The following is a 47,671-nucleotide window of genomic DNA, read 5'->3' on the forward strand; positions in this document are numbered from 1 at the left end:
GCCATCCGCGCCGCCCTGCGCCAGGTGGATGAGGCCAACCGGTGACCCACCGAATCATGTCAGGAGCTGATACACCATGAGACTGGAATATATGGGGCTCTCGGAGCTCTCCGGTTCCCTCATCGCACTGGAGGGCGTGTCAGGCGTGGCCTACGACGAGACCGCCGAGATCACCCTGCCCGACGGGAAGCGCCGGGCGGGCCGGGTCATCCGCCTGGAGGGGGATAAGGCCATCCTCCAGGTCTTCGAGGGCACTCGTGGGCTCTCCCTGGACAATGCCCGCACCCACTTCACCGGGGAGCCTGTAAAGCTCCCCCTCTCCACCGAGATGCTGGGCCGGATCTTTGACGGCGCGGGCCGGCCCATCGACGGCCTGGGGGAGCTCTACCCGGAAGAGCGCCGGGACATCAACGGCTCGGCCATCAACCCGGTCTCCCGGCACTATCCCCGGGACTGCATCGAGACCGGCATCTCGGCCATCGACTGCAATATGACCCTGATCCGGGGGCAGAAGCTGCCCATCTTCTCCGGCTCAGGCATGAAGCACAACGAGCTGGCCGCCCAGATCGTGCGCCAGGCACGAGTGGGCGAGGAGCGCAACTTCGCCATCGTCTTTGCCGCCATGGGCGTGAAGAACGATACCGCCGAATTTTTCCGCCGCAGCTTTGAGGAGGCCGGCGCCCTCCAGCGGGTGGTCATGTTCCGCAACCTGGCCTCCGACCCCATTATCGAGCGGATCCTCACCCCCCGCTGTGCCCTCACGGCGGCGGAATATCTGGCCTTCGACAAGGGATACCATGTGCTGGTCATCCTCACGGATATGACCTCCTACTGCGAGGCGGTGCGCGAGTTCTCCTCCTCCAAGGGAGAGATCCCCTCCCGAAAGGGCTTTCCCGCCTACCTCTACTCGGATCTGGCCTCCCTCTATGAGCGGGCCGGCATGATCCGGGGCCGCCCCGGCTCGGTGACTCAGGTCCCCATCCTCACCATGCCCAACGACGACATCACCCACCCCATCCCCGATCTGACCGGATACATCACCGAGGGGCAGATCGTGCTGGACCGGGATCTGGACCAGAAGGGCCTCTATCCGCCGGTCTCCATTCTCCCCTCCCTCTCCCGCCTGATGAAGGACGGCATCGGCGAGGGCTTTACCCGGGCCGACCACCCCGCCCTCTCCAACCAGCTCTTTGCCTCCTATTCCAAGGTGCAGGACGCCCGGAGTCTGGCCAGCGTCATTGGCGAGGACGAGCTCTCCGAGACCGACCGGCAGTACCTGACCTTCGGCCGGGCGCTCGAGCAGCTCTTCATCCGGCAGAACCCCCTCCAGCGCCGCACCATCCCGGAGACCCTGGATCTGGGCTGGAAGCTCCTCACCATTCTGCCCCGGAGCGAGCTGGACCGGGTGGACGACGCCACCCTCCAGGCCCACTATGTGGAGGGGGCCTATCAGAGCCTCCTCTCCGATCTCCCACAGTAATTCTCTCTGGAACGGAAGTGACCTCCTATGTCCGCCATTCTCCCAACCAAAGGTGCCCTGATGGCCGCCAAGCGCTCCCGGGCGCTGGCCGCCACCGGGTATGAGCTCATGGATCGCAAGCGCAACATCCTGATCCGGGAGATGATGTCTCTCATGGATACCGCCAAAGAGGTCCAGACCCAGATCGACACGGTCTTTGCCGGAGCCTATGCCGCCTTACAGCACGCCAATGTAAAGCTGGGCATCTGTGATAAGATCGCCGAGGCCGTGGAGGTGGACCAGACACTGGAGATCCAGTACCGCTCCATTATGGGGGTGGAGCTTCCCCACCTGCCCGACCGCTCCCCGCCCCCCAAGCCGGACTACGGCTTTGCCTCCACCAGCTCGGCGCTGGACAACGCCTTTATCCAGTTTCACCAGGTCAAGGACCTCATCCGGCAGCTGGCCGAGGTGGAGACCTCCATCTACCGTCTGGCGGTGGCCATCCGCAAGACCCAGAAGCGGGCCAACGCTCTGGAGCACATCGTGATCCCGGACTTTGACCGCACCATCCGCACCATCACCGACGCCCTGGAGGAAAAGGAGCGGGAGGAGTTTGTCCGCCTGAAGGTCATCAAGCGAAACAAAACGTCTCCAAAATAACAAGAGCGGACCTGTTGCAAAAAGCCCTCGGCAGAGTTTTGCCGCCCGCAGACGGCAAAAGAAAGTCCAAATCTGTTTTTTCCGAGGACATGCGCCTCGGAAAAAACACTGCTCAGCCCACAAGCGTGCGCGCTTTGCGCGTGCGACGCCGGGGGCTGCATCCCCTCTCAAAAATGCCTGCATTTTTGAGAAGCGTGTCGAAGTGGTTCGACACGCGAAATGCCGCCCGGTCCCATGCGGGACCGGGCGGCATTTTTTAATAGGTATGGTCACAGATCTCACGGATCTTGGCCTGAAGGGCTTTGAGATCGGCAAAGGTCTCGGGCCGCTTGCGGGGGTCCCGCAGCAGCGCCGCCGGGTGGTACAGGGCGGTCATCTGCACGCCCGCCTTCTCAAACCACTGCCCATGCTCCCGGGTGATCTTGAAATCCTCCTTGATGAGCTTCATGGCCGCAATCCGCCCCAGACAGACGATGATCTTGGGCCGAATCAAGGCCACCTGGTTGCGGAGATAGCCGATACAGGCCTCCTGCTCCGCTGCCAGCGGGTCCCGGTTTCCCGGGGGACGGCATTTTACCATATTGCCAATGAAGATCTTGGAGCGGTCCAGCTCGATCATGGCCAGCATCTCGTCCAGAAATTTTCCGCCACGCCCCACAAAGGGACGGCCGGTGAGGTCCTCCTGTTCGCCGGGCCCCTCGCCGATGAACATGACTTCCGCATTCTGAGCGCCCTCGCCAAACACCACATTGTGCCGGGTCTCGCACAGGGGGCAGTTCCGGCAGGACATACAGGCCTCATACAGTTCATTCCACGACTTCATTCTTTCCCTCCTCTCGGTATTCTTCCGGGAAGGAAAACGCAGCTTCTCCTTCCGTCGACGGCTTTCATTGTACCATATCTCCCCGCGCTTGCATACATCCCAGATGCAGAAAGGTCCGCACCCGTGGATGGGTACGGACCTTCCCGCAAGAAGAAAGAGGAATGGGGATGTTCTCACTGGTTTCAACACTCTGCCGCGGCGTTTCCGCAGGCTTTTGTTCCAAATTCATTGTAGAAGCTTTCAAGGAGGAAGTCAAGCCTCCCCCGACGCTTGCCATACAAAACCGTCCGGATGGTTTTCCGTATTTCATTTTTCCCATTTTGGTGCTAATCGTTTGGTTCCTTCTCTTTCCCTGCCATGGTCTGCACATTTCGTTTTTCATCTAAGTTTCGATTGGCCCCATCGCAATTATAAATCCCGAAAACTCCTCATATCTCCCGTGTCAGGGCAATTTTTCTACTCTAACCTTAAACTTTTATCTGTTCTAAGCGCTTCGTCACCCTGCTGAATCTGATTTCCGCTCCCTGCCGGGAAGGTGCTTTCCTCCGTCACCCGCCCGGCAGATTCCAGCTACCACATGTCCCAGCAGCAGCAAAGCGATCAGGTTGGGCAGAGCCATCAGCCCGTTGAACAGGTCCGCCAGGTTCCAGACCAGGTCTACCCGCAGCCCGGAACCTGCCACCAGGGCGGCCAGCACCACCCAGGTATAAATCAGCACGCCGCGCCGTCCAAAGAGGGATTCCACATTCTGCTCCCCAAAGAAATACCACCCCACCACCGTGGAAAATCCAAAGAGCAGCATACAGATGGCTACAAATCCTTTTCCGGCCTGGCCAAAGGCCCGCTGGAAGGCCAACTGGGCCAGTGCAGTCCCCTCCAGTCCGCTTCCCAGGACGCCGGTCGTGAGCAGGACCAGTGCGGTCAAGGTCAAAATCACAAAGGTGGATACGAATACGCCCAGCATGGCCACGATTCCCTGTTCCTCCGGGCGCTTTACTTTTGCCTGCGCGTGGGCGTGGGGTGTGGAACCGAGTCCCGCCTCATTGGAAAAGAGTCCCCGCGCCACGCCATAGCGGATGGTCTCCCGCAGGGTCAGTCCCGCCGCGCCCCCTGCCACCGCCTGGGGCCGGAAGGCCCCCACAAAGATCGAGCGCACGGCCTCCGGGAGTTCTGTACGGTTGAGCACCAGAATGGCCGCACACCCGGCCACATAGATCCCTGCCATCAGAGGCACCAGTTTTTCGGTCACAGAGGCCACCCGGCCTACTCCGCCCAGAAAGACAAAGGCAGAGACCGCCGCCACACCAATCCCCACCGCCAGTGTTGGAATGTGGAAGGCATGCTGAAAGGCGCCCGCAATGGAGTTGGACTGCACCATATTTCCCATAATTCCCAGTGCCAAAATCAGGAGGACAGAGAAGATCCCCGCCAGGATACGCCCCACCCTGCCCCGCACGGCTGCGCGAATGTAGTAGGCCGGTCCCCCCAATACCGATCCGTCCGGACGGACAGAGCGGTAGGTCTGCGCCAGTACGGCTTCGGCATAGATGGTCGCCATGCCAAAAAAGCCGGAGACCCACATCCAGAAGATTGCCCCTGGTCCTCCGGCCGCCAGAGCCGTAGCACAGCCGGTGATGTTCCCCGTCCCCACCTGGGCCGCAATGGCAGTGGTCAGCGCCTGAAAGGGACTCATGCCTCGGGAACGTTCTGTCCCGCTTTTCCGGCGCAGTCCGGCCGTCAGTGTTCGAACCCCCATGCCCAGTTTCCGCACCTGTACCAGACGCAGCCGCAGGGTAAAATAGATTCCCACGGCCAACAACACATACAACAGCACATGATTCCAGAGCCACTGGCTCACTGTCCCCAGTATGGTCGCTGCATCCACACCCATCCGCTCCTTTATCCGTCGACTCGTATGGACCAGTTTCCCCGTTTGTCCACGGATTTATCCACCCGGAAAAGGAGCTCTGTGGAAAAACATACGGCGCGGGATAATTCCCGCGCCGTACAAAAGAGCGATGCATCAGCAATTACTTTTTCAGAACATGCTCCTCTTCCATGCCCTTGGTGATCCGTACCACAACGCCGGACAGGCAGATCAGAGCAATCAGGTTGGGCAGAGCCATCACCGCGTTGAAGAAGTCGGCCAGGTTCCACACCAGGTCCACCTTCAGCAGAGAGCCAACAAAGACACACAGGATCACGATGATGGAGTAGACATTGACCGCCTTCTGACCAAAGAGGTACTTGATGTTCTGCTCGCCGAAGAAGTACCAACCAATGATGGTGGAGAAGGCAAAGAACAGCAGGCAGATGGCCACAAATATGTTGCCGAAGCTGCCAAAGACCGTGGAGAACGCGGACTGAGCCAGAGAGGCCGCAGTGCTGTCGTCGCCGATCATGTTGGGGGTAACCACACCGCTGGTGAGGATAACCAGCGCGGTGAGGGTCAGAACGATAAAGGTATCGATGAAGACACAGACGATCGCGATATGGCCCTGATCGCGGGGATCCTTCACCTTGGCCATCGCATGGGCATGGGGAGTGGAGCCGAGGCCGGCCTCATTGGAGAACAGACCGCGGGCTACGCCGTAGCGCATAGCAGTCATCATACCAACGCCGACGCCGCCGCCCAGAACTGCCTGGGGATCAAAGGCGCCCACAAAGATCTGACGGAACACCTCGGGCACAGCCGTGATATGAGCACCGATCACGATCAGGCTGCCCACCAGGTAGAAGATAGCCATAATGGGGACCAGCTTCTCGGTCACAGAGGCGATGCGCTTCACGCCGCCCATAAAGATAAAGCCAGCCAGCACGGCCACGACGACGCCAACCACAGGCTTGGGAACGCCGAAAGCAGTCTCAAAGGAGCTGCTGATGGAGTTGGACTGCACCATGTTGCCCATCAGGCCAAGGGCCAGGATGATGGCAATCGCGAAGAAGCCAGCCAGGAACTTTCCAAAGCCGCCCTGGAAACGGGCGCGGATGTAATACACAGGACCGCCGATGACCTGTCCGTCGGGGCCACGGGTCTTATACTTCTGGGCCAGCACAGCCTCTGCATAGATCGTGGACATACCGAGGAAAGCCGCGACCCAAACCCAGAACACTGCGCCGGGACCGCCCAGCAGGATGGCCGTAGCACAGCCCACCACGTTACCGGTGCCGACCTGAGCCGCCACGGAAGTAGCTGCCGCCTGGAAGGAGCTCATGCCGTCCTTATCGGCCTTTTTACCGGAAAGACTGAATCCTCCGAACATCTCGCGCCAGCCGGCGCCGAATTTGCGGATCTGAATAAAACCGAGCCGAACGGTGAACAGGATGCCGGTAAATACCAGTACATAGAGCAGTACGCTGTTCCAGACAAAATTACTGGCCGCACTTACGATAGCCGCTAATTGATCCATAGATATTCATCCTTTCTCTCCACACGGAATCGTTCCTGATGTCCCCCGGCCACACACCTGCCGGGGTGCCTTGCATCGCGCGCCCTTTCACCCCCTGTTTTTATGGGTTCTCGTCAACATATGCACAGTCGGAACCATGCATACCGCATTCCGAACCATGCTGTCATCAAAAAAGCCGGCCCCTGTGACGGGTCCGGCTTTGCAGAGCGCATTCCAACCAATGACATACTGCCGATGCACTCTACTCTGTCCTTTTGCCTGAGAGATCAGTGCTTACGCACCTTACACCTTTGGCCCCCGTCGCTGAGATTCTCCAGAGTTTGTGCCGCTACTTTGTCCATATACCACGAACACTTCCATTTTTCTGTCTTGTGAAAAATTAAATAAAAGACGGACAAAAGAAGCGGCCATCTCTATGCACTTTTTTGATGTGCCCCTATCATAGCCCTTTTTTTCGCTTTCGTCAAGCCATAATCTGGAATAGCTAGGATGAAATTCTCATTTCTATGGCTTTTTTCCAAAAAAATACTTGGCAGTTTAGTCATTTCCAACACTCTTCATATGTCTTCGATGTAAAAACATATATAGAATTTCTTCTCCCGGAACAACACAGCAGGGGCGCCGTCTCCAATAGACGGCGCCCCTGCCTTCCGGTTGTGATATTCTTATGCGTTTACCTTGGCCAACGCCGCTTCCAGATCGGCCAGGATATCGTTGATATCCTCAATGCCCACCGAGAAGCGGACCAGATCCGGGGACACCCCGGCCGCATACAGCTCCTGATCGTTCATCTGCCGGTGGGTGGTGGAGGCGGGATGCAGTACGCAGGTCTTGGCATCGGCCACATGGGTGGCGATGGAGGCCAGATTCAGCCCTGCCATAAAGGTCTCGGCCGCCTCGCGTCCGCCCTTGACACCAAAGGAAACCACACCGCACACCCCGTTGGGGAGATACTTCTGGGCCAGCCCGTGATACGGATCGCCCTCCAGGCCGGGATAGCGGACCCACGCCACCTTTTCGTGCTTCTGCAGATACTGGGCCACGGCCAGGGCATTGGCGCAGTGGCGGGGGACCCGCAGGTGGAGCGTCTCCAGTCCCACATTCAGGAGATAGGAGTTCATGGGCGCCGGAACGGAGCCGAAGTCGCGCATGAGCTGAACGGTGGCCTTCGTGATATAGGCCCCTGCCACTCCAAACCGCTCCGTGTAGGTCACGCCGTGGTAGCTCTCGTCCGGCGTGCACAGTCCGGGGAATTTGTCGGGATACCGGGTCCAGTCAAAGGCGCCGGAGTCCACGATGGCTCCGCCCACCGCATTGGCATGGCCGTCCATATACTTGGTGGTGGAGTGGGTGACAATATCGGCCCCATATTCGAAAGGCCGGCAGTTGATAGGCGTGGCAAAGGTGTTGTCCACGATGAGGGGCACGCCGTGGGCGTGTGCTGCCGCGGCAAACTTCTCAAAATCCAGCACGGCCAGGGCGGGGTTGGCAATCGTCTCGCCGAATACCGCCTTGGTGTTGGGCCGGAAAGCGGCCTCCAGCTCCTCGGGCGTGCAGTCGGGCTCCACAAAGGTAAACTCAATGCCCATGCGCTTCATGGTCACTGCAAACAGATTGTATGTTCCGCCATAGATGGCCGTAGAGGAGACCACATGGTCTCCGCAGGAACAGATGTTGAAGATTGCGTAGAAGTTGGCGGCCTGTCCCGAAGAAGTGAGCATCGCGGCGCTCCCCCCTTCCAGTGCACAGATCTTTGCTGCCACACTGTCATTGGTGGGATTTTGAAGCCGGGTATAGAAGTACCCGCTGGCCTCCAGATCAAACAGCTTTCCCATAGCCTCGCCCGTCTCATAGCGGAAGGTAGTGGACTGAATGATGGGGATATTGCGGGGTTCTCCGTTTCCGGGGCGGTATCCCGCATGGATGCACTGGGTATTGGGACGCTGCTGGCTCATATTGGGTCTTCCTTTCTATGGCGCGGTTGGCTGGCGCAAAGTTGTTTTATATAGTACGCTAGCGTATTGAATTTGTCAACTATTTTTCCAGAGACAGATCCGGCTTAAGGGCCTGATTAAGCCCGTTGGGCAGCTGCGCCGGCTGTCCGTCTGCCCGCAGCTGGACGGTACGCACCGTATCCACATTGCCCGCCATGGTGTTCACAATGGCGTATACCGTCAGGCGCAGCTGCTCCTCATCCTGTGCCAGCGCCTCCAGCACATCGGCGGGGAGGTTCACATAGCAGACCCCATCCTCTACGATCACGCCCAGCAGCTCTGTCTCAGCCGGAAGTACGGGGGTCATTGTGTCATAGCTGGGGCCCTGGATCAGCGCCTCCATCACCACCGCGCTCAGCGTGTCCTCCTCGGTGAGCAGCAGCCGCCGGTATTCCACGCCCAATCCGGTCCCATCGGCCCGGGGGAACCAGAGGGTGGCCGTCATTTCCATGGGCTCTCCCTCCGTGCCCAGAAGGATGACATCCTCAGGGCGCAGATTCTCCCCGGTGGTCAGCGGATTCTGCTCTCCCTCAATGGTCACATGGATGGAATCCACCCCCTCCACCTGGCAGAGGGTCAGCGCCAGGCAGTAATTGGCCAGGGTCAGATCAATGCCGGAGAGCCCCTCATAGGCCTCGGAGAAATCCAGATCCAGCTTCCCATCATTCAGCTCCCAGCTCCGTACCTCCAGTCCCTTGGGGAAGGGGGAGGTCAGCTCCATGGTCTCAGGTCCCGCCAGAAGACGGGCCAGCAATTCCTGGATCAGCGGCTCCTTGCCCTGGGCGTGCCAAAACTCGCCCCCTACTGCCGCCCCGCTCTCGTCATTCTCGGCCACAAAATAGATCTCATATGGATGCTCTGTGTCTTTGTCCTGGCTCTTGCCCATGCCGCAGCCGGCCAGAGTCAGAAACGCCAGCACGAGAGGCAGCATTCGTTTTCTCATTCCGCTCCCTCCTCTTCTCCGTGCCAGCGAGGAAAGCACACCTCAAAGCAGGTGCCCTCCGGCTCCCGCCGGCGTGCCTCCACCGTGCCGCCGTTCTGAAGCACGGTATCCCGCACGATGGACAGCCCCAGACCGGTTCCGCCGGCCGCCCGGGAGCGCGCCTTATCCACTCGGTAAAAGCGATCAAAAATCTTGGGCAGGTCTTCCTCTGGGATGCCCACCCCCGTGTCCTCCACCCGCAGGACCACCCAGTCGCCGTCCCCGGGGCGCTTTCCCCGGCGCAGCTGCAAACAGACAAAGACGCTTCCGCCCGGCAGGTTATACTTGACGGCGTTTTCCATGAGGTTAAAGGCGATCTGATAGAGGTCGTCCTCTGTGGCCAGGACGGTACAGCCCTCGATCAGATCCATGTGCACCGACACATTCACCGCACCGGCCAGGGGCAGGAGCATATGCTCCACCCGGAGCAGCACCTGTTTCACATCCACCGGCCCCACCGCTCTGGGGGGCGCGGTATCCATTCGGGTCAGCGTGAGCAGCTTTTCCGTGATACGGGTCAGCCGCTCGGCCTCATTTCCAATGTCGGTGACAAATTCCCGCACTGTCTCCTCATCCATCCCATCGTTCTGAAGGATGGAGTCGGTCAGCAGACGGATGGAGGCCAGGGGGGTCTTGAGCTCGTGGGAGGCATCCGAGACAAAGCGCCGGCGGACCTCCTCCGTGGTCTGAAGCCGCCCGGTCAGCTCATTGAATTCATCGGCCAGCCGCGTGAGCTCATCCCCACCGCCAATGGTGACCCGATGGCTGTACTCGCCCTCCCGCACGGTGTGGATACCGCTCAGAAGCGCGGCGATCCGCCGGGTCACCGCAGTGGAGAACAGAATGCTGAATCCCAGGCCGGCGGCGCATACCACCAGGGAGATATTGCGCAGATTGCTCTGAAAGTCCAGCAGCATCTCGGCCTGCTCTTTATCGTACTCATAGAGATAGACGGCCCCCTGGGTCATCCCCCGGTAGAGGATGGGGGCGGCCGCCCGGGTGCGGAAGGCCCCATCCCGATATTCCGACCGGAACACATCGTTTCCCTTTAAGGCGCTGACCACTTCCCATAAAAGGGCATAGTGGTCCATGGCATTGTCCACCTCACTGGTGTCGTATAGCACCTTACCCGCCGGGTCAGTCACCATCACCCGGTCTACGCCGGTGACGCCCAGCTTCGTGAGGTTGGCCTCCACGCCCTCAGCGGTCAGTCCCTCGCCGCCCGCCAGCGTGGAGGTGATGATATCCGCCTGCCGCCAGAGGGAGTCCTGCTTGGACTGAAAAACCAGATTTTGCGAGATCAAAATGGGATAAATATTCAAAAAGATCAGCAGCGCGGCAATGATGGCCCCGTAGCTGAGAATAAATTTACTTTGGAGGGAGCGCCAGAAGGGCACTCGTCTTCCGCTCTGCCAGGGCCGCTCCATCTGCGCCTGCCTCCTTTCCCAAACGCCGCATTCTCTCTGCCGGGCCGGATCAGCTGTTCTTCAGGTAGTAGCCCACGCCCCACTTGGTGAGGATATAGGCCGGGTGCGCCGGGTCCATCTCCAGCTTTTCCCGCAAGCGCCGGACATGGACATCCACGGTGCGGTAGTCCCCGGCATACTCATAGCCCCAGACCACATTGAGCAGACTCTCCCGGCTGTATACCCGGCCCGGGTTGCGCATCAGCAGCTCCATCAGATCAAACTCTTTTGCCGTGAGCTCCACAGACTCTTTTCCCTTCCAGACCGAACGCTCGTCGGGGTCCAGGGTGATGTGCCCCGCAAAGAGACGGCTTCCCCGCTCCTTCTGGGCCGTCATGCCCGCCCGGCGCAGCAGGGCCCGCACCCGTGCCTTCAGCTCCAGGATATTGAAGGGCTTGGTGATGTAGTCGTCCGCTCCGCACTCAAACCCCATGATCTTGTCGGCGTCCTCGCTCCGGGCTGTCAGCATAATGATGGGGACATTGGAAAACTCCCGAATCCGCATACAGGCCTGAAGCCCGTCGATCTTGGGCATCATCAGGTCCAAAATAATCAGGTCAAAGGCCCCTCCCCGGGCCAGCTCTACCGCACTCTCGCCGTCATAGGCGGTCTCAACCTGATACCCCTCGCTCTGGAGGTTGAATTTCATTCCTTTGACTAGTACCTTTTCGTCATCGACTACCAGTATTTTCAAGTCGTTTCCCTCCTTCATACCGTAATCCCATCGATCAGCCCCGCCAGAATCCCCTCGCCGATCCCCTTGACCCGGGTCAGCTCCTCAACGGTGCGAAAGGGTCCGTTGTTCTGGCGGTCCTCCACAATGGCCTGGGCCCGTTTCTTCCCAATGCCCGGAAGGGTCTCCAGTTCCTCTGCGGTGGCGGTATTGATGTTGATCTTCCCGGACGCCGTTTCCGGCCCCTCTTCTTCCGGCTCCGCCGCTGGAGCGGCACTCGGCGCCTCTGTCCCGACTGTCGGAGCCGTGCTGGGCACTTCCTGCTCCTGCGCAGCGGTTGGAATGGTTACCACCGCCGCGCTGCTCCGTTCCACCTCGACCCGTACCGGCGGCGCGTCGAGCGCGCCCCTTGCCAGCCACCCCGCAGAAAAGGCCAGAAAGACGGCGGTCAGAAACAGCACCGCCCCCTCCAGACGCGAAATCCGCATGGTTCTTTTGGCTCCTTTCCGTTGCGTGTGCGACACTTTTTTGCTATAATGATGGTTACATAATCTCATTTCGTTCGGCCCCATCTCTGGTGCCGGATGTTCTTATATACATTTATTGAGTATATCACAATTGCAAGGAGTTTCCTATGAAAAAAAATCGTCTCGCATCCTTCCTCCTGCTGGCCGGTCTGTTGGCCGGTCTGGTATTTCCGCTCTCCGCCGGGGCCACGGAGACCCAGCCGGTCCAGACACCCGCTCCTTCCGCCGCCCCCTCCTCCGTTCCCCAGCAGCAGAGTGCGCTCCTCGCCTCCATGCACATCGAAGGCACCGCCGCACTGCTGGTGGACGATGACACAGGTGAGGTGCTCTATGAGCAGAACGCCCACGGCAAGGTTTACCCCGCTTCCATCACCAAAGTGATGACCTGCCTGCTCACCCTGGAGTCCATCGCCCGGGGCGAACATCAGCTGGATGAGGTGGTCACTGTCGGTGACCAGGTCAATTACGGCATTGGCGCCGACGGCTCCACCGCCGGCATCAAGGCTGGAGAGCAGCTCACCATCCACGATCTGCTGGGCGCCGCCCTCATCCCCTCCGCCAACGAGGCCTGCAATGCCATGGCACAGCTGGTGGCCGGGGATGTAGAGAAGTTTGTGGATCTGATGAACCAGCGTGCACAGGAACTGGGCATGAACGACACCCATTTTGCCAACCCCCACGGCTATCATGATCCCGACCATTACACCTCTGCCTATGACATCTACCTCATGGCCCACGAGGCCATGAAGGACCCCACCTTCCGGGAACTGGTCAGCTCGGTAGACTACAAGATCCCCGCCACCAACCTCAGCGAAGCCCGTACCCTCCACTCCACCAACGGCCTGGTCTCCACCTGGCGGGTGCGGGATTACTGGTATGAGTATGCCACCGGCATCAAGACCGGCTCTACCCCGGAGGCGGGACACTGTCTGGTCTCCTCCGCCACCAAAAATGACCGCAACCTCATCGCTGTGGTGATGGGTGCGGCCAACTATACCGAGAACAAGGACGTCAACTATTTTACCGAGAGCAAGCGTCTGCTGGAGTTCGGTTTCAACAACTTCTCCCGCCAGACCATTCTGGATGGCAGCAGTCTGGACTTTCCCGAGGTGTCGGTCACTCTCTCCAAGACTGATTATGTGACCGTCCGGCCTGCCGGTTCCCTGTCGGCCACTCTGCCCAACGACATTGATCCCGCCGCCTTCCAGCGTGAGCTGGACCTGCCCGAGAGTGTGGAGGCCCCCGTTGAGGAAGGCCAGGTCCTGGGTACCGTGACCCTCACCTACAACGGTCAGGAGTACGGTAAAGTGGATCTGGTGGCCAACAGCTCTGTGGAGCGCTCCGAGCTCCTCTACCGGCTGGATCGGATCCAGAAATTCTTTGACCAGCTCTGGGTCCGCATCGTCCTGGTCGTGCTGGCTGTACTGCTGGTCTTCCTCTTCCTCCGTCATCTGATTACCGGCCGCAAGCGTTCCCGTTACGGCGGAAGCCGTGCCCGGGGCGGCCGTGGTTCTTCCCGTTATTCCGGCCGCAGACGGCGCTGAGCAAAGGCCCGTCCCCACTTAAATCCGTGGGGACGGGCCTTTTTATTTTGATATCCGTCCTCTGCTAGACAGGGGACGTCCTCTCTTTTGCGTGCGTGGTCCGCAACTCGTTGACGATGAGCGCAATTGCCTCAATCTGTGTATCCGTCAATCCGTCCACATTGATCGTGCGCTTTCCGGATGCCCCCAAAAGGTAATCCGTGCTGACTCCGAAGATCCGCGCCATGCAGATCAACACGTCATACGGAGGTAAATGCACACTGTTTTCATAAGAACTCACGACAGATTTGGAAACACCCAGCTGTTTTGCCAGTGCAATCTGTGACATTCCACGCTGTCCGCGCAGATGTTTGATCTTGGCTCCTATTTCAGGCAGGTACACATCCATCCCCCCTTATTCCTGTTATCTTTGACCATTGTATCGAATTCATGGACACGATAGCTGGAATAAATCCTGAAATACTTGACTCCACTTTTCAGACTGGGTATAATGGCTTCATCCTGCACCACTCTGGACTGTCCGCCGTCCACAGACGGACTTCATTTCAGCTCTGGCCGTCTGTCATCGCCCGCCGCAGCTGTTCCACCGCTCTCTTTTCGATCCGGGAGACCTGGACCTGGGACACCCCGAGCACCTGGGCGGTACGGTCCTGGGTGAAGGAGCGAAAATAGCGCAGAAGGATCACCTTCCGCTCCCGCTCGGGCAGACAGCGGATGGCTTCCCGCAGCGCCTCGCGCTCCACCACCTCCTCTTCAAATCCCGCGCCCCCCACCAGGCTCTCCAGCGTCAGGCCGTCTCCCGTCTCCATCTGGAGGGAGGCCACCGGCTGATTGGCCTCCTCTGCGGCGGCGATCTCTTCCGGCTCCAGTCCGGTCTCCTCCGCCAGCTCAGAGAGGGTGGGCTCCCGCCCCAGGGCAGCCGAGAGCCTGTCCCGGGCCTGGCGGACGCTTCCTCCCCGCTCCTTGAGTCCACGGCTGACCTTGAGGGTACCGTCATCCCGGAGAAAGCGCCGGATCTCTCCGGTGATCTTTGGCACGGCATAGGTGGAGAACTGGCAGCCAAAGGCCGGGTCAAATCCCCGCACCGCCTTTAAAAATCCCAGGCACCCCAGTTGGTACAGGTCCTCCGGGTCCACGCCCCGCCCGTAATAGCGGCGCACGATTCCCCAGATCAATCCCGCATTTCCCTCCAGGATGCGGGTACAGGCGTCGTTATCCCCCCTCCTTGCCTCCTCCAGCAGTTCAGGGGTATCGGCCACACTCATACCGGCAGGCCCACGCGGCGCGCAATCTGCTTTGAGAGCACCACCGTTGTTCCTTTCCCCGGGGTGGAGCGCACCCGTACCCGGTCCATAAAGCTCTCCATAATGGTAAAGCCCATGCCGGAGCGTTCTTCATTTCCGGTAGTGTAGAGAGGCTCTCTGGCCCGGTCCACATCCTCAATGCCGACGCCGTTGTCCTTCACCAGGATCTCCACCGTCTGATCTCCAAACAGGCGCAGGCGCAGTGTGATCTTTCCCAGTGTCTGCGGGTAGGCATGTACAATGGCGTTGGTAACCGCCTCGCTGACAGCGGTCTTGACATCATTCACCTCATCCAGCGTGGGATCCAGCTGGGCCACAAAACAGGCCGCAGCCGTGCGGGCAAAGCCCTCGTTGGCCGAGCGGCTGAGGAAGGTCATTACGACCTCATTTACCGGTTTTTGTCTCATATGTATCCCTCCCGGGGCGGGGATTTTTCCCGCCCGTCTCTGATTCAAAGGTCATCAGGCGCTCCAGTCCGGCGGTTTTGAGTACCTTCCACGCCTGCTCCGGCACCCCTGTCACCCGCACCGCCGCGCCGATCTCCGACGCCCGGCGATAGGCGCGCAGCAAAACCGCAATGCCGGAGCTGTCCATAAAGGTCACTCCGGACAGATCCAGGATCAGTTGACGGGGCAGGGCGGCTCCCACCGCCTGCTCCATCTCGGTCATGATGGTCCTGGCATGGTGGTGGTCCACCTCCCCGGTCACGTTCACCGTCAGTACGCGGCCTTCGCCCGTACAGATTACTGCCATAGCTTGTCCCTCCCCGGGAGGCCCGCGCCTCCTTGCCATAAAAAATGCTGTATACCAATTTTTGGTATACAGCGATTATATCTCATTCCGCCGCCGGAATTCGTCGAAGAGAGCACGAAAAGTCAATTCTGGCGATAGACCAACAGTTCTTCCACCTTGCAGTCCAGCACGAAGCACAGTCTTGCCAGAATATCCGCGTCGATCTTCTCCACTTCATTTTTATACCATTTGTCGATGACTTCATAGCGGGTATTGACCAGACGGGCCAGATGATTGCGGGTCAGCCCCCGCTCCTCCATCCGCTCCCGCAAACACAGTTCCACCCGCCCGTATGCTCTGACCCACGTTACACTTCGCTCCTCCATAGCATCCCCCCAAACTATACTACAGGCATCCCCCTCTTTCTAACATATCCATATCTCTCGTTGCTATGTGTATCGTTACTATTCACATCCGCAATTTTGTGGTATGATAGGTTCAAATCATCCGCACTTATCCCCTTCTGCCGCATCCATTCCCTTTGGCAGGTTCCGGCCCTGCCTCTCTTTGTCATGCCTCCCCGGAAGAAAGGGTATCCATATGAAGCTTCTGATCTGTCTTCTTGTGCTCTTATCCCTCCTCTTTTTCCTGATCCTTCTGCTGGTCCTGAGGCGGCTGTACCATCTGCATCTGGAATGCCTGCGCTTGCAGATGGTGCTGGCCCAGCAGGATGATTACCGGACCCAGGCGCTGACCGATGTGCTCACCGGTCTTCCCAACCGCCGTTCTCTGCGCAACCTGCTCTCCGCGCTGTCCGGGTCCGGGCGGCCGGTCTGCGCCGTCACGCTGGATCTCAACGGGCTCAAGGAAATCAATGACTTACAGGGTCATGTGGCGGGGGACCATCTGCTCCGTCAGATGGCACAGTGCCTGCGCCACGCCTGCCCCTCCAATGTGCATGCCTTCCGGGTGGGGGGCGACGAATTTGTCCTGATCGGAGCCGATCTCTCGCAGGATCAGTCCAAGCGGTTTGTGGAGCATCTGCGCAGCCAGCTCTCCCACGCTGGCTTGGATGCCGCTCTGGGTTGGACATGGGGCACTGCGGACGCACTGGAAAACCTTCACGGCCTGCTGACCGAGAGTGACCGGCAGATGTATTTCCAGAAGCGCCGGATCCACAGGCGGTTTTCCTGGGCTTCCAGGCAATCGGCCGACCAGGCCCGTTCGGTCTGAATCCAGAACCTCTCTTCTGAAACAACAAGTCCCGCCGCGGTTATCCGCGGCGGGACTTGTTCTCTTTTCTTACATGCTCTGGAGCTGTTCCTCCAGCTTCTCGATCAGGGCGCGCAGCTTTTCGGCCCGCTCCCGCTCGGCCTCCACCACGTTGGCGGGGGCCTTGCTCACAAAGCCGGGATTCTGGAGCTTGCCCTCCAGACCGGAGAGCATCTTGCGATTCTTGTCCAGCTCCTTCTGGACCCGGGCCTTCTCCTTCTCCAGATCCACCAGCTCACCCAGGGGGATGGAGATCTGAGCCACATGGGTGGCGATGACCACCTGTCCGGCCTCCTGCCGGGCCTCGGCGGCGGGCACCACTTCCACCTCGCTGGCGGAGGCCAGGCGCTTGAGGAAGGGGATTCCCGCCTCAAAGACAGCCTGCTCCTGGGTGGCCACGGTCAGATGGGCCTTCTTGGAGGGGGGCACGTTCATCTCGGCGCGGCGGGTACGCACGGCGCGGATGGCGTCCATGATGAGCTCCATGGCCTTCTCCTCCTGGGGGAAGGAGAGCTCGGCATGGTACTCAGGCCACTGCTGGAGCATCAGATAGTCACCCTGGTGGGGCAGAGCCTGCCAGATCTCCTCGGTGATATAGGGCATGAAGGGATGCAGGAGCTTGAGGGTCTCGGTGAGCACATAGCACAGCACCTGCTGGGCGTTGCGCTTGGCCTCCTCGTCCTCGCCCTGGAGGCGGGCCTTGGTCAGCTCGATATACCAGTCGCAGTAGGAGTCCCAGATAAAGTCATAGACCTTCTGGGCTGCCACGCCCAGCTCGAACTTTTCCATGTTCTCGGTGACCTCGGGGATGACGCTGTTGAGCTTGGAGAGGATCCACTTGTCCTCCATCTCCAGGTGCTCGGGCAGGCGGCACTCCTCAATGGTCAGGTTCATCATCAGGAAGCGGCTGGCGTTCCAGATCTTGTTGGCAAAGTTGCGCATGGCCTCACACCGCTCGGTGTAGAAACGCATGTCGTTTCCGGGGGAGTTGCCGGTGACCAGGTTGAAGCGCAGGGCATCGGCGCCGTACTGGTTGGCCATCTCCAGGGGATCGATGCCGTTGCCCAGAGACTTGGACATCTTGCGGCCCTTGTCGTCCCGGACCAGGCCGTGGATGAATACGGTGTGGAAGGGGGGCTTCCCGGTATGCTCGCAGGCCGAGAAGATCATCCGGGCCACCCAGAAGAAGATGATGTCGTAGCCGGTGACCAGCACATCGGTGGGGAAGAAATACTTGAAGTCCTCGCTGTTCTCGTCGGGCCAGCCCAGGGTGGAGAAGGGCCACAGGGCGGAGGAGAACCAGGTGTCCAGCACGTCCTCCTCCTGCTTGATATTCTTGGAGTGGCAGTGCTCGCACTCGGTGGGGTCCTCCTCGGACACGGTGATATGGCCGCACTCCTGACAGGTCCAGGCGGGGATCTGGTGGCCCCACCACAGCTGGCGGGAGATGCACCAGTCATGGACGTTCTCCATCCAGTTGGTGTAGGTCTTGGAGAAGCGGTCGGGGACAAACTTGACCTCTCCGTCGTTGACCACCCGCAGGGCCTCCTTGGCCAGAGGCTCCATCTTCACGAACCACTGGGCGGAGATCAGGGGCTCCACGTCGCTGTGGCAGCGGTAGCAGGTGCCCACGTTGTGCTGGTGGGGCTCCACCTTCACCAGCCAGCCGCCCTCCTCCAGGTCATGGACAATGGCCTTGCGGGCCTCATAGCGGTCCATGCCGGAGTAACGGCCGTAGCCCTCCACCACCTTGCCGTTGTCGTCCAGCACCCGGATGGTCTCCAGGTTCTGCCGCAGGCCGACCTCGAAGTCGTTGGGGTCATGGGCGGGGGTCATCTTCACGCAGCCGGTGCCGAACTCCATGTCCACATACTCGTCGGCCACAATGGGCATCTCCCGGCCCACCAGGGGCAGGATGCACTTCTTGCCCACGATGTCCTTGTAGCGCTCGTCGTTGGGGTTGACGGCCACGCCGGTGTCGCCCAGCATGGTCTCGGGCCGGGTGGTGGCCACGATGACATAGCGGCCCTCCTCCCCCTGGATGGGGTAGCGGATGTGCCAGAAGGAGCCCGGCTTATCCTGGTACTCTACCTCGGCGTCGGAGAGAGCAGTGACGCAGTTGGGGCACCAGTTGATGATGCGGGAGCCTTTGTAGATGAGGCCCTTCTTGTAGAGGGAGACAAACACATGGCGGACGGCCTTGGACAGGCCCTCATCCATGGTGAAGCGGGCCCGGTCCCAGTCGCAGGAGGCGCCCAGCTTCTTCTGCTGCTCCACGATGCGGTTGCCGTACTTGTTCTTCCAGTCCCACACCCGCTCCAGGAACTTCTCCCGGCCCAGGTCATAACGGCTCAGGCCCTCGTTCTTGCGCAGCTCCTCCTCCACCTTGATCTGGGTGGCGATGCCGGCGTGGTCGGTGCCGGGGACCCACAGAGCGGCATAGCCCTGCATCCGCTTGAAGCGGATCAGGATATCCTGGAGGGTGGAGTCCATGGCGTGACCCATGTGGAGCTGGCCGGTGACGTTGGGGGGCGGCATGACAATGGTGAAGGGCTTCTTGTCGGGATCCCGATGGCCCTTGAAGCAGCCGTTTTTCTCCCACATCTCATAGACGCGGCTCTCCACCTCCTGGGGTTCATAGACCTTGGGAAGTTCTTTCTTCATACTGAAAACACTCCTGTTCTTGTGTGAACTTACATTTTGGTGACGGGAAGGCCCGTCTTGTCCCGCAGAAGGGTGCGCAGCTTCTCCGTCGTGCCGGCGGTGATGCCCCTCTTGTCAAAGACCTGGGCGTGGCGGTCGCTGAGGGCCAGAACAATAAAATTCTCCCCCTCGGCGATGGCCCGGATGCTCTCATAGCTCCAGCGGGTCTCGGCATTTTGGATGGTGGTCGTATAGTCCTGCTCGGTAAAGACAGTCTCGGTATCCCGTGCGCCAGGCAGAACCTTACGTCCGGCCAAAAAGCCATTGACTCGGTCCTCTGTAAGGAGGATGAGCAGCAGCACCACGGCCACCCCCAGGTCCAGCCATGCCTTCCATCCGGGATTGAGGATCAGATCTCCTACCCCAAACAGAAAGGCCAGGACCATCAGCACCACACCCACAATCCGGCTGCGGCGGCTCTTCTTGCGGCGCACCGTCTTACGCAGGCCCCGGGCCATCGCGGTCAGCGCATCCCTATCATAGTGTGTTCGGATCTTGATTTCCATACCGCGCCTCTCCTTTTACAAGAAAAAACGCCCTGAGCCAATGGCTCAGGGCGAACGAAGTCCGTGGTACCACCTGAATTTCCCGTATGGGACACTCATTTCCTCGATAACGGGAGGGACCGCCGCCGCTTACTCCATTCTGCGGCAGACTCCGGGACGACCTTCCCCGCGCTCCTCGGAAGCCTCGCACCAAAACGGCTTCTCTCTGCATCCGGAACAACGGGTACTCCTTCCCATCGTCGCTTTTGTCTTGATAACGCCTTTTAGTATATGAAATCCCCCGCAAAATGTCAAGAGAAAGTCCCGGTTTTCTCCCCTTGACCCACTTTTGCCGGCGTAGTACACTGGTGTTAATCATCGGAAAGGAGGAGCCGCTATGGAAGAGCATCCCATCGGCACAGTCCGTGCCGTCTATTTCAGCGCCACCGGCACCACCCGGACCGTTGCCCTCACCCTGGCCCGTACCCTGGCGGAGGAGCTCTCCGCCCCTCTGGAGGAGTATGATTTCACCCTCCCCGCCGCCCGCACTGCACCGCCGCCCGTCCAGGCAGGGGATCTCGTAGTGGCGGGCCTCCCGGTCTATGCCGGACGGCTGCCCAACGTCCTGCTCCCCTATCTGGAGACCTGGGAGGGGGCGGGCGCCCTGGCCCTGCCTCTGGTTCTCTTCGGCAACCGGAATTTTGACGACGCTCTCATCGAGCTGCGGGACCTGCTCATCCGGCGAGGCTTCCTCCCCTTTGCGGCGGCCGCTTTCGTCGGGGAGCACGCCTTTTCCACCACCCTGGCGGCCGGCCGGCCAGACTGGACCGACCTGGACACCGCCCGCGCCTTTGCCCGCCGGGCGGCCGACAAGCTCCGTGCAGGCCCGGTGGAGGAGCCGGTAGCCGTGGCGGGCCGGACCCCCATCGGCCCCTACTACCAGCCCCGGGACCGCTCCGGTGCCCCCATCGACATCCGTAAGGTGCGCTCCAAGGTGGGCGCGCAGTGTGACCAGTGCGGGCTGTGTGCCAAACTCTGTCCCATGGGCTCCATCGATCCCCGGGATGTACGCTCCTATACCGGCATCTGCATCAAATGCGGCGCCTGCATCAAGGGCTGTCCCCGGCAGGCCCGCTATTATGACGATCCGGGCTACCTCTACCATAAGGAGGAGCTGGAGCTGGGATATGCCCGTCCCGCCTCCATCTCGCTCTTTCTCTGAGACAAAAAACGCACCCTAGAGGGTGCGTTTTTTGTCTTCCGATTACGCCTTTGCCGTGGCCTGGCGCAGGGCACGGGCCAGCTGATCCGGGCAGGATGTGGGTTTCCCGCCGCACCGGATGCCGGAGAGGCGGTCGATGACCTCCTCCACCTTCATCCCAGCCACCAGGCTGGAAATCCCCTGCAGATTGCCGTTGCAGCCTCCCAGCACCTGAAGGGAACGGACCACGCCGTCCTCCACATCAATGAGCATCCGCTGAGAGCAGACTCCCTGGGTCTGATAGTCGATTACCATGCGTTTCTCTTCCTCCTTGGGGTACGGAATCGTTCGCAGGGTATCATATCACATCCCACAGCAAAAGGCAATGTGCCGCCCCCCTCATGGCGCAGACGAGACCTGGGACACTGCGGTGGCTCCATTCTTCTGCTCCTGCACCGCGCCCTGCCGTTCTTCTCTCGCCGTCCAGTAGGCGGTATTCTGGAACCGGTCCGGTTCAAATCGGAAGTACACCATATGTCCCACGCCTCCGTCCGCCCGCTCCTCCGGCGGGTCATTGTCCACCACGAACACAAGATCGGCGACTTCCAGCGGATCGATGGGACTCTCCCAAAAGACACGGGTGGGATGGACGGCCAGGAGCGTGTTCTTTTCCTGGCTGTTCTCGTCCCGATAAATTTGAATGCTATAGTTCGGGTCAAAATGACCGGCGACTCGGGTCCCGTCCCACAGTCTGGCATAGATCCCCCAGTCGGTCTCCTGCTCTCTCTGGGCATCCAGCTGTGCCAAATACCCCTCATCGTCCGGCAGGATCAGGTCCATGGTCATGGATAGGGGCGACAGCATCAGGTTTTCCAGCAGGACCGGACACACGCCCCCCAGGTTGACCATGGAGCGCCCGGTAAAAACATGGCTCTCGATCCGGCTTCCCTCCAGCGGGATGGTGAGATCAAAGTGGAACCCGGACAGTATCTCATCTGTCCATCCGCCCTCGGACGTGTTGTACCCCCTCAGGCTGTCTTCGACGCTGTCTCCATTTCCTCCGGTCGTCAGGCGAAGATAGTTTGCCTCCGCCGTAAACGTCCCTCCGGACCGTGTGATGGTGCACACCAATGGAAGGCGGTTATCCAGGGGATCCGCATCCGGAAGGGAGCGGCATCCCCCGCTCACCGCGCTCCACTGGTCGGCATATTGGGTGTGGGCCTCATCCGCATAGAATCCCCACTCCACCGGCAGCCAGTAGTCCGCCCTTTGCCCCTGCTCCGGGAGCGCAGACAGGACTATTCCCTCCGGCGCGGCCAGCTCCAGAAAGACATACAGGGTCTGCTCATCCATGAGCACCTCTTCCACGGTCAGCGTAACGCCGGTACCGTTGGGGTCCTCATAGACCTGATGGATGGCCCGCGGGGCAACCTGTTTTGCCTGCTCCGCGGTCTCGATCCCAAAAAAGGCACGGAACTGCGGCGATACCTGGACCAGCCAGACCGCCCCCGCCGCTCCCACCAACAGAGAACAGACCGCCACAAGGGCTACGATCCCACGCTGGATATTCCGGGGGCGCCCCTTTTTCCGGTTTTCCATACCGGTCCCCAGCCGCTCCTTGAGCTGCTCTTTTTCTTCTTCCGAAAAGACATATCGCTCCAATTCACTGCGCAGATGGTTCATAGCCGTCCTCCTCCAGTTTCTGCTTCAGCCGCCGCCTCGCCCGGGAAAGGCGCATCCGCACCGCATCCGTTCCGATCCCCAACAGCGCGGCGATCTCCTGTGCGTCATAGCCCATGTAATAGCGCAGCAGCACCTCCCGGTCCCGGTCCGGCAAATGCCGCAGTTCCTCCAGGAGCCCATCCGGCTCCGGCTCGGGTGCAACGGGATCGGCTACGCACTCCATCCCCACCACATTTCTTCTCCAAAAGCTGCGGCGCAGATTTTTGCAGGTGTTGATGGTCACACGCACGATCCAGGCCCGTTCCGCCTCCGGAGCCGGAAAGGTGCCGGTGTACTCCAGCCGCTTGAGGAGGACCGTCTGGCAGATGTCCTGTGCGTCGTGGCTGGAGCGCACCCAGCTCAAGGAGAGCCGCAGGATCAGATCGGAATAGGTCTCCACCAGTCGCTCCGCCTCGTCGGGACACGCTTTCATTCACTCACTTCCCTTCTCTCGGTTCTGAACGCGTTCACCTATAAAACACATCACCCCATGCTTTTGTAACCGCTTTTGAAAAAAAGAAAAGCACGTGCCCGGATGAATGGTCCGGAACACGTGCTTTTATCCTATCACATCAAAAACATGGAGAACAGTACGGTCAAAATACCGCACACGCCGATGGCCAGGCCGCTCATGGCTCCCTCGGTCTCCCCCAGCTCCAGGGCTTTGGAGGTCCCCACCGCATGGGAGCAGGCGCCGATAGCAAGGCCCGCCGTCAGGGGGTCCCGCACCCGGAAGACCCGGATCAGGGTGGGGGCCAGGATGCTTCCCAGGATTCCGGTCAGAATCACTGCCACCACCGTGATGGAGGTGATACCCCCATGACTGCCCGCAATGCTCACCGCGATGGGTGTGGTCACCGACTTGGGCATCAGCGCGGCCGTCAAACTCTCGTCCAGCCGAAAGAGGCGGCACAGGGCATATACGCTCCCCATGGAGGTCAGAGACCCCACCGCGCATCCCACCAGAATGGGAAGCCAATTCTGCTTCAGCAGCTCCACCTTTGTGTAGATGGAGACGGCCAGGCAGGCCGTGGCAGGTGCCAGGAAGAGATTGATGAGGGCTCCCCCCTGGTTGTAAGCCTCATAGGGAATGCGGAACACCAGCAGCACACCCACAATGAGCACAATCGCGATGATGAGCGGATTGCAGGCCACCAGCCCGGTCTTTTTCTGGATCCGGATGCCGATCCAAAAGGCGATCACACTCAGGGCAATGCCAAAAAACGGGGATTCAAATAGCTCAGCCATGATTACGTTTCCTCCGATTCATCAGATAGACCGTCAGCTTGATGCTGTATGCCGTGGCGGCAAAGGTGATGACTGCGGTAACAAGGCAGATCAGGACCAGCGGAATCAAGCTGCTTTTGAGCACATCAAAATAGTTCATGACGCTCACTCCGGCCGGGATAAAGAAAAAGGCCATGTTGGAGAGCAGAAAGTCCGACTTTTCCCGGATATGCTCCATGCGCAGCACTCCCGTTGCCAGCAGGAGAAACAACAAAATCATTCCGATCACACTGGCCGGGAAGGCAAAGGGCAAAAGTGCCTCTACCACCTGACTGACCCAGCAGATGGAAAAAATGATGGCGATCTGATAGATAATTTTCAATGGATCTGCACCCCCAGATGTAGGATTTCCAGGTGTTAAGTGTACGTCGCTCCCCTCCCGTTGTCAAACCAAGATTGCAGCCTCTCTTTTCCCCTCTCTTTATGCAATTTTTCATATACCGCTATCTTTCCCATGTTCATGGCGATAAAAAGCCTGTACGGGAGTCCAAATGGACTCCCGTACAGGCTAGAAGGTTTATCGCAACAGCTCCAGTTATGGAAAGGGAATCTATCCTGGAACTATGTACGCATAGGAATTACCGGTTGAAATAGGTCCGGTCGGTCACTGCCATCTTGGCGCACAGCTTGTATGCGGTCTCAAAGGCAGAGGTGGTGCACTTGCCGGTGCCGGCAATGTCGTAAGCGGTGCCATGGGCGGGGGTGGTGATGGCAAAGGGCTGGCCGGCCGCCACGGTGACGCCGCGCTCAAAGCCCTTGAGCTTCAGCGCAATCTGGCCCTGGTCATGGTACATGGTCACCACGGCATTGAAGTCACCCTTGAACGCACGGATGAACAGGGTGTCGGAGGGGAAGGGGCCGACGATGTTCTTGCCCTCGGCGTTGGCCTTGGCCACGGCGGGCTCCAGCACGTCGATCTCCTCACGGCCGCAGGTGCCGCTGTCACCGCCGTGGGGGTTGACGGCGGCGATGGCCACCTTGGGATCCTCATAGCCGGCACGCTTCAGGGTCTCATAGGCCAGGTTGATGGCGTCGCCCACGGTCTTAGCGGTCAGATGGGCGCTGACATCCTTCAGGGGGATGTGGCTGGTGGCGCGGGAGGTCCACAGGCCGTCCAGCACGTTCATCTCGCCGTGGGGCTTGTCCATCACGCCCAGGCGCTCGGCGAAGAGCTCATGCTCGCTCTCGAAGTGATAGCCGCCGTTCTTCATGGCCGCCTTGTTCAGAGGACCGAAGCAGAAGCCCTCCAGCAGGCCCTTCTTGCAGTACTCCATGATCATGCAGAGGTTGTCGGCCTCCTCCTTGCCGTTGACCGCGGAGACCACGGCGATCTCCACCTTGGAGGCGTCCAGGCTCTTGGTGTTGAGGAGCACCAGACCAGTCTCCTTCTTGGCCTCCTCCACGGCGGCCTCCATGGTCTCGGTCACGGTGTAGGCAAACTCAGTGCCGGTATCCTTCATGCCGCGGCGCAGAACGCTCTCATCACCCACCAGGATGGGCTTGGCGTGCTCCATCAGGAAGCCGTTGGCGCACAGCTTGGCAATGATCTCAGGGCCGATGCCCGCAGCATCTCCCAGAGGGACTGCCAGCAGGGGCTTTCCGGAAAACTGACTCATATTCCATTTCCTCCTGTCTCTTACAGTGCTTTCTGAAAGGAATGGCAGTTGGAGTTGGCCACTCCGTTTTCCTTATAAATGACGCCCTTTTTCATGACAAAGGACACGTGCTCCAGCACGGCGGGATCCTCCAGGGGGTTGCCCTGGACCGCGATCACGTCGGCGTCCGCACCGGCGCTCAGCTCGCCCTTCTTGCCCGCCACGCGGGAAATATAGGCCGCGTTGGAGGTGACACCCTTGAGGGCAGTGCGCTTGTCCGCGCCCAGCTCCACCGCGTAGACCACTTCCTTCCACAGCAGGCCGTGGTTGGCGTCGGTACCCAGCGCAAAGTGGATGCCGGCCTTGACCAGATCGCCCACGCACTTGCGCACGATCTCACGGCCCTCCCGGGCCTTGGCCACATTGGCGGGAGAGAGGTAGGCCTCCCGGTCGGGGTCCAGGTAAATGCCGGTGGTCAGATCCACCCAGCACTCGGGATGCGCCTTGAGCAGTTCGATATCCTCCTGGGAGGCACAGTAGGCGTGCTCGATGACCGCCACACCCTGCTCCACGCAGTCGTGGAGGGCCTTGCCGCCGATGCAGTGAGCGGCCACAGGCAGATGCAGGCGCTCGCCCTCTTCCACCACCGTGCGGATCTCCTCCGCAGACAGGAAGGAGGGGACAAAGCCCTGGTTCACCGAGAACAGACCGGGCGTCGTAAAGATCTTGAGCACGTTCACGCCCTTGGACACGTTGGCCCGGGCGGTACGGCGGAACTCCTCCACGCCGGAGTGGGGCGCGCCGATGTAGCCGCTGCCGTTGGAGCCCTTCATGCCCACACCGGCGGTCAGCAGATCGGGACCGGTCACATTGCCCGCCTCGATCTCCTTCTTCAGCTTGAGATCCAGATCATACTTGTCACCCATGCAGCGGGCAGTGGTGACGCCGGAGATCAGGTCGTCGTGCAGGCCCTCCAGGGCCAGCAGGGTCAGCTTGCACTCCGAGGCCGTACCCAGGATCTCCAGATGCTCGCTCTTGCGGGCGTCGATAGAGAGGTGGTTATGACACTCGATCATACCGGGCATCACGGTCTCCTCCGCAAAGGAAATGACCTGAGCGTCCGCCTTATCTTCCGCAGTCAGGGCGCTCTCAGCGACCACCTTGAGAATCTTGCCGTCCTCGATGACCACAGCGCCGTTGTGGATCTCCTCCAGCTCCGCGCCGGAGAGTACCGTTTTTGCCGTAATAATCTGTTTCATCGTTTTCTCCGTCCTTATCGTTCCATCAGTATTCAACGCTCCGGGATGGCCCCGGAATGAGTCGGTCGCCGCCGGCTCTTACTGAGCCAGCTCGTCCGCGCCGGGCACATGGGCGCGGCGCTTTTTGCCCCGCTTCTCAAACCATTTGTCGCTCCACTTGGCCAGGAAGGAGACCATCAGAGGACAGAGGATAGCGGTGATGACCACGCTGGCCGCGATCTGAGCGGTCGCGCCCTCCACCTGGGGCTCAAAGGAGGGGTCAGCCGCCGCAATGGACGCAGGTGTGGTCGCGGCCACGCCGGCGGTGGTGCCGATGGCGGCGCCCATGGGATCGGGCTGACGGCGCAGCAGGCTGTAAATGATAAAGGACAGCAGGCCGGTGGTCAGCAGAGTCAGCAGGCCCAGAACAATGCCGGAAGCGCCGGCGGCGGCAATGTTGAAGAGGTTCATGCCCGCGCCCAGGGTAAAGCCGTTGAAGGGGGGCAGAAGGACCATGCCGGGGGCCAGGATCTTACGCCACTCGTGGTCCAGGTTGCCCACGATAAAGCCCAGAATCATGGGCACCATGCAGGCGATCATGTCCTTGGCGGGGAAGGTGCCCATACCGGCGGCGCCCAGGGCGATCATGGTGAAGAAGGGGCCGTCGTTCAGCGCCAGGATGGAGGTGGCGCCCACGTCGCTCTCCTCACCGTACTCGCTGGCCAGGGTGGCGTAGATGACGCCGTTGGAGTTGGTCACAGCGCCGATCACAGCCAGGGAGCTCAGGCCCAGCAGACCGGCCTCGCCGAACATGGCGTTGAGCAGCAGGCCCAGGCCAAAGCCAATAAAGAACTTGAGGGCGGTCAGCACCACGCCCACATAAATGGTGCGTCCGGCCATCTTCACGTCAATGGTGGCGCCGCTGCAGAACAGGAACAGACCGATCAGAGTCTGGATCCCGCCCTTGAACAGGCCGGTGGTGAAGCCGCCGATGGTCAGAATATCGGGGAAAAAGGTGTTGACCAGGCATCCCAGCAGCAGGGGGATCACCATGACGCCGGCGGGGAACTTTTTCATCGTCCCCAAAATTCGTACGTTACCCAAGATGTTCATACTCTCGCTCTCCTTTGTTGTCTGAATGCGTTTGGCAACTCAGAGCTTCTCTTTATCGCATGCTTTCGCAATGCGTTTGCCCTTTGTTTACAGCAAGCAGTATGCCATTCTTGTCTTGTACCGCAATTCTCCCGGATATTTTGTTTTTATTAAACAAAATATACCTCACTTTGCAAGCATTGTTTTGTGCCATACGTCATATTTCTTTCAACTTTTTTCCGGACAGACATATATTCTCCCACGTCTCTCGCTTCCATTGCACTTGTATTGCATTGCATTTTGCAATATATGCAATTTTAGGTAGTATCGCAACCTCATTTATGATATACTTTTTTCAAGGAGTGTGCAAGTTTCCTATGTATCATATTACCTTTCTAGCCCCCTATCCGGGCTGTATTCCCCTCATTGAACAGGTTTTTCAGGAGCGTCCGGACCGGGATCAGATCCAATACGAGATCCTTCCCGACTATTACAACAACCAATTGGAGCATGTGACCGGGGAGGCCATCATCTCCCGCGGTTTTACGGCCCACACCATGAAGCGTCTGAATATCCCCGGCGCGGAGCTCACCGCCAGCGGATACGATGTGGTCCGTGCGGTGGACCACTGTGTCAAAAGCTATCCCGGCACCCGAATCGCTGTGATCGGTGCCCTCAACCTGATCTATGGCTCGGAAATGCTCTCCCGCCTCTACGAGGACCGGGATATCCGCACCTATCCCATCCAGGATGAGACCCACCTGGAGGACACCATCCTCACCGCCATCCGGGAGGGTGCGCAGACGGTGGTAGGCGGCTCCTCCACCTGTGACATCGCCCGCCTGTACGGCATTCCCTCCGTCCTGATCGAATCGGGCCGCGAGAGTATCGATACCGCCATCAGCAACGCCATCAACATCATCAATGTCTCCCGCTATGAAAAGGAGAAGCGGAAAACCACCGACAATATCATCAATTACTCCTTCCAGGGCATCCTCCTGGTGGATCGGACGGGACATATCGAGGTGGCAAACCGCTATTGCCTGGAGCATCTCAATCAGCAGAAGGGACCCATGAAGGGGCGGCACATTGCGGAATTTTTTCCGGAACTGCCCTACGAGGCTCTGATCCGCGGGGAAAAAAAGATCCTGTCCGAGATCTACCGCTGCGGTGACAAGCAGTTTCTCATGAACTGCGCCCCGGTAGAGGTGGAAGGACAGGTCACCAGCTGTGTCATTACCCTTCAGACCATTGAAAAGATCATGGAAGAGGAGCGGGCCATCCGCAAGCGGATGCACAAACAGGGTTTTGTGGCCAAATACTCCTTTTCCGACATCCTGCATGTGGGAAAGACTCTGGATGAGACCATTCACAACGCCGAGGACTTCAGCGCAGTGGAATCCAACATCCTGATCCGCGGGGAGACCGGAACCGGCAAAGAACTCTTTGCCCAGTCCATCCACAATGCCAGCCGGCGCAAAAACAAGCCCTTTGTGGCCATCAACTGCGCCGCCCTTCCGGACAATATCCTGGAAAGCGAGTTGTTCGGCTATGTAGAGGGTGCTTTTACCGGCGCAGCCAAGGGCGGCAAGGTGGGATTCTTTGAGATCGCCCACAAGGGCACGCTCTTTCTGGATGAGATCGGGGATATCTCGCCCAAGCTGCAAAGCCGCCTCCTCCGCGTCCTGCAGGAGCGGGAAATCATCCGTCTGGGCAGCGACACCGTCATTCCCATCGACGTGCGCATCATTGCCGCCACCAACAAGGACCTCTATGCGGAGGTCCAGGCCGGCGCATTCCGGGAGGACCTCTACTACCGCCTGGATGTACTGGAGCTCAAGCTCCCGCCGGTGCGCCAGCGCAAACAGGACATTCCCTGTCTGGCCGAGCATTTTTTGAATTTTGAGCGCGAGAAGCACGCCTGTGTCCTCAAAGGGTTTACCAAGGGAGCGATGGAGCTGCTCACCTCCTACGACTGGCCCGGCAACGTGCGGGAATTGCGCAATTTCTGTGAGCGCATCTCCATTCTCTGCAAGCGGGAGTATGCCGAGGCCGCCGATGTCCTGCGTGCTCTGCCCAATCTGTCGGCGCCTCCCTCCTCCGTCCCGCTCCCCACTTCCGTCCCAAACAACGAGCGGGAAGAGCTTCAGCGTATCCTCCTGCTCCATCAGGGAAACCGCAAGGAAACCGCCCGTTATCTCGGCATCCATCCCAGTACGCTCTGGCGAAAAATGAAACGTCTGGGGCTGGAATAATCCCCTCCAAAATATCACACACGCCCGATCAGGTGAAACGAGTCCCCGCTGATCCGGCGTGTGTGATATATCTATGGTGCTCCTTCTCCGTCCATCGGAGCAGAAGCTGTGTGTCTGTCTGCATATGGCTCTGCCCTTGCGCCTTGTAACTGTGCTCCCATTCTCGCCTCAGACCGGTCTTTACCGCTCCTTTCTCTGGAGCTGAAGCCGGTCGGCAATCATTGCGATAAACTCGCTGTTGGTCGGTTTTCCCTTCGCATTGGAGACGGTATAACCAAAATATTTTTGCAGTGTCTCCAGGTCGCCCCGATCCCAGGCCACCTCGATGGCGTGGCGGATGGCCCGTTCCACCCGGCTGGCCGTGGTATTGAAGCGCTTGGCCACTTCCGGATAGAGGATCTTGGTCACAGCGTTGATGACCTCCATATCCTCCACCGCAATGATGATGGCTTCCCGCAGATACTGGTACCCCTTGATGTGGGCCGGTACCCCGATCTCATGGATGATGGCGGTGACCACGCTCTCCAGGCTCTGCTCCCGCTCGCCCCGCCGTCCGTCTCCCTCATTTCCGGCACAGGGGGCCGACATCTGACGCAGCCGTTCCAGCAGCGTCGTCATCTTGCAGGGCTTCATGAGATAATAGTCCGCCCCCTCAGCCGCCGCCAGCTCTGCCACATTGCTGCGGACAAAGCCGGACAGAATCAGAATTTTGGGCCGGATCTCCAGATCCCGCAGGCTGCGCAATACTTCCAGCCCATCCTCATTTTGCAGCACCATGTCCATGACCAGCACCTCCGGAATCTTCTCCCGGACCAGCCGCACCGTCTCCTGCCCGTCCCCTGTGGCTCCTACCACCTCCAGGTCCGGCTCCCCTCCAATGGTATCGCACAGCAGTTTGCGGAACTCATTGCTCGCATCTGCAATCAGAATACGTTTCTTGTTCTCCATGTCGACTCCTTCTTCCAGCAGCATCCGTGCTTTCTTTCTGCCTGGCCAGGGCATTTTACCGGTTGATTAGTAATTTACCATAATCAGACAGCAAACGCAAGCTATTTTTACCAGTTTTTGGATTTTATATATTCGACACCACACGACCCTCTTTGCGACAATTCGATGGTTTCCGTATGGAAACTATCCCATGTTTCCCTTTTCTCGCTTTAAAGAAACGGCTGGGCCGAGCAAATGCTCGGCCCAGCCGTTTCCAATTCTGTTTCACATGGGAGCTCTGTTTGCGGCGGCAAACCGCCCGCTCTCTGCTCAGCGCCAGAACATCAGGCGGCGAAGCAGCCCCTTTCCTTTCCCAGTGCCCTTGGTCGGCGGAGCTGGTGCCTGTGCGCTCTCCCGCACCGCCTCTTCCATGAGATAGGCCTGCACATCCAGTTCCGCCCCTGTATCGGGGACGGGCACCATCTCATAGCTTCCGTCCTGCCGGAGATTGCGGGCCTTACGGGTATCCCCGCAATAGAGGGACACATAGTGCTGGATCTGTTCCCGGATGGCGGGGTCCCAAACTGGACAGGCGATCTCCACACGCCGCTCCGTGTTGCGGGTCATCAGATCGGCCGAGCCGATATACAGCTTGGTCTCTTTTCCTACACCGAAGGCGTAGATACGGGGATGCTCCAAAAAGCGCCCCACCACCGAGAATACCCGGATATGGTCGGTCAGCCCGGGCACACCCGGCCGCAGGCAGCAGATGCCCCGCACATTCATCGTGACCTGCACTCCTGCCTGACTGGCCTGGGCCAGCTTGTCGATCAGATCCCGGTCGGTCACGGAATTGACTTTGATGAAGATTCGGGCCTCCTTGCCCCGACGAGCCTTCTCGATCTCCTCATCCATCATCTCCAGCAGGCGGTTTTTCAGCCCGTAGGGAGCCACCAGCAGGTGCTCATATTCTCCCCGGAGATTGGAGGTGGACATGTTCTGGAAAAAGGCCGCTGCATCCGCCCCAATGGCCGGACTGGCGGTCAGCAGGCAGAAGTCCGTATAGAGCTTGGCGGTCTTTTCGTTGTAATTGCCCGTTCCAACCTGGGTAATGTACTGGATGCGGCCCTTCTCCCGCCGGGTGATCAGGCAGATCTTGGAGTGGACCTTAAAGCGCTCAAAACCGTAGAGCACCGTGCACCCGGCCTCCTCCAGGCGTTCGGCCCAGGCGATGTTGTTCTGCTCATCAAATCGGGCCCGCAGCTCCATGAGCACGGTGACATCCTTGCCGTTTTCCGCCGCGGCCGCCAGATATTCGACCAATTTCGCGGTGGAGGCCAGACGGTAGATGGTGATCTTGATGGACAACACCGCCGGATCCGATGCGGCCTCCTTGACCACCTTGAGGAAGGGCTCCATGGTGTGATAGGGGTAGAAGAGCAGTGCATCCCGCCGCAGGATCTGCGGGATCAGGGGGGTATTTTTCACCAGCCCCGCCGGCCACTGGGGCGTATACTTGGGATAGCACAGGGCCGCCGCGCTCTCCGGCGGCAGCTTTCCTTCCAGTCCAAAGACATACCCCATGGCCAGCGGACTATGGGCACAGAAGACATAGGCCCGCGGCAGGTCCAGACGCTGGCACAGATAGGTCAGCAGCTCCTCCGACGGCTCTCCCTGGACCTCCAGACGCACCGGGGCCAGACGTCCCCGGCGTTTGAGGACCTTCTGCATGTGGTCCCGGAAATCCTCTCCCACATCGTAGTCCTCATCTTCGGGGCTGATGTCGGCATTGCGGGTGACCGAGATCACATGCTTCTCTTCCACCTGATAGGTCTCAAACAGCTGGTCCGCACAGGCCAGCACCACCTGCTCGGTGAGCAGATAGCGCAGACCGTTCTCCTCCAGCTGGAAGAAGGCAGGCAGCGTCTTGGGAATGGGCACCAGGCCAAAGCAGCGCTTCCCCTCCCGCCGGAGGGAGAGCACCACATTCAGGCTCTTGGAGGGCAAGTGCGGGAAGGGATGGTGGATATTGATCACCATGGGCGAGAGGACCGGCTGCACATAGTTCCGGAACCAGCGCTCCACCTGTTTGCGCTCCTTCCCGTCCAGCTCCTCCATGGACAGATTGCAGATATTGCAGCTGCGCAGCCGGGACTCCAGCTGGCTCATGATCTTGTCCCGCTGTTTATACATGCCGGGCACCGTCTTGCAGATGGCCTGGAGCTGCTCCGCGGGGGTGAGCCCGCTCTTGCTGTCCACATGGGTCTGCCGGGAGAGGCTCATATCGTAGATCGATCCCACGCGGATCATAAAGAACTCGTCCAGATTGCTGGTAAAAATGGCGGCAAATTTCAGCCGCTCAAAGAGAGGCACGCTCTCATCCCGCGCCTCGTCCAGCACCCGGCTGTCGAAGCGCAGCCAGGAGAGCTCCCGCTCCTGCGTGTATCGGGTATCCACGGTCTTATGCATGTTCATTCACTCCCATCACTCGTTTCAGCAGATATCCCTCCCGTACGCCGCACGTGCTCACCGAGACGGTCTCTACCTCATAGCTGTTCAGCACACAGTTGAGGATCACAAGGCCGGGCAGAATAGTATGTACCCGGTCGGGCACCGAGCGCAGGATCTGCCGCAGGGTCTTCTGGTCCCCCTTTTTCAGCTGCTGATAGAGCTCCTGCAGCTCCCAGGCCGGAAGGACCGGATTGTCGGGATCGGCGTTGCTCCGGTCGTTGCACAGCTTTGCCGCTGCACGGATGGTCCCGCCCACACCGGTCATATGGCTGCACCGCACCCCTGCGGTTTTGGCCCGCTCCAGCTCGGTCTTTACCTGGGCGCGGATGGCACGCCGCTCCTCTTTTGTGGGGAAGAGACCGGATACATATTTGGTATACAGGGAAAGGGAGCCCATGGGAAGGCTGCACCCGGAGGTGATCCTCCCGCCCTCGTAGGAGACCAGCTCGGTGGAGCCTCCGCCGATGTCCGCCAGCAATCCGGCCGCCGGCGCTCCGCCCCCCACGGTGGCCCCCAGGAAGGAATAGGCCGCCTCCTCCGCGCCGCTGAGGACCGAAACCTCGATCCCGGTCACCAGGCGGATGGTATCCAGCACCTCTTCCGTATTGACGATATTACGCAGGGATGCCGTGCCAAATACATGCATTTCCTGAATATCAAAATTCTCCAGTATAGCCTTAAAGCTGGCCAACACCCGGCAGGCCACCAGAATTCCGCTGTCGGAAAGTGTACCGTTCTGGATGTACCCGGCCAGGCCCGCCATCTCTTTTTTATTCATCAAAAGCTTGAATCGACGCCCCTCATAGTGGTAAATGGAGAGTCGAATGGTATTGGAACCCACATCTATGATCCCGCATTTCACGCTTTTCCACCTCTCTTATTGTGTTCAGTGTACGTGATTTTGGTGCGATCCGCAAGAAAATTTACAAAAGTTTTACGGTCAGAATGTCCAAAAAAAGCCCTGTTTTCTGCCCTCTTTCCGAAAACAACCGGGATATATGCCTCTCCTGCACAGAAAAAACGCGTCCGTCCATCCCTTTGGATGTACACGGACGCGTTTTCTGTCATTGGAATCAGCCGTTGGCCTCCAGCCAGCCGGGCAGCTCCTCCAGCCGGTTGAGTACTCCGTGGGCACCGGCCTCCTCAAAGGTCCTGCGGGCCTTCTCCGCCGCCGCAGCCTGCTCCTGGGCGGAGAGGGCCTTCCACTCCGCCTCGGTCAGACCCAGAACACTGCTTCCCTCGATGACGCCCAGAGAGCAGATCCCGGCGTTGAGGCCCTCCTGAATGTCGGAAACCGTGTCGCCGATCTTGACCACTTGATGCACCGACTGGATGCGGAACTTCTTCATATTGGCATAGATCATATACGGATAGGGACGGCCCAGTCCGTCCACCGCATCGGGGCTGAACCAGGCGTCCGGGGCATACCCCGCCCGGGCCGCGCCTGCGGTGACCACTTCCATCATGGCATCGGTGTATCCGGTGGTAGAGCCAATGCGCAGCCCCATGGCCCGCAGGCGCTCCACCGTCTCCAGCACGCCAGGCTTGGGCATGGCATACTGCTCCAGGCTCTCCATCAGCTTGGTCTCAAAGACACCGTAAATGGCATGGGCATCCTTGTCCTCCGGGGCACGGCCGTGGACCTGGGCCCAGCACGCGCCAATGCGCTCCATAGCCAGCATGGTGCGGATATGGTCGATCTTGAGCATGCCCATGGGCCGGCGGATCTCCTCCATGGTGGCCTCCACCCCAAAGGCGCGGAAGGCCTGGTCAAAGGCATTGACCGGCGCAAAACAGCCGTAGTCCACTGCGGTTCCGGCCCAGTCCAGAATCAAAAGCTTGGTGTTCATCCCTGCACCTCCCGCAGAAAATCAGCCATAATGGCGGCCAGCTTCTCAATATCCTCGGGATAGATCTCTCCGATGTTGCCTACACGGAAGGTCTCCGCCTCCATCACCTTTCCGGGATAGAGTACGTATCCCCGCTCCTTGATGTACTGATACATCTCGCGGAAGGTGAACTTGGCCCCCTCAGGGTAGAAGAAGGTGGTAATGATGGGACCCTGAACCTCTGCCTCCAGATAGGTGCGGAAGCCCAGCGCCTCCATCCGCTGCACCAGGAGCTGGTGGTTCACGGCATAGCGGGCATAGCGGGCGGGGATGCCGCCTTCCGCCTTGAGCTCCTCCAGGGCCTTGGCAAAGGCCAGCACCACATGGGTGGGAGAGGTAAAGCGCCACTTGCCGTCAATGTCCATGGTACGCCACTGGGCGTACAGGTCCAGCGAGAGGGAGCGGGCCTTTCCGGCACTCTCTTCCAGTTTCTTGCGCCGGGCCAGAATAAAGGAGAAGCCGGGCACGCCCTGAATACACTTGTTGGCGCTGCTGATGAGGAAGTCGATCCCCCAGTCGGCCACGGGAATGTCCACGCCGGCAAAGGAAGACATGGCGTCCACGATGAAGGTCTTGCCCGCCCGGCGGACCACCTCACCTACCGCCTGGATATCGTTGAGGATGCCGCTGGTGGTCTCGCTGTGTACCATGGATACATGGGTGATCCCGGGATCTGCCTCCAGCATCCGGGCAATCTTCTCCGGATCAGGGCGGCGGGTGTTCTCCTCCTCATAGAGGACATAGTTTACCCCCGCGTGCTGGGCGATCTCGGTCATGCGCAGGCCATAAGCGCCGTTGGCCGCAATGAGCAGCTTATCCCCCGTCCCCACCACACTGGTGATGACCGACTCCACACCGAAGGTACCGCTGCCCTGCATGAGCACCGCGGTATACTCGGGCTCAGACACATGGCCCAGCTCCAGCAGCGCGGCGCGGATGCGCTGGGTGATCTGCTTGTAATCGTCGTCCCAGGTGCAGTGGTCAAAGAGCATCTCCGCCTTCACGGTGTCCGTGGTGGTCAGCGGTCCGGGGGTGAGCAGCTTATAGCGATTCATGGGTCTCATTCTTCCTTTCTTCTCTAAAAACCAGGGGACGCACACCCGTGCGCCCCCTGTTATGATCGGTTCTATCAGGGCTTAGCGGATTCAGACAGCTCCTGGTGCTTCTGGAACAGCTCCAGAGTCAGAGGCTCGCTGAAGGTCTTGGGATAGGCGGACTTGTTGGCGGAATCCGAGGTCTCGCCCTCATAGAGGGGGTTGGGATAGGTGGCCAGCAGTTCCTCGCGGGCATTCTCGATGATGCACTGGGCCATCTCCATGGCCAGAGGATTGGTCTCATCCCCCTTGTCCAGCACAGCCACAGACTCCGTGAGGGAGAAGTTGCCCTCGGTGGGATCCACATAGTCGATGGGCAGGCCGTCGGCCTTGTCCGCCACCGCCTGGTGGCGCAGGCCGAAGCCCACAGCCAGCTCACCGGCGCGGCACAGCTTCAGAGGCGCAGAACCAGAGGTCTCGATGTGGTCGCCGGCGTTCTGATAGATGCCGGAGAGCACTTCCTGCGCGCCCTCATCTCCATACTCCGAGACCAGCGCCTGGATGAGCAGCCACGCAGTGGAGGAGGACTGAATGTCGGTCACAGCCACCTGACCGGCATAGACGGGATCGGTCAGATCCTTCAGGCTGGTGGGCATGGGCAGGCCCTCGGACTCCATGAGCTCGGTGTTGACGATGATGGCGCCCTCCTGCGAGGTGATGGGAGCGGTGTAGTCGGGCACTTCCTCCAGGGTGTTCACATCAAAGGTCAGGGGCAGGAACATCTGGTTCTGATCCTGGGCGCTCTGGAGGTAGAAGGTGCTCATGGTGACCAGATCGGCCTCCAAATTTTTGCCCTCCGCCATCAGCTTTCCGCCCAGCTCGGAGGTGCCAAAGGTCTGGATGATGTACTTGTCCTTATAGCCATTGGCATCCAGGGCGTTGGTCATCGCGGTGATGGCCTCATCGTCGGCGTTGGAGTAGAGGACCACCTGCTCCTCCTTGGGTGCGGCGTCGCCGCTGCCGGAATCGCTGCCCGTGCTTGCGCTGCCGGCGGCGCAGCCGCCCAGAAGGGCTGCCGCCATGCTGAGGGAAAGGCCCATGGCCATCAGTTTCTTGAGATGCATTTTGGTTTCTCTCCTCTTTTTTAAGCTTGTGTCTGTTGGATCGGTTTCTTCTTTTTATGATTTGCAAGGCAGGAAAAGGCCGCCTTTGCAACCAGGTTTGTAGCCAGGATCAGCAGCGAGAGCACAAAGACCTCGTTGAACTTGTTGACATACTGGAGCTGCTTGATCTTGGTGGTCAGCACCATCGTGCGCGCACCGGCAATGAAAATCAGGGCGCTGATGGTCACCATGGAGTTGATGAAATAGTAGCTGAATACCTCGATGAGGCTGGAGAGCGCATTGGGGGTGACCACCCGCAGGATGGTCTTGATCCAGCTGTCCCCCATGAGCATCGCAGTGGTCTCCCACCCGGCGTTCATCTTGGAGAGGGAATTTTTCATCATCAGGTAGGGGGTGGAGAAGTAGTGCACCACATTGCACAGGATCATGAGAAGCAGGGTGTTCTGCAGCTCGGTTCCCGAGAACAGGAAGAGGTAGGCCACGCCCAGAACCATGCCGGGGATGGCATTGGTCACCAGTGCGATGCTCTCCACGGTGCGCTTATACCCCTGTGCCAGCGTGCTCCGCGCTGTGATGAGGGCCGCTCCATAGGCCACTACCGTTCCCAGAAGGGCGGTAGCAAGGGCCATGAAGAGGGAGTGCTGGTATACGGTCAGCAGTTCGCTGTCGGCGAACACGGTCTGCACATGCTCCAGAGAAAATCCCGTCTTGTAGGGCCAGTCCTCCACCATGGGCACCACAAAGATGACCGCGAAGAGGGAGAGCATCAGGACCGACAAGACCGCTGTCACAGCCCCCCATCCGGCGTCGCGGGCCGGGTTGCGGCGCAGCTCCGCAGGGGAGATCCGGTTATACCGGATGTTGAAGCGCTCCAGAATCCGGAGGAGGCAGATACTTCCCACCGAGGGGATGAGCATGATGACGGCCACCACCGCGCCCCGGTTGAAGTCCGGGATGCCGCCCAGCATCTGATTGTAGAGCAGCGTGGCGATCACATCATATCCTCCGCCCACCGAGGCCGGGATACCGAAGTCGGTAAAGCTCAGGAAAAAGGCCTGGATAAAGGCACCGGCCAGTGTGCCCAGCAGGGGACGCACTACCGCAATCCAGAAGGTGGACATGGTCTGGTCTCCCATGACCTTGGAAACCACCAGCGTCTTTTTATCCACATATCCCATGGTATTGTGGATCAGCAGGAAGGCGGTGGGCACCGTATAGATCACATATCCCACCAGCAGTCCCCAGAAACCGTAGATATCAAAGAGCTGCCGTCCCAGCAGACGGGTCAGGAGTCCCTGCTTGCCAAAGGAGTAGATGATGGCAAAGCCATAGGTAATGGTGGGCAGGAACATGGGCAGTGTGGCGATGGCGCTGATAAGGCGCTTAGCCCACAGGGGCAGGGCCGTATAGTGTACCGCGTAGGCCAGCAGGAACGCGATGACCACCGCGATCACCGCCGCGGCGGAGGCCACGGCAAAGCTGTTGCCCAGGGCGGGAAGGAATCCCTTTTTGACCACAACGGAGGTGTAAAACTCCGTCGTAAGGCCGCCGTCCCACACCGATTTTCCAAAGAGAAGGAGGAGCGGCGCTGCCAGAAACGCCGCAAAGAGTGCCACAATGGCCCAAAAGATCAGCTTAAGTTCGATGTTTTTGCGCATTGTGTGTTACACAGCGGCAGCCACGCTCGGCCGGCCAAAGAGGGCATAGATATTGTCCCGCTTGATCTCCAGCTGATTGAGGATGAACTTGCGCACGAAGTCGTTTTTGGGCTGATGGACGATCTCCTCGGGTCTGGCATACTGGGAGATGGTTCCCTTATCAATGATCAGAACCCGGTCAGAGAGAGTCAGGGCCTCCTCGGGGTCGTGAGTCACGATGATGGTGGTGAGGTGATACTCCCGGGCAATGGTCTTGATCCGGTCCTTGATGGACTCTTTGATCACGCCGTCCAGGGCAGAGAGGGGCTCATCCAGCAGCAGGATGCGGGGCTTCATCACCATGGTGCGGGCCAGGGCCACACGCTGCTTCTGGCCGCCCGAGAGCTGGTCCACCCGCTTGCTCAGATGGTCCCGCAGGCCCAGCAGGTCGATGAGCTCCTCCACCTCCTGCTGAGAGGTCAGGTGCGCGCGGTTTTTCAGGCCGTAGGTGATGTTCTTATAGACATTCAGATTGGGGAAGAGGGCATAGTCCTGAAAGACGATGTTGAAGCCCCGCTTCTCCATGGGAGTGCGGGTCAGATCCTCGCCGTTGTAGCGGATCTCTCCGCTGTCGGCATCGGTCAGGCCCAGGATCAGATTGAGCAGCGTCGTCTTTCCACAGCCGGAAGGGCCCAGAATAGACACGATCTCGCCATCCTCCACCCGGAGCGAAATATCATGCAGGACCGGAGTCCCGTCAAACGACTTACGGATGTGATTGAGTTCCAGCATACTTGTCTTCCTTTCGCATCGTTTCTCCGTTTTCATCCGTAGAGTACTATACCAGTCCGGCCCCGTTTCCTTCCACCAGGCTCCCGTAAAGGACTGGCAAAGACTCCGTCAGTTTGCCCCCCTTCCGGGATACCATCTCCTTACACACCGCTCCGTCGGTCTGTGCTTCCTCCGTTCTTTTGGGGAAATTGGGCACGGTTTTCCCTTTCTTTTGCCCGGAATCCACCTGCTTTTTGTTCCATGGATACCGCTGCCGGCACACGGTCCGGGTTTTACAAATCCTTGACGCTTCTCCCCTTTCCGCTGGAAGCAAAGACAAAGGAGGGGCATCCGCCGCTCACCGCGCCGGATGCCCCGCACAAAAAATCCGTATATCAGCGATCCAGCAGGCGCACCAGAATGGAGGCTGCCTCAGCGCGGGTCGCGCTGCCCTGGGGATCCAGGCGCGCGCCATCCTTTCCGCTGAGAATTCCAGCGCCCACAGCCCACTTCATGGCCTCCTCCGCCCACGGGGAGATCTGATCGCGGTCCACAAAGGCACTCAGGTCTCCCGTAGAGGCCGGTGCATTGCCCCGATACTGCTCATAGCGGTAGAGCATGACCGCCAGCTGCTCCCGGGTAATGGCCTGATCCGGCGCAAAACGGCCCTCTCCCACGCCGGAGACAATGTTCTCTGCCGCCGCCCAATTGACGGCGCTCTCATACCAGCTTCCTGCACTCACGTCCTGAAAGGCCGCCTGTGCCGCGGCAGGGGTCCCCTCCTGCCGGTGGAGCACGGTCACCAGCATGGCGCGGCTCAGGGCCATATCCGGGCTGAACGTGGTGGCTGACGTACCGCTGAACAGCCCCATCTCCACCGCGCGCAGCGCGGCGTCTTTGCCCCAGTGTCCCTCCAGGTCCGTAAAGACACCGGGATTCAGCGGGGTCTCCCCCTCGTCGATGTCCTCTTCCGGACGTTCACTCCCGCCGGAACCACCTGAGCCGCTGCTTCCGCCGCTGCTCTCTTCCCGCTCAATTTTTACCTGGAAAGGCGCCGAGCTGGTGTCCCCCGTCGTGGTGCCATCCTCATTCAGGGTAACCACATTGGACGTTCCAAGGGACAGCAGGGCATCCTCACTGCCTGTATAGGTAAAGGTCAGCCGCGCCACACTGTACTCCCCCTGGAAGGCATTGCTGGCGCCGTAAAATCCGAAATAGACCCGGCCGTCCCGCACCACCTCCGGAGTGTGGGAGGCCTCCCGGATGGCCTGATCCAGATAGTCCACCTGGGTGAGGGTCGTCTTCTCCGGCAGATCGATTCCAAACTCCGCTCCGGCAAAGGGCTTGTCCTCCTCCAGACGCAGCTCCAGCGTAAAGGTATTGCTGTTCTCCCCCAGCGTAATCTGGTCGGTGGAAGTCGTGATGACCGCCGCCTGCGCTCCCGCCGTCAGAAGGACGCCGGACAGCAGCGCCGCACAGGCCTGTCTGCTCATATGGTTCATATTGTGAAATCCACTCCTGTTCTTACGGTATAACGGTGGTGTGGGCATGGCCCGACAGGACCTCCCTCCAGCCACCACTCTGTCATCGGCCGGGAATCTTTCTCTTGCGTGTTACAGCCCGGCCCATTGGTTTCCGCACTTTCATTGTAAATAGGTCATGTAAATACAACAACGCATCCCATGTGAAATCTGTGTAAATGCACGTTCCTGCTCCCGGTGCCTTTTCCGATCCATTCTCCGTCTTTTGTTGACAGAAATCAGACCATTTCCCCCACTTTACCTGTCAAAAGCAGGATATAACTGCTTTCTTTGGGACTACAGCTTCTGTAAACAAATCGTATCCTCTGCAAAAAATCGGGATATGTGCCCCATTTTCCGCTCTTTTCCCGGTCTTATCCTCTCTAGTTATACAGAGGTTTTATCCAAACTTTACACCCCTTGGATAGAACTTCTCTTGTCCACCCCTTATACTGGTAATCAACCAGAGCAGGCGCTTGTGAGTCCAATCGAATCGGAACGGCTTTATGCCCCATTCAACGGATAGAGAGGAGCCATCTTATGCTTCCATGTCAGAACACTTGTCTCGCGTACACACCTGGCTGTCACAAAACCTGCAGCCGCTGGAAGGCCTTTCAGGAGCGGCAGTTCCTTCGCCGCCAGGCCCAGAAGGCATATCTGAAATATTATGGAGAACTGTGTACACTCCTCACCCGTCAATACCGCGGGATGGAACCCCGCCATTCTCTTCGATGACTACCAGCTCCTCCTCTTTTAGTCATAACCACTGGCTAAGCCTGTGCTTTCCCTCCCCAATGAAGGCAAGTGTTGAAACTGCCCTTTTCTCTCATGCCGACTCTTTGAATCTCTTCAACCCGGTGTCCTTCCCTTCTCCCATCTCTTGACAAAACAGATCAAGAGGTAGATACTAAAGTTAAGATTTAGAAATTTTTTAAGCTTTTATGATCAGAATTCGATAAATAAAAATGGGAGGGCATCTGATATGAAAAAAATGGTTCGCAATCGTATTATCGCCGCCGCAGCTCTTTCCAGTCTGCTCTGCGGCGTCGCGCTGGCCTCCAGCGCGGTCACCACCAAAAAAATCGAAGCCAACTACATGGGGATCCGTCTGGTCGTCGACGGCAAGGAAGTGACTCCCAAGGATCCCAATGGCAACGTGGTGGAGCCCTTCGCCAGCAATGGCACCACCTATCTGCCCGTCCGCGCCGTGAGTGAGGCCCTGGGCAAAGAGGTCACCTGGGACGGCGACACCGCTACCATCTATGTGGGCGAGGTCCCCGGTCAAACCGACAGCTGGATGAAGCTGCTGCCCCCCTATCAGGTAAACTCGTGGAGCAAGATCTTTGACGGCAGCAATTCCGAAAAGTACATGACCGTATCTGGAAAGGACATCACGGAGGGCGTCTTCCTTCAGGACAACAATGGAGAAGCGGCCTATTCTCTCTGGAATACAGATTTGAAATACAATACCATGACCTTTACGGTAGGCCATGTGGACGGAACATACGAGGATGACTCCACTCTGGAGGTCTATCTGGACGGGGAGCTGAGTACCAGCTATGACCTCAAATGGGATGGTGCACCTCAAACGATCTCCCTTCCTTTGAATCGTGCCGCCAATGTGAAGCTCCTGCTCACGACATCCCCCGACTGGAATTCCAGAGCTGCATATGGCATCTATGATATTTCCTTCTCCTGAGCGCACAAAGACATGCCCCGGCGGTCTGGATGACCGCCGGGGCATGTTCTATTTGGACAATCGCTCTGCCGCTGTACATCCCGAACCGCTTTCGGAAGCGTCTCATCTGTCACCTTGCGCACAGGGCGCACAATCTCAATACGGACAGAATCAAAATCACTGGCTGAGGCTAATCTTCCAGGGCCGGGCGCTTTCTATCGGTGTGTGCTCTTAGCTCTCTTCCGCGGTTTTCAGCATATTCTCCGCCAGAATACCGTAGCCCTGGGTGGGATCGTTGACCAGTACATGGGTCACTGCTCCCACCAGCTTGCCATTCTGGATGATCGGGGAGCCGGACATACCCTGTACGATGCCCCCTGTCTCCTTCAGAAGGGCCTCGTCCGTCACCTTGAGCATGAGGTCCCGGTGCTCTCCGCTGCTCTCCGGGTAGAGGCGCACAATCTCCACCTCATACTCCTTGATCTCCGTGCCCGCCACATTAGAGCGGATGGTGGCCTTTCCGGTGCGCACCCCGCTCCGCTGAGCCACCGGAATGGGCTCCATCCCTGTCTCCAGCTCCACGCCGGTCCAGGTGCCGAAAATGCCGCTGGAGGTGTTGGCATAGAGCTCTCCCAGGTCCTGCTCTACCTGGAAGGCCCCCCGAAGCTGGCCCGGGGCCCCCACGGCACCTTTCTGCACATCGCTCACTTCCGCAAACATAATGCTGCCCGACTGGAGCGGCATCAGCTTGGCGGTATCCATGTCACTGATCCCATGGCCCAGCGCGCCAAAGACGCCGGAGGTCGGGTCATAAAAGGTAATGGTCCCGATCCCAGCCATGGAGTCCCGGATCCACGCCCCCAGCTTATAGCTGCCGTCTGTGCTGCACTGGACCGCCTGGACCGTCATCTGGACCTCTTCTTCCCCCCGCTTGGCCCGGATGCTCATGGCCTCTCCTCCTGTCTCCTGGAGAATGGCCTGTACTTCTTCAATGGAGTCCACCTCTTCCTGATTCAGGTGGGTAATGATATCTCCTTCTTTTAGTCCGCAGGTCTTGGCCGGATTGGCCGTCCCTTTTTCCGTCTCGATATCGGCCAGTCCTACCACCATAACGCCGTCGGAAAACAGTTTGATCCCCACGGCACGGCCCATGGGGATCACCGTTCGGCTCACCGTATGCCCCTGCGCTGCGGATGCCTGCACCGGCGTTGCCACAGCCAGCAGCGCCCCCAGAGACAGCATCATTGCCGCCACCCGCAGCGCCAGTGCGCCCCACGGCTGCTTATTGGATTCTTCCCGCACAAAATCACCCCTTTTGATTTGATGTGTTTCATTCCGCAGATCCAATTGCGGAACACTCTTTAATATGGCTTCCACCTCGTGTTCCACACGCCGGCCGCTCTGCCAATGTCACACACCTTTGGCATGGAAGAATCTTCTCTTGTCCAAATGACGGGCTTTTCCCCCTTTCCTCCACTCATTTTTTCCCATTTTGTCAGAAAATCACTTTTTTCTCCCAGTCACTTTTTATTTTTTTCTCACTTTGCTATAATTATACACAACTTCTTCGAAAAGGATCTGATCGAACATGAGCACACTGAACGAACTCTCGCAAGCCATCCAAAAAGGTCGGACCAAATTAGTCCAGGAGCTGGTCCCCCGTGCTTTGGAAGAAGGACTCGCCCCCCGTGCCATTCTGGAGGATGGTCTGCTGGCCGGTATGGGAATCGTGGGCGAACAGTTTAAAGCCGGCACCATGTTCGTGCCCCAGGTCCTGATGGCAGCCAAGGCCATGAATGCAGGCACTGCGCTGCTCAAGCCCCACCTGACCGGTGACCATGCGGCCCCGCTGGGCCGCGCCTGCCTGGGTACGGTAAAGGGTGATCTCCACGACATCGGCAAAAATCTGGTCCGCATGATGTTTGAGGGCCAGGGGATCGAGGTCATTGACCTGGGCGTGGATGTGGCCCCTGAGACCTTTATCCGGACTGCCATGGAGCAGAACTGTTCCATCATTGCATGCTCTTCCCTCCTCACCACCTCTATGCCCGCCATGGGTGAGGTGGTGGAGGCCGCCAAGGCCGCCGGCATCCGCGATCAGGTCAAGATCATGGTGGGCGGCGCCCCGGTCACCCAGCGCTTCTGCACGGATATCGGCGCCGACGCCTATACCGCCGATGCCGCTACGGCCGCCGCGGTAGCCGCACAGTATCTCTCCGCACAGTAAACCGCAAAAATAGGCCGGTCCCCTTTTCCGGGGACCGGCCTATTTTTTATCCATTTTTTACTCAGACCGGACCGATGCACACCAGGCAGCAAGCAGCTCAGAGGTCCGCAAGTCGTCCCGGTTTTCCGGCGTGACTGTCGCCAATTGCACCCCCGCATGGGCCCGTACCCGATCCAGAAAGGGCTCCTGCCGGGGTTTGATGACCCCCAGAACCGGAAGCGGCCCGTCCAGCGCACACAGCACCGCCTCCTGAAAGCGCAGATCGTTTCGCTCCAAAAAGCCCAGCTCGTCCATGACCATCACCGCACACCCGGGACGCGGTGTCAGGAGTTCCGGCCCCAGCGCGTCAAACCGGCCCGGCAGGATCTCCGCCCGTCCATTCCGACGCCGGGCCACCTGATTGTCCGCCCCACAGTCCGCATCCATCCCCCAGGGCAGAAGGTGGAGGGTATCCTCCGCTTCCGTCCGCCTCCAGCAGGTGCGAAATCCGCAGGCCGGCAGCCCCAGCGAGTGCAGCAGAACGGACAGCAGCGTGGATTTCCCCACCTGGATCTCTCCCGTCAAAAACAAATGCACTGCCATTCCCTCCAAACCACGCGGAAATGCCGGATCGATCCGGCACGTTTTCCACATACGTTTCTTACAGAATATCCAGGGATATGCCCCGCTCCTCCGCCAGGGTATTGATCTCAGAGGCCACCTCCCGCAGACAGTTGCTGACCCCCTCCCGCTTTTCCGGTGTGGCCCGGAACAGGGGCATGGATACGCTCAATGCCGCAAATACGCTTCCCCGCTGCCGCAGCGGGACGGCCACACAGCACAGATGCGGTGTGGACTCCTCCTCTTCCCAGGCGATCCCGTTCTCCCGCACCTGTTTGAGCTGTGCCAGAAGGGGCTCCAGATCGGTAATGGTGTGGTCGGTCAGCCGGGGCAGTCCCTGGGAGAAGCGCTGCCGCACCTCGTCGTCCTCCAGACCGCTCAGCAGGGCCTTTCCCAGCGCTGTGGCATTGGCGGGCAGGCGGCTTCCCAGGCGTGAGATCATGCGGATGGCCTGGTCAGAGTCCGCCTTGCCGATATAGAGTACGTTTTCCCCGTCCAGGATGGCCAACTGACACGGCTCCTCGCAGCGCCGCGCCACCTGCTCCATCAGCTCCTGGACCCGCCGGAGAATGCTCTCCCGCCGTCCGGCCCCATAGGCCTCCCCCAGCACGTAGGCCGAGATGCCCACCGAATAGCGCCCGGTCTCCCGGTCCAGCCGCACATAGCGCCGCTGCGCCAGCGTATGCAGAATCGGAAAGAGACTGCTCTTTGGTGCATCCAGGGCGACTGACAGCTCCGTCAATGTCTTCCCCGCTCCGCCTTCCGACGCCAGGTGCTCCAATATATCCAAAACCCGTGTGGTGGCACGGTGCTGTTCCTGTCCCATAGGTTCCTCCATCCAGATCAGACCATTGCATTTTTTGATGGTATATTTTATCATCATAGCAAAGGCTCCTGTATTTTGCAAGTCCGACGCCTGTCCGGCACATTTCTCACCTCTGTATTTAGCACAAAATCCGCCCAATATCCCCGTTTTCTATTGACATTTCTCCCGTGAAATGGTACGTTACATATAGTATTCCGTAATGAGAACATTGTTCTTATTTCAGAACAGAAGCCTGTCTCTGCGCTCTTCGGGTGCCCGGAATGTATTTCCAAACAGACACCCGTTTGTATACCCCCACTGGTTCAGATCTGATCCACTCATGACCGAAAGGAGATATCCACCATGCGCAATGCAATGATCATTGACCCCAAGGACAATGTGGCCGTGGCCATTGAGGCCATTCAGAGCGGCGACACGGTCACCTACCTCAGCGGCAACGAGGAGAAGACCCTCACCGCCCGGCAGGACATCACCATCTATCACAAGCTGGCTGTCTGCGA

The 47,671-nt window shown here is 59.3% G+C and carries 44 protein-coding genes, 1 pseudogene, 1 riboswitch and 1 other annotated feature (1 of these 47 only partly in view); of the genes and pseudogenes, 10 read left to right on the top strand and 35 right to left on the bottom strand.

Translation table 11 applies throughout. From position 1 onward, the window contains the following. The 3 genes in view from H8S34_RS12395 to H8S34_RS12405 are tightly spaced (at most 31 nt apart) and all read left to right on the top strand, a layout consistent with a single transcriptional unit that may run on beyond the window. On the top strand, positions 1 to 45 hold the 3' end of the coding sequence (locus H8S34_RS12395) for a V-type ATP synthase subunit A (protein WP_101691396.1). 1,716 nt of this gene lie to the left of the window's left edge; 45 of the gene's 1,761 nt are visible here — the last part of the coding sequence; its start codon lies beyond the left edge, outside the window; its stop codon occupies positions 43 to 45. A 31-nt stretch (positions 46 to 76) separates the two neighbouring features. After that, entirely contained in the window at positions 77 to 1,480 is a 1,404-nt protein-coding gene (locus H8S34_RS12400; RefSeq protein WP_186964134.1) for a V-type ATP synthase subunit B, read from the top strand. A gap of 27 nt (positions 1,481 to 1,507) precedes the next feature. After that, on the top strand, positions 1,508 to 2,122 hold the full coding sequence (locus H8S34_RS12405; protein WP_101691398.1) for a V-type ATP synthase subunit D: 615 nt from the start codon (positions 1,508 to 1,510) through the stop codon (positions 2,120 to 2,122). 256 nt (positions 2,123 to 2,378) lie between these two features. On the opposite strand, the gene H8S34_RS12410 is transcribed toward H8S34_RS12405, so the two are convergent. The 8 genes from H8S34_RS12410 to H8S34_RS12445 form a co-directional block, all read right to left on the bottom strand. Then, positions 2,379 to 2,945 carry a uracil-DNA glycosylase gene (locus H8S34_RS12410; protein ID WP_101691399.1) on the bottom strand — a complete coding sequence of 189 codons (567 nt, stop codon included), beginning with the start codon at positions 2,943 to 2,945 and terminating at the stop codon, positions 2,379 to 2,381. A gap of 496 nt (positions 2,946 to 3,441) precedes the next feature. Continuing rightward, the gene (locus H8S34_RS12415; RefSeq protein WP_436277854.1) at positions 3,442 to 4,830 is read right to left on the bottom strand and encodes an alanine/glycine:cation symporter family protein; all 1,389 of its coding nucleotides are present in this window, start codon (positions 4,828 to 4,830) and stop codon (positions 3,442 to 3,444) included. A 145-nt stretch (positions 4,831 to 4,975) separates the two neighbouring features. Continuing rightward, positions 4,976 to 6,355, bottom strand: coding sequence for an alanine/glycine:cation symporter family protein (locus H8S34_RS12420; protein ID WP_186964136.1), 1,380 nt, complete (start codon positions 6,353 to 6,355; stop codon positions 4,976 to 4,978). Positions 6,356 to 6,591: 236 nt separating this feature from the next. Continuing rightward, positions 6,592 to 6,682: riboswitch (glycine riboswitch) on the bottom strand. A 338-nt stretch (positions 6,683 to 7,020) separates the two neighbouring features. Beyond that, on the bottom strand, positions 7,021 to 8,310 hold the full coding sequence (locus H8S34_RS12425) for an O-acetylhomoserine aminocarboxypropyltransferase/cysteine synthase family protein (RefSeq protein ID WP_186964137.1): 1,290 nt from the start codon (positions 8,308 to 8,310) through the stop codon (positions 7,021 to 7,023). 79 nt (positions 8,311 to 8,389) lie between these two features. Next, positions 8,390 to 9,292, bottom strand: coding sequence for a GerMN domain-containing protein (locus H8S34_RS12430; protein WP_186964138.1), 903 nt, complete (start codon positions 9,290 to 9,292; stop codon positions 8,390 to 8,392). Further along, positions 9,289 to 10,758, bottom strand: coding sequence for a sensor histidine kinase (locus tag H8S34_RS12435; RefSeq protein ID WP_186964139.1), 1,470 nt, complete (start codon positions 10,756 to 10,758; stop codon positions 9,289 to 9,291). Before H8S34_RS12435 ends, H8S34_RS12430 begins: the two co-directional genes overlap by 4 nt. A gap of 49 nt (positions 10,759 to 10,807) precedes the next feature. Further along, entirely contained in the window at positions 10,808 to 11,491 is a 684-nt protein-coding gene (locus H8S34_RS12440) for a response regulator transcription factor (RefSeq protein WP_101691406.1), read from the bottom strand. Positions 11,492 to 11,505: 14 nt separating this feature from the next. Beyond that, on the bottom strand, positions 11,506 to 11,958 hold the full coding sequence (locus H8S34_RS12445) for a ComEA family DNA-binding protein (protein WP_186964141.1): 453 nt from the start codon (positions 11,956 to 11,958) through the stop codon (positions 11,506 to 11,508). A 146-nt stretch (positions 11,959 to 12,104) separates the two neighbouring features. Between H8S34_RS12445 and H8S34_RS12450 the strand changes: the two genes are divergently transcribed. After that, positions 12,105 to 13,541: a D-alanyl-D-alanine carboxypeptidase family protein gene (locus tag H8S34_RS12450; protein WP_186964142.1), complete on the top strand. Its 1,437-nt coding sequence runs from the start codon at positions 12,105 to 12,107 to the stop codon at positions 13,539 to 13,541. Between the two features lie 64 nt (positions 13,542 to 13,605). On the opposite strand, the gene H8S34_RS12455 is transcribed toward H8S34_RS12450, so the two are convergent. The 5 genes from H8S34_RS12455 to H8S34_RS12475 form a co-directional block, all read right to left on the bottom strand. After that, positions 13,606 to 13,929 (bottom strand): helix-turn-helix domain-containing protein, encoded by a 324-nt coding sequence (locus tag H8S34_RS12455; protein ID WP_101691409.1) that lies wholly within the window; start codon positions 13,927 to 13,929, stop codon positions 13,606 to 13,608. Positions 13,930 to 14,086: 157 nt separating this feature from the next. Then, on the bottom strand, positions 14,087 to 14,806 hold the full coding sequence (locus H8S34_RS12460; RefSeq protein WP_186964143.1) for a sigma-70 family RNA polymerase sigma factor: 720 nt from the start codon (positions 14,804 to 14,806) through the stop codon (positions 14,087 to 14,089). Beyond that, a complete protein-coding gene (gene spoIIAB / locus H8S34_RS12465; RefSeq protein WP_101691411.1) occupies positions 14,803 to 15,252 on the bottom strand; it encodes an anti-sigma F factor in 450 nt (149 codons plus the stop codon). Before spoIIAB ends, H8S34_RS12460 begins: the two co-directional genes overlap by 4 nt. Next, positions 15,230 to 15,598: an STAS domain-containing protein gene (locus tag H8S34_RS12470; protein ID WP_101691412.1), complete on the bottom strand. Its 369-nt coding sequence runs from the start codon at positions 15,596 to 15,598 to the stop codon at positions 15,230 to 15,232. The genes spoIIAB and H8S34_RS12470 overlap by 23 nt, the downstream gene beginning before the upstream one ends. 122 nt (positions 15,599 to 15,720) lie before the next feature. After that, complete coding sequence (locus H8S34_RS12475) at positions 15,721 to 15,921, bottom strand: helix-turn-helix domain-containing protein (protein WP_366485943.1); 201 nt, start codon at positions 15,919 to 15,921, stop codon at positions 15,721 to 15,723. 256 nt (positions 15,922 to 16,177) lie between these two features. Here H8S34_RS12475 and H8S34_RS12480 point away from each other — a divergent pair, with 256 nt between their 5' ends. Continuing rightward, on the top strand, positions 16,178 to 16,810 hold the full coding sequence (locus H8S34_RS12480; protein ID WP_186964145.1) for a GGDEF domain-containing protein: 633 nt from the start codon (positions 16,178 to 16,180) through the stop codon (positions 16,808 to 16,810). Positions 16,811 to 16,879: 69 nt separating this feature from the next. Here the strand turns inward: H8S34_RS12480 and H8S34_RS12485 are convergent, their stop codons facing one another. Together H8S34_RS12485 and H8S34_RS12490 are read right to left on the bottom strand one after the other, a co-directional pair. Then, a complete protein-coding gene (locus tag H8S34_RS12485) occupies positions 16,880 to 19,513 on the bottom strand; it encodes a valine--tRNA ligase (protein ID WP_186964146.1) in 2,634 nt (877 codons plus the stop codon). Positions 19,514 to 19,542: 29 nt separating this feature from the next. After that, a complete protein-coding gene (locus tag H8S34_RS12490) occupies positions 19,543 to 20,058 on the bottom strand; it encodes a YcxB family protein (RefSeq protein WP_186964147.1) in 516 nt (171 codons plus the stop codon). Positions 20,059 to 20,101: 43 nt separating this feature from the next. After that, positions 20,102 to 20,307, bottom strand: a binding site (T-box leader). Between the two features lie 127 nt (positions 20,308 to 20,434). On the opposite strand from H8S34_RS12490, the gene H8S34_RS12495 reads away from it, so the two are divergent. After that, positions 20,435 to 21,259, top strand: coding sequence for a 4Fe-4S dicluster domain-containing protein (locus H8S34_RS12495; protein ID WP_186964148.1), 825 nt, complete (start codon positions 20,435 to 20,437; stop codon positions 21,257 to 21,259). Positions 21,260 to 21,301: 42 nt separating this feature from the next. Here H8S34_RS12495 and H8S34_RS12500 read toward each other — a convergent pair whose 3' ends face one another. From H8S34_RS12500 to H8S34_RS12535, 8 genes are all read right to left on the bottom strand, one after another. Then, positions 21,302 to 21,583 (bottom strand): TIGR03905 family TSCPD domain-containing protein, encoded by a 282-nt coding sequence (locus H8S34_RS12500; RefSeq protein WP_494545932.1) that lies wholly within the window; start codon positions 21,581 to 21,583, stop codon positions 21,302 to 21,304. Between the two features lie 54 nt (positions 21,584 to 21,637). Next, positions 21,638 to 22,921, bottom strand: coding sequence for a DUF4179 domain-containing protein (locus H8S34_RS12505; protein ID WP_186964149.1), 1,284 nt, complete (start codon positions 22,919 to 22,921; stop codon positions 21,638 to 21,640). Further along, the gene (locus tag H8S34_RS12510; protein ID WP_186964150.1) at positions 22,902 to 23,393 is read right to left on the bottom strand and encodes an RNA polymerase sigma factor; all 492 of its coding nucleotides are present in this window, start codon (positions 23,391 to 23,393) and stop codon (positions 22,902 to 22,904) included. Before H8S34_RS12510 ends, H8S34_RS12505 begins: the two co-directional genes overlap by 20 nt. A 134-nt stretch (positions 23,394 to 23,527) precedes the next feature. After that, positions 23,528 to 24,208 (bottom strand): LrgB family protein, encoded by a 681-nt coding sequence (locus H8S34_RS12515; protein WP_101691420.1) that lies wholly within the window; start codon positions 24,206 to 24,208, stop codon positions 23,528 to 23,530. Next, a complete protein-coding gene (locus H8S34_RS12520; RefSeq protein WP_101691421.1) occupies positions 24,201 to 24,569 on the bottom strand; it encodes a CidA/LrgA family protein in 369 nt (122 codons plus the stop codon). Before H8S34_RS12520 ends, H8S34_RS12515 begins: the two co-directional genes overlap by 8 nt. Before the next feature lie 256 nt (positions 24,570 to 24,825). Then, on the bottom strand, positions 24,826 to 25,863 hold the full coding sequence (locus H8S34_RS12525) for a 4-hydroxythreonine-4-phosphate dehydrogenase PdxA (protein WP_101691422.1): 1,038 nt from the start codon (positions 25,861 to 25,863) through the stop codon (positions 24,826 to 24,828). 20 nt (positions 25,864 to 25,883) lie between these two features. Continuing rightward, positions 25,884 to 27,101: an amidohydrolase family protein gene (locus H8S34_RS12530; RefSeq protein ID WP_101691423.1), complete on the bottom strand. Its 1,218-nt coding sequence runs from the start codon at positions 27,099 to 27,101 to the stop codon at positions 25,884 to 25,886. Between the two features lie 78 nt (positions 27,102 to 27,179). Then, on the bottom strand, positions 27,180 to 28,193 hold the full coding sequence (locus tag H8S34_RS12535) for a 2-keto-3-deoxygluconate permease (protein WP_186964151.1): 1,014 nt from the start codon (positions 28,191 to 28,193) through the stop codon (positions 27,180 to 27,182). Positions 28,194 to 28,549: 356 nt separating this feature from the next. Between H8S34_RS12535 and H8S34_RS12540 the strand changes: the two genes are divergently transcribed. Continuing rightward, positions 28,550 to 30,427, top strand: coding sequence for a sigma 54-interacting transcriptional regulator (locus H8S34_RS12540; protein ID WP_186964152.1), 1,878 nt, complete (start codon positions 28,550 to 28,552; stop codon positions 30,425 to 30,427). 180 nt (positions 30,428 to 30,607) lie between these two features. Here the strand turns inward: H8S34_RS12540 and spo0A are convergent, their stop codons facing one another. From spo0A to H8S34_RS12585, 9 genes are all read right to left on the bottom strand, one after another. After that, entirely contained in the window at positions 30,608 to 31,375 is a 768-nt protein-coding gene (spo0A, locus tag H8S34_RS12545; protein WP_186964153.1) for a sporulation transcription factor Spo0A, read from the bottom strand. Positions 31,376 to 31,684: 309 nt separating this feature from the next. Next, complete coding sequence (ppk1, locus tag H8S34_RS12550; protein WP_243208017.1) at positions 31,685 to 33,829, bottom strand: polyphosphate kinase 1; 2,145 nt, start codon at positions 33,827 to 33,829, stop codon at positions 31,685 to 31,687. Next, on the bottom strand, positions 33,816 to 34,727 hold the full coding sequence (locus H8S34_RS12555) for a Ppx/GppA phosphatase family protein (protein ID WP_145996808.1): 912 nt from the start codon (positions 34,725 to 34,727) through the stop codon (positions 33,816 to 33,818). The genes ppk1 and H8S34_RS12555 overlap by 14 nt, the downstream gene beginning before the upstream one ends. Positions 34,728 to 34,938: 211 nt before the next feature. Next, on the bottom strand, positions 34,939 to 35,715 hold the full coding sequence (gene phnX, locus H8S34_RS12560) for a phosphonoacetaldehyde hydrolase (protein WP_101691429.1): 777 nt from the start codon (positions 35,713 to 35,715) through the stop codon (positions 34,939 to 34,941). Beyond that, positions 35,712 to 36,809, bottom strand: coding sequence for a 2-aminoethylphosphonate--pyruvate transaminase (locus tag H8S34_RS12565; protein ID WP_101691430.1), 1,098 nt, complete (start codon positions 36,807 to 36,809; stop codon positions 35,712 to 35,714). The genes phnX and H8S34_RS12565 overlap by 4 nt, the downstream gene beginning before the upstream one ends. A gap of 74 nt (positions 36,810 to 36,883) precedes the next feature. Then, on the bottom strand, positions 36,884 to 37,912 hold the full coding sequence (locus H8S34_RS12570) for an ABC transporter substrate-binding protein (protein WP_186964154.1): 1,029 nt from the start codon (positions 37,910 to 37,912) through the stop codon (positions 36,884 to 36,886). Positions 37,913 to 37,932: 20 nt separating this feature from the next. Continuing rightward, on the bottom strand, positions 37,933 to 39,528 hold the full coding sequence (locus H8S34_RS12575) for an ABC transporter permease subunit (protein ID WP_366485949.1): 1,596 nt from the start codon (positions 39,526 to 39,528) through the stop codon (positions 37,933 to 37,935). A gap of 48 nt (positions 39,529 to 39,576) precedes the next feature. Next, positions 39,577 to 40,341, bottom strand: a complete 765-nt coding sequence (locus tag H8S34_RS12580) for an ABC transporter ATP-binding protein (protein ID WP_186964156.1) — start codon at positions 40,339 to 40,341, stop codon at positions 39,577 to 39,579. Positions 40,342 to 40,715: 374 nt separating this feature from the next. Further along, a complete protein-coding gene (locus H8S34_RS12585; protein WP_186964157.1) occupies positions 40,716 to 41,813 on the bottom strand; it encodes an S-layer homology domain-containing protein in 1,098 nt (365 codons plus the stop codon). A gap of 1,009 nt (positions 41,814 to 42,822) precedes the next feature. On the opposite strand from H8S34_RS12585, the gene H8S34_RS12590 reads away from it, so the two are divergent. Beyond that, on the top strand, positions 42,823 to 43,539 hold the full coding sequence (locus H8S34_RS12590) for a stalk domain-containing protein (protein ID WP_145996810.1): 717 nt from the start codon (positions 42,823 to 42,825) through the stop codon (positions 43,537 to 43,539). 210 nt (positions 43,540 to 43,749) lie between these two features. Here the strand turns inward: H8S34_RS12590 and spoIVB are convergent, their stop codons facing one another. After that, positions 43,750 to 44,820 carry a SpoIVB peptidase gene (gene spoIVB / locus H8S34_RS12595; protein WP_186964158.1) on the bottom strand — a complete coding sequence of 357 codons (1,071 nt, stop codon included), beginning with the start codon at positions 44,818 to 44,820 and terminating at the stop codon, positions 43,750 to 43,752. A gap of 286 nt (positions 44,821 to 45,106) precedes the next feature. Between spoIVB and H8S34_RS12600 the strand changes: the two genes are divergently transcribed. Beyond that, positions 45,107 to 45,745, top strand: coding sequence for a corrinoid protein (locus H8S34_RS12600; RefSeq protein WP_186964159.1), 639 nt, complete (start codon positions 45,107 to 45,109; stop codon positions 45,743 to 45,745). 57 nt (positions 45,746 to 45,802) lie between these two features. On the opposite strand, the gene H8S34_RS12605 is transcribed toward H8S34_RS12600, so the two are convergent. Both H8S34_RS12605 and H8S34_RS12610 read right to left on the bottom strand, forming a co-directional pair. Beyond that, positions 45,803 to 46,321, bottom strand: coding sequence for a nucleoside-triphosphatase (locus tag H8S34_RS12605; protein ID WP_186964160.1), 519 nt, complete (start codon positions 46,319 to 46,321; stop codon positions 45,803 to 45,805). A gap of 64 nt (positions 46,322 to 46,385) precedes the next feature. Beyond that, positions 46,386 to 47,228, bottom strand: coding sequence for an IclR family transcriptional regulator (locus tag H8S34_RS12610; protein WP_243208018.1), 843 nt, complete (start codon positions 47,226 to 47,228; stop codon positions 46,386 to 46,388). A 297-nt stretch (positions 47,229 to 47,525) separates the two neighbouring features. Between H8S34_RS12610 and H8S34_RS15535 the strand changes: the two are divergent. Then, positions 47,526 to 47,671, top strand: a pseudogene (locus H8S34_RS15535) (UxaA family hydrolase); the annotation flags it as partial.

The organism is Pseudoflavonifractor hominis, assembly GCF_014288125.1.
GTDB lineage: Bacteria > Bacillota > Clostridia > Oscillospirales > Oscillospiraceae > Pseudoflavonifractor_A > Pseudoflavonifractor_A gallinarum.

Bases quoted from the DNA above. Each gene is read 5' to 3' on its own strand.
- H8S34_RS12400 (WP_186964134.1), top strand. From the start codon at position 77: ATGAGACTGGAATATATGGGGCTCTCGGAGCTCTCCGGTTCCCTCATC.
- H8S34_RS12405 (WP_101691398.1), top strand. From the start codon at position 1,508: ATGTCCGCCATTCTCCCAACCAAAGGTGCCCTGATGGCCGCCAAGCGC.
- H8S34_RS12410 (WP_101691399.1), bottom strand. From the start codon at position 2,945: ATGAAGTCGTGGAATGAACTGTATGAGGCCTGTATGTCCTGCCGGAAC.
- H8S34_RS12420 (WP_186964136.1), bottom strand. From the start codon at position 6,355: ATGGATCAATTAGCGGCTATCGTAAGTGCGGCCAGTAATTTTGTCTGG.
- H8S34_RS12425 (WP_186964137.1), bottom strand. From the start codon at position 8,310: ATGAGCCAGCAGCGTCCCAATACCCAGTGCATCCATGCGGGATACCGC.
- H8S34_RS12430 (WP_186964138.1), bottom strand. From the start codon at position 9,292: ATGAGAAAACGAATGCTGCCTCTCGTGCTGGCGTTTCTGACTCTGGCC.
- H8S34_RS12435 (WP_186964139.1), bottom strand. From the start codon at position 10,758: ATGGAGCGGCCCTGGCAGAGCGGAAGACGAGTGCCCTTCTGGCGCTCC.
- H8S34_RS12445 (WP_186964141.1), bottom strand. From the start codon at position 11,958: ATGCGGATTTCGCGTCTGGAGGGGGCGGTGCTGTTTCTGACCGCCGTC.
- H8S34_RS12450 (WP_186964142.1), top strand. From the start codon at position 12,105: ATGAAAAAAAATCGTCTCGCATCCTTCCTCCTGCTGGCCGGTCTGTTG.
- H8S34_RS12455 (WP_101691409.1), bottom strand. From the start codon at position 13,929: ATGGATGTGTACCTGCCTGAAATAGGAGCCAAGATCAAACATCTGCGC.
- H8S34_RS12460 (WP_186964143.1), bottom strand. From the start codon at position 14,806: ATGAGTGTGGCCGATACCCCTGAACTGCTGGAGGAGGCAAGGAGGGGG.
- spoIIAB (WP_101691411.1), bottom strand. From the start codon at position 15,252: ATGAGACAAAAACCGGTAAATGAGGTCGTAATGACCTTCCTCAGCCGC.
- H8S34_RS12470 (WP_101691412.1), bottom strand. From the start codon at position 15,598: ATGGCAGTAATCTGTACGGGCGAAGGCCGCGTACTGACGGTGAACGTG.
- H8S34_RS12480 (WP_186964145.1), top strand. From the start codon at position 16,178: ATGAAGCTTCTGATCTGTCTTCTTGTGCTCTTATCCCTCCTCTTTTTC.
- H8S34_RS12485 (WP_186964146.1), bottom strand. From the start codon at position 19,513: ATGAAGAAAGAACTTCCCAAGGTCTATGAACCCCAGGAGGTGGAGAGC.
- H8S34_RS12490 (WP_186964147.1), bottom strand. From the start codon at position 20,058: ATGGAAATCAAGATCCGAACACACTATGATAGGGATGCGCTGACCGCG.
- H8S34_RS12495 (WP_186964148.1), top strand. From the start codon at position 20,435: ATGGAAGAGCATCCCATCGGCACAGTCCGTGCCGTCTATTTCAGCGCC.
- H8S34_RS12505 (WP_186964149.1), bottom strand. From the start codon at position 22,921: ATGAACCATCTGCGCAGTGAATTGGAGCGATATGTCTTTTCGGAAGAA.
- H8S34_RS12510 (WP_186964150.1), bottom strand. From the start codon at position 23,393: ATGAAAGCGTGTCCCGACGAGGCGGAGCGACTGGTGGAGACCTATTCC.
- H8S34_RS12515 (WP_101691420.1), bottom strand. From the start codon at position 24,208: ATGGCTGAGCTATTTGAATCCCCGTTTTTTGGCATTGCCCTGAGTGTG.
- H8S34_RS12525 (WP_101691422.1), bottom strand. From the start codon at position 25,863: ATGAGTCAGTTTTCCGGAAAGCCCCTGCTGGCAGTCCCTCTGGGAGAT.
- H8S34_RS12530 (WP_101691423.1), bottom strand. From the start codon at position 27,101: ATGAAACAGATTATTACGGCAAAAACGGTACTCTCCGGCGCGGAGCTG.
- H8S34_RS12535 (WP_186964151.1), bottom strand. From the start codon at position 28,193: ATGAACATCTTGGGTAACGTACGAATTTTGGGGACGATGAAAAAGTTC.
- H8S34_RS12540 (WP_186964152.1), top strand. From the start codon at position 28,550: ATGTATCATATTACCTTTCTAGCCCCCTATCCGGGCTGTATTCCCCTC.
- spo0A (WP_186964153.1), bottom strand. From the start codon at position 31,375: ATGGAGAACAAGAAACGTATTCTGATTGCAGATGCGAGCAATGAGTTC.
- ppk1 (WP_243208017.1), bottom strand. From the start codon at position 33,829: ATGAACATGCATAAGACCGTGGATACCCGATACACGCAGGAGCGGGAG.
- phnX (WP_101691429.1), bottom strand. From the start codon at position 35,715: ATGAACACCAAGCTTTTGATTCTGGACTGGGCCGGAACCGCAGTGGAC.
- H8S34_RS12565 (WP_101691430.1), bottom strand. From the start codon at position 36,809: ATGAATCGCTATAAGCTGCTCACCCCCGGACCGCTGACCACCACGGAC.
- H8S34_RS12570 (WP_186964154.1), bottom strand. From the start codon at position 37,912: ATGCATCTCAAGAAACTGATGGCCATGGGCCTTTCCCTCAGCATGGCG.
- H8S34_RS12580 (WP_186964156.1), bottom strand. From the start codon at position 40,341: ATGCTGGAACTCAATCACATCCGTAAGTCGTTTGACGGGACTCCGGTC.
- H8S34_RS12585 (WP_186964157.1), bottom strand. From the start codon at position 41,813: ATGAGCAGACAGGCCTGTGCGGCGCTGCTGTCCGGCGTCCTTCTGACG.
- H8S34_RS12590 (WP_145996810.1), top strand. From the start codon at position 42,823: ATGAAAAAAATGGTTCGCAATCGTATTATCGCCGCCGCAGCTCTTTCC.
- H8S34_RS12600 (WP_186964159.1), top strand. From the start codon at position 45,107: ATGAGCACACTGAACGAACTCTCGCAAGCCATCCAAAAAGGTCGGACC.
- H8S34_RS12610 (WP_243208018.1), bottom strand. From the start codon at position 47,228: ATGATGATAAAATATACCATCAAAAAATGCAATGGTCTGATCTGGATG.